This window comes from Estrella lausannensis (assembly GCF_900000175.1).
GTDB classification, from domain to species: Bacteria; Chlamydiota; Chlamydiia; order Chlamydiales; family Criblamydiaceae; genus Estrella; species Estrella lausannensis.
Window position 1 is genome coordinate 115343 of sequence record NZ_CWGJ01000006.1, and the last position, 57671, is coordinate 173013.

General features: G+C 47.7%; 45 protein-coding genes and 1 tRNA gene (1 of these 46 cut by a window edge). 27 read left to right on the plus strand and 19 right to left on the minus strand.

Annotated elements, in window-relative coordinates; all coding sequences use genetic code 11:
* From ELAC_RS02160 to ELAC_RS02175, 4 genes are all read left to right on the plus strand, one after another.
* Nucleotides 1–1810: the 3' portion of a 6-hydroxymethylpterin diphosphokinase MptE-like protein gene (locus ELAC_RS02160; protein ID WP_098037635.1), read on the plus strand. 1181 nt of this gene lie to the left of the window's left edge; the window shows 1810 of its 2991 coding nt (coding positions 1182–2991); its start codon lies beyond the left edge, outside the window; it ends in the stop codon at nucleotides 1808–1810.
* An 18-nt stretch (nucleotides 1811–1828) separates the two neighbouring features.
* Nucleotides 1829–4435, plus strand: a complete 2607-nt coding sequence (locus ELAC_RS02165) for a 6-hydroxymethylpterin diphosphokinase MptE-like protein (RefSeq protein WP_098037636.1) — start codon at nucleotides 1829–1831, stop codon at nucleotides 4433–4435.
* Nucleotides 4436–4583: 148 nt separating this feature from the next.
* Nucleotides 4584–6479 (plus strand): motility associated factor glycosyltransferase family protein, encoded by a 1896-nt coding sequence (locus tag ELAC_RS02170; RefSeq protein ID WP_098037637.1) that lies wholly within the window; start codon nucleotides 4584–4586, stop codon nucleotides 6477–6479.
* A 15-nt stretch (nucleotides 6480–6494) separates the two neighbouring features.
* On the plus strand, nucleotides 6495–7076 hold the full coding sequence (locus tag ELAC_RS02175; RefSeq protein ID WP_098037638.1) for a toxin-antitoxin system YwqK family antitoxin: 582 nt from the start codon (nucleotides 6495–6497) through the stop codon (nucleotides 7074–7076).
* Between the two features lie 138 nt (nucleotides 7077–7214).
* Here the strand turns inward: ELAC_RS02175 and ELAC_RS02180 are convergent, their stop codons facing one another.
* The 3 genes from ELAC_RS02180 to ELAC_RS02190 all read right to left on the minus strand — a co-directional run bounded on the left by ELAC_RS02180 (nucleotide 7215) and on the right by ELAC_RS02190 (nucleotide 10566).
* On the minus strand, nucleotides 7215–7664 hold the full coding sequence (locus ELAC_RS02180; RefSeq protein ID WP_098037639.1) for a hypothetical protein: 450 nt from the start codon (nucleotides 7662–7664) through the stop codon (nucleotides 7215–7217).
* Nucleotides 7665–7828: 164 nt separating this feature from the next.
* On the minus strand, nucleotides 7829–9253 hold the full coding sequence (locus tag ELAC_RS02185) for a sigma-54-dependent transcriptional regulator (RefSeq protein WP_239414319.1): 1425 nt from the start codon (nucleotides 9251–9253) through the stop codon (nucleotides 7829–7831).
* Nucleotides 9254–9264: 11 nt separating this feature from the next.
* Nucleotides 9265–10566, minus strand: a complete 1302-nt coding sequence (locus ELAC_RS02190; protein ID WP_098037641.1) for a two-component system sensor histidine kinase NtrB — start codon at nucleotides 10564–10566, stop codon at nucleotides 9265–9267.
* Between the two features lie 512 nt (nucleotides 10567–11078).
* Between ELAC_RS02190 and rpsD the strand changes: the two genes are divergently transcribed.
* Nucleotides 11079–11696 (plus strand): 30S ribosomal protein S4, encoded by a 618-nt coding sequence (rpsD, locus tag ELAC_RS02195; RefSeq protein ID WP_098037642.1) that lies wholly within the window; start codon nucleotides 11079–11081, stop codon nucleotides 11694–11696.
* Between the two features lie 195 nt (nucleotides 11697–11891).
* Here the strand turns inward: rpsD and murJ are convergent, their stop codons facing one another.
* Entirely contained in the window at nucleotides 11892–13460 is a 1569-nt protein-coding gene (gene murJ / locus ELAC_RS02200; RefSeq protein ID WP_098037643.1) for a murein biosynthesis integral membrane protein MurJ, read from the minus strand.
* A 120-nt stretch (nucleotides 13461–13580) separates the two neighbouring features.
* On the opposite strand from murJ, the gene ELAC_RS02205 reads away from it, so the two are divergent.
* Both ELAC_RS02205 and asnS read left to right on the plus strand, forming a co-directional pair.
* A complete protein-coding gene (locus ELAC_RS02205; RefSeq protein ID WP_098037644.1) occupies nucleotides 13581–14438 on the plus strand; it encodes a deoxyribonuclease IV in 858 nt (285 codons plus the stop codon).
* 48 nt (nucleotides 14439–14486) lie between these two features.
* Complete coding sequence (asnS, locus tag ELAC_RS02210) at nucleotides 14487–15887, plus strand: asparagine--tRNA ligase (RefSeq protein ID WP_098037645.1); 1401 nt, start codon at nucleotides 14487–14489, stop codon at nucleotides 15885–15887.
* An 87-nt stretch (nucleotides 15888–15974) separates the two neighbouring features.
* Here the strand turns inward: asnS and ELAC_RS02215 are convergent, their stop codons facing one another.
* On the minus strand, nucleotides 15975–17360 hold the full coding sequence (locus tag ELAC_RS02215; RefSeq protein ID WP_098037646.1) for a leucine-rich repeat domain-containing protein: 1386 nt from the start codon (nucleotides 17358–17360) through the stop codon (nucleotides 15975–15977).
* Nucleotides 17361–17633: 273 nt separating this feature from the next.
* On the opposite strand from ELAC_RS02215, the gene ELAC_RS02220 reads away from it, so the two are divergent.
* Nucleotides 17634–20459: a hypothetical protein gene (locus ELAC_RS02220; RefSeq protein ID WP_098037647.1), complete on the plus strand. Its 2826-nt coding sequence runs from the start codon at nucleotides 17634–17636 to the stop codon at nucleotides 20457–20459.
* Between the two features lie 49 nt (nucleotides 20460–20508).
* Here the strand turns inward: ELAC_RS02220 and ELAC_RS02225 are convergent, their stop codons facing one another.
* Nucleotides 20509–21534 carry a glutamyl-tRNA reductase gene (locus ELAC_RS02225; protein ID WP_098037648.1) on the minus strand — a complete coding sequence of 342 codons (1026 nt, stop codon included), beginning with the start codon at nucleotides 21532–21534 and terminating at the stop codon, nucleotides 20509–20511.
* Nucleotides 21535–21701: 167 nt separating this feature from the next.
* Complete coding sequence (gene pseB, locus ELAC_RS02230; protein WP_098037649.1) at nucleotides 21702–22733, minus strand: UDP-N-acetylglucosamine 4,6-dehydratase (inverting); 1032 nt, start codon at nucleotides 22731–22733, stop codon at nucleotides 21702–21704.
* 523 nt (nucleotides 22734–23256) lie between these two features.
* Between pseB and ELAC_RS02235 the strand changes: the two genes are divergently transcribed.
* The 9 genes from ELAC_RS02235 (at nucleotide 23257) to ELAC_RS02275 (ending at nucleotide 32567) form a co-directional block, all read left to right on the plus strand.
* Nucleotides 23257–25113, plus strand: a complete 1857-nt coding sequence (locus ELAC_RS02235; protein ID WP_098037650.1) for a DNA topoisomerase IV subunit B — start codon at nucleotides 23257–23259, stop codon at nucleotides 25111–25113.
* The gene (locus ELAC_RS02240; RefSeq protein WP_098037651.1) at nucleotides 25113–27026 is read left to right on the plus strand and encodes a DNA topoisomerase IV subunit A; all 1914 of its coding nucleotides are present in this window, start codon (nucleotides 25113–25115) and stop codon (nucleotides 27024–27026) included. Before ELAC_RS02235 ends, ELAC_RS02240 begins: the two co-directional genes overlap by 1 nt.
* Nucleotide 27027: 1 nt before the next feature.
* Complete coding sequence (locus ELAC_RS02245; protein ID WP_158227780.1) at nucleotides 27028–27678, plus strand: regulatory protein RecX; 651 nt, start codon at nucleotides 27028–27030, stop codon at nucleotides 27676–27678.
* 211 nt (nucleotides 27679–27889) lie between these two features.
* The gene (locus tag ELAC_RS02250; RefSeq protein ID WP_098037653.1) at nucleotides 27890–29116 is read left to right on the plus strand and encodes a tetratricopeptide repeat protein; all 1227 of its coding nucleotides are present in this window, start codon (nucleotides 27890–27892) and stop codon (nucleotides 29114–29116) included.
* A gap of 290 nt (nucleotides 29117–29406) precedes the next feature.
* Nucleotides 29407–29679 (plus strand): hypothetical protein, encoded by a 273-nt coding sequence (locus tag ELAC_RS02255; RefSeq protein ID WP_098037654.1) that lies wholly within the window; start codon nucleotides 29407–29409, stop codon nucleotides 29677–29679.
* 42 nt (nucleotides 29680–29721) lie between these two features.
* The gene (locus ELAC_RS02260; RefSeq protein WP_098037655.1) at nucleotides 29722–30012 is read left to right on the plus strand and encodes a hypothetical protein; all 291 of its coding nucleotides are present in this window, start codon (nucleotides 29722–29724) and stop codon (nucleotides 30010–30012) included.
* Between the two features lie 157 nt (nucleotides 30013–30169).
* Entirely contained in the window at nucleotides 30170–31138 is a 969-nt protein-coding gene (locus tag ELAC_RS02265; protein WP_098037656.1) for an RluA family pseudouridine synthase, read from the plus strand.
* A gap of 162 nt (nucleotides 31139–31300) precedes the next feature.
* Nucleotides 31301–31741: a D-aminoacyl-tRNA deacylase gene (gene dtd / locus ELAC_RS02270; RefSeq protein WP_098037657.1), complete on the plus strand. Its 441-nt coding sequence runs from the start codon at nucleotides 31301–31303 to the stop codon at nucleotides 31739–31741.
* A gap of 565 nt (nucleotides 31742–32306) precedes the next feature.
* Complete coding sequence (locus tag ELAC_RS02275) at nucleotides 32307–32567, plus strand: KH domain-containing protein (protein ID WP_098037658.1); 261 nt, start codon at nucleotides 32307–32309, stop codon at nucleotides 32565–32567.
* An 18-nt stretch (nucleotides 32568–32585) separates the two neighbouring features.
* Here ELAC_RS02275 and ELAC_RS02280 read toward each other — a convergent pair.
* A tRNA-Arg gene (locus tag ELAC_RS02280) sits at nucleotides 32586–32658 on the minus strand.
* A gap of 502 nt (nucleotides 32659–33160) precedes the next feature.
* Here ELAC_RS02280 and kdsA point away from each other — a divergent pair.
* From kdsA to lptB, 4 genes are read left to right on the plus strand one after another with little or no spacing between them, the layout of a single operon-like run.
* A complete protein-coding gene (gene kdsA, locus ELAC_RS02285; protein WP_098037659.1) occupies nucleotides 33161–33985 on the plus strand; it encodes a 3-deoxy-8-phosphooctulonate synthase in 825 nt (274 codons plus the stop codon).
* A 26-nt stretch (nucleotides 33986–34011) separates the two neighbouring features.
* Nucleotides 34012–34605 (plus strand): hypothetical protein, encoded by a 594-nt coding sequence (locus tag ELAC_RS02290; protein ID WP_098037660.1) that lies wholly within the window; start codon nucleotides 34012–34014, stop codon nucleotides 34603–34605.
* Complete coding sequence (locus ELAC_RS02295) at nucleotides 34602–36122, plus strand: hypothetical protein (protein WP_098037661.1); 1521 nt, start codon at nucleotides 34602–34604, stop codon at nucleotides 36120–36122. Before ELAC_RS02290 ends, ELAC_RS02295 begins: the two co-directional genes overlap by 4 nt.
* Nucleotides 36109–36861, plus strand: coding sequence for an LPS export ABC transporter ATP-binding protein (lptB, locus tag ELAC_RS02300; protein WP_239414324.1), 753 nt, complete (start codon nucleotides 36109–36111; stop codon nucleotides 36859–36861). The genes ELAC_RS02295 and lptB overlap by 14 nt, the downstream gene beginning before the upstream one ends.
* Before the next feature lie 3 nt (nucleotides 36862–36864).
* Here the strand turns inward: lptB and ndk (ELAC_RS02305) are convergent, their stop codons facing one another.
* From ndk (ELAC_RS02305) to ELAC_RS02320, 3 genes are all read right to left on the minus strand, one after another.
* On the minus strand, nucleotides 36865–37380 hold the full coding sequence (gene ndk / locus ELAC_RS02305; protein ID WP_239414326.1) for a nucleoside-diphosphate kinase: 516 nt from the start codon (nucleotides 37378–37380) through the stop codon (nucleotides 36865–36867).
* A 77-nt stretch (nucleotides 37381–37457) separates the two neighbouring features.
* Nucleotides 37458–37889, minus strand: coding sequence for a nucleoside-diphosphate kinase (gene ndk / locus ELAC_RS02310; protein WP_098037662.1), 432 nt, complete (start codon nucleotides 37887–37889; stop codon nucleotides 37458–37460).
* Between the two features lie 549 nt (nucleotides 37890–38438).
* Complete coding sequence (locus ELAC_RS02320) at nucleotides 38439–40181, minus strand: coiled-coil domain-containing protein (protein WP_098037664.1); 1743 nt, start codon at nucleotides 40179–40181, stop codon at nucleotides 38439–38441.
* A 240-nt stretch (nucleotides 40182–40421) separates the two neighbouring features.
* On the opposite strand from ELAC_RS02320, the gene pheT reads away from it, so the two are divergent.
* Together pheT and ELAC_RS02330 are read left to right on the plus strand one after the other, a co-directional pair.
* Nucleotides 40422–42833: a phenylalanine--tRNA ligase subunit beta gene (gene pheT, locus ELAC_RS02325; RefSeq protein ID WP_098037665.1), complete on the plus strand. Its 2412-nt coding sequence runs from the start codon at nucleotides 40422–40424 to the stop codon at nucleotides 42831–42833.
* A 119-nt stretch (nucleotides 42834–42952) separates the two neighbouring features.
* Entirely contained in the window at nucleotides 42953–43888 is a 936-nt protein-coding gene (locus ELAC_RS02330; protein WP_098037666.1) for a toxin-antitoxin system YwqK family antitoxin, read from the plus strand.
* A 46-nt stretch (nucleotides 43889–43934) separates the two neighbouring features.
* Here the strand turns inward: ELAC_RS02330 and ELAC_RS02335 are convergent, their stop codons facing one another.
* Nucleotides 43935–44522, minus strand: a complete 588-nt coding sequence (locus ELAC_RS02335; RefSeq protein ID WP_098037667.1) for a hypothetical protein — start codon at nucleotides 44520–44522, stop codon at nucleotides 43935–43937.
* Nucleotides 44523–44691: 169 nt separating this feature from the next.
* Between ELAC_RS02335 and ELAC_RS11705 the strand changes: the two genes are divergently transcribed.
* From ELAC_RS11705 to ELAC_RS02340, 3 genes are all read left to right on the plus strand, one after another.
* Complete coding sequence (locus tag ELAC_RS11705; RefSeq protein ID WP_158227782.1) at nucleotides 44692–44859, plus strand: hypothetical protein; 168 nt, start codon at nucleotides 44692–44694, stop codon at nucleotides 44857–44859.
* Nucleotides 44860–45268: 409 nt separating this feature from the next.
* Complete coding sequence (locus ELAC_RS11810) at nucleotides 45269–45445, plus strand: hypothetical protein (protein ID WP_204250519.1); 177 nt, start codon at nucleotides 45269–45271, stop codon at nucleotides 45443–45445.
* 427 nt (nucleotides 45446–45872) lie between these two features.
* Nucleotides 45873–46700, plus strand: coding sequence for a hypothetical protein (locus ELAC_RS02340; protein ID WP_098037668.1), 828 nt, complete (start codon nucleotides 45873–45875; stop codon nucleotides 46698–46700).
* A gap of 130 nt (nucleotides 46701–46830) precedes the next feature.
* On the opposite strand, the gene trhO is transcribed toward ELAC_RS02340, so the two are convergent.
* Nucleotides 46831–47892, minus strand: a complete 1062-nt coding sequence (gene trhO, locus ELAC_RS02345) for an oxygen-dependent tRNA uridine(34) hydroxylase TrhO (RefSeq protein ID WP_098037669.1) — start codon at nucleotides 47890–47892, stop codon at nucleotides 46831–46833.
* A gap of 532 nt (nucleotides 47893–48424) precedes the next feature.
* Between trhO and trxA the strand changes: the two genes are divergently transcribed.
* On the plus strand, nucleotides 48425–48745 hold the full coding sequence (trxA, locus tag ELAC_RS02350) for a thioredoxin (protein ID WP_158227783.1): 321 nt from the start codon (nucleotides 48425–48427) through the stop codon (nucleotides 48743–48745).
* A 49-nt stretch (nucleotides 48746–48794) separates the two neighbouring features.
* Here trxA and ELAC_RS02355 read toward each other — a convergent pair whose 3' ends face one another.
* The 6 genes from ELAC_RS02355 to ELAC_RS02380 form a co-directional block, all read right to left on the minus strand.
* On the minus strand, nucleotides 48795–49382 hold the full coding sequence (locus ELAC_RS02355; protein ID WP_098037670.1) for a hypothetical protein: 588 nt from the start codon (nucleotides 49380–49382) through the stop codon (nucleotides 48795–48797).
* Nucleotides 49383–49479: 97 nt separating this feature from the next.
* Entirely contained in the window at nucleotides 49480–49938 is a 459-nt protein-coding gene (locus ELAC_RS02360; protein ID WP_098037671.1) for a tRNA (cytidine(34)-2'-O)-methyltransferase, read from the minus strand.
* 78 nt (nucleotides 49939–50016) lie between these two features.
* Nucleotides 50017–50814 carry an FKBP-type peptidyl-prolyl cis-trans isomerase gene (locus tag ELAC_RS02365; RefSeq protein WP_098037672.1) on the minus strand — a complete coding sequence of 266 codons (798 nt, stop codon included), beginning with the start codon at nucleotides 50812–50814 and terminating at the stop codon, nucleotides 50017–50019.
* Between the two features lie 292 nt (nucleotides 50815–51106).
* Nucleotides 51107–52861 (minus strand): aspartate--tRNA ligase, encoded by a 1755-nt coding sequence (aspS, locus tag ELAC_RS02370; protein WP_098037673.1) that lies wholly within the window; start codon nucleotides 52859–52861, stop codon nucleotides 51107–51109.
* 18 nt (nucleotides 52862–52879) lie between these two features.
* Nucleotides 52880–54337 carry a histidine--tRNA ligase gene (hisS, locus tag ELAC_RS02375; protein WP_098037674.1) on the minus strand — a complete coding sequence of 486 codons (1458 nt, stop codon included), beginning with the start codon at nucleotides 54335–54337 and terminating at the stop codon, nucleotides 52880–52882.
* A gap of 211 nt (nucleotides 54338–54548) precedes the next feature.
* Nucleotides 54549–57116, minus strand: a complete 2568-nt coding sequence (locus tag ELAC_RS02380) for an FHA domain-containing protein (RefSeq protein ID WP_098037675.1) — start codon at nucleotides 57114–57116, stop codon at nucleotides 54549–54551.
* Nucleotides 57117–57671: the final 555 nt, after the last annotated feature.

The window sequence follows — 57671 nt, forward strand, 5'->3', positions numbered from 1 at the left end:
GATGAACTTTGTGACAAAAAACGAACGGGAAGAGCTGATTCCCCGAGTTGATATTCATGGGAAACCGGTTTTGACGCTCTGGAAGTGGATGCTGGAAGCTGTCTGGTATTCGAAATTCTTGGTCAGCCATCCCCAATCGGTTGTCATCAATGCGACGGAGGGAGGTATTGGGTTTCCAGGCGTGCCCAACATGACTTTGAAAGAAGTGGAAGAGGCCTACCTGATGAAAGAGCACGATTTCAGCGGCATGATTCAGGCACTTTCGCTTGATGCCGGTATGCCGGAGGGCGTAACGACGGAGTCGATCTTAAAGCATTTGGTGGAAGTGGAACAGTCACTGAAAAGAACTTCTGCCCTGGTAGCTAATCTCGAGAAAGAGTTCCACCAGCTTTCTGAAGAGGCGGAAGCAGGCGGCGAAATGAAGCTTTTCAATCCCAAAATCATCGAATCGCTAGCGGCCCTCGAGAAAGAGGAGGCGTATACCACTTTCCTCTCTAAGTTCGATGAACACTATGTCAAAATGATTGAAAAGGAAATGCAGTCGCTGGAAATCCATCAGGAATCCCTTGAGTCGAAAGAGGTTTTCAAGAGGAAAACGAGCCTTCAGGCGGCCCGCTATGATTTACTTGGAAAAGCTGCTTCAATCAACCTCAACTATCTGAAGGGAACGATCGCCCATATCGAAAAGGTCGTTCATGAAGAGAAAGCCATCAAGAGTCGATCCATAAATGAAGCGGACTGTTTTCCCAAGGGAAAAGAGTATGTTTTTACCGAAGAGGTCTATTCATTGAACGATCCCTGCCTCGGAATCGAATTTTCAGGCAAGGGGAGCAGCTCTTTGGTAAAATCCATGGAAGGGCTTCCCCTCGGTGGCTGGACATGGGAGCACTACACCAAAGATGGTCATCTCCATGGGCCTTCTCGCTTTGTGGATGAGAGCGGTTTTGTAGCTGCCGAAAGCTGGTATGTGGATGGAAAAAAATGGGGGCGGGAATTGACATTTTTTAAGAATGGCAATCTCGCTTCAGCGGGGGGATACAAAGAGGGCAAGCCCATTCAGCTACACCAATACTATTATCCTAACGGCACCCTCAGGGCCAAGCTACCTTACAAAGAGGGGCTCCTGGACGGAAAAATCGAACTTTTTTATCCGAGCGGCGTCCTGAAAAGAAGTATTGAGTTTGAAGAAGGTGTCAGGAATGGAGAGGAAGCTCTTTATGCTGACAAAGGGGAGAAAATTATTGAAGCGACCTTCAAAGGGGGAAAACCCGTCGGCAAGGCAAGCTACTACTCGGCCTCCGGCGTTTTACAAAAAGAAGTGATCTATAAAGCTCCCGGAGAAGTCGATACTATTTTTGCCATTGATTCCAAAGGAAAGTTTGTCAGACAGGAGACAAAAGTCGTCAGGGATTATTTCGACTCGGTCACACTGCAGACGGAGAGACTGACAAAATCGCTGTCGGAGGTGTTCCACCATTTGAAGCAGGTTTTGCTCGAGCTTAAGAAGGAGAGCGAATTTTTACGTGAGAATCAGGAACTGATGAAGCTGCTAAACGAAGGGATCGTGCAGATTGGCGAGGAGCTCAAGCAGTTGATCAAACTCGGACAGGTATTAGTCGATGAGACAGCGCAGGATGCTCAATCCGGCAAAGAACCGATCTGGAAAACACCGGCGGCAAAGAAGCTGCTCATGGCGCAGGTCACTATCCTTCAAGAAACTGTTCAGGCCGGAGTCGCCGCGATCAGGTTGAGTGTTGAGAACGTATTAAAGGCATTTGCTGCTCACCAGAAGAAAAAATTGGGTAAGTAGCGTATTTAGGATGTCTTCATGGGGCAAGAAGTTTTACTGGAGTGTCTGAAGCTCTATGCAGCATATGATGAAGAGGCGGCAAAAAGAATCCGGGACGCCGAGGTAACCGATTACGAAATTTACCCCACCCATCTAGGAGAGGATAACCTTGCGAGAAGGCACAGGGGCAAGGACTTTTTTTTTCATTCCCAAGATGGTGCACGCAAGGAAGCGAAGAGATGGGTGCAAAATATCAAGACCGAGGATGTAGATTTAATTTACATCTATGGAATTGGCCTCGGCTATTATTATGATGAAATAAAGGGTTGGCTGCACAAAGATCCTACACGGTTCGTTGTCTTTTTAGAGAGCGATTACTCGGCCCTGAATATGCTCTTTAACACTCCGAAAGGGCTAGAGATCCTAAAAGATAACCAGGTCGTCATCCAGACGTTTTCCATTGAAAATTTCAAAGTTGTCATATCCCTTGATCCTCGTTGCTATCTTTTGTTTTCGGCGCTGCACGATAAGTCGATTATCTTAAGCTCGCTGAAGTCCTATTCCGAGGTCAGGGAAAGTCTTTTACTTGGTATTAAATCTCAGATCTATATTAGCACAAGCTGGCACCGGAACGTCTGTTCGGACAAACTCACCTATCTGAAAGATATTACCAGGAATATCATCAGCAATATCTTAAAACTTGAAAACGAATCCTCTTTCGAGGCGCTGATCGGAGGATTCAAAGACGTTCCGGCCATCATCACCGGCGCAGGCCCTTCGGTTGTCAACGATATTCATTTGTTTGATGAGGCCAAGAAAAGGTGTCTTCTGATCGGTTCCGGAACAGGCACTAACGTACTCAACTCACACGGGATTTTGCCTCATTTCTTTGTCGGCATCGACCCGACATCCTCGCAAGAGAGCAGAATCCGGATGAACAACTCTTATATGGTTCCCTGCTTTCACAAAGCGCGCTTTTCTGCTGACGCTTCCCGGTTTGCGACTGGAGAAAAAGTATACCTCAATCATTGCACAAGCCCCTTTTCCACACGCTGGTTTGAAGACGCTATCGGCATCAGGCAGTCTCTCGAACTGGAAGCTGGCATTAGCAGCACGACGTTTGCTATCGCGATCGCGCATGCGATGGGCTGTAACCCAATCATCCTCTCGGGGCTTGATCTTGCCTATACCGATAACAAAAGATATCCGGAAGTGCTTCGGCCCATCTCTCACGGCAGCAAAGCAGTGCAAGATGAGCTTTTGATTAAAAGCAAAACACCCTTGATCGACAAGGGGTACGAAGGACAGGAAGTCATCACGAAAATCGACTGGCTGGTGGAAGGGAAGCTCATATCCCATTTCAAAAGCAATCATCCTGAAGTGACTCTGTACAATGCTACACGGGGTGGTTTACTGATCGAACAGGTGGCGAATGTATCCCTCGGTGAATTTTTGAAAACGAGAAGCAAAGAATATGACATCGAGGGAAGGCTGCATGCTTTGATTGAGTCTGGTGCCATCAGAGGTTCAAGTACGATGATGCCCCTGCAAGCCGTCCTCGAGTGGAAAAGGTTCGTTGAGGAATTTCTTGAAGCGATCCAAACGGAAAGAGTTTTTTTTAAAGAAACATTAAGCGACGGCCTTGAATCTCGGAGATTTGGTGAAGCGATGCAGTCGGGGTTTGTAACGAAATTCAAATCCAATCCTTTTTTCGAGACCTTCCTTGAAAGCCACGAAGAGTTGATGAACGGTGCCGTCTTCTTCAAAAAAGTGAATTTACAGAAAGCTCAGGCAAAACAAGACACTGATTTCATTCGGCAGGCCGCCGAAGATTTTGCCGAAGCCCTGTTTGCATTCTGGGAAAATGTGGCCAGGGAGCATTTGCAGGGAATTGAAGAGGCGTTGTCTGAAAACACGGAAACCAGCTCTGCCATTGAGTCTGACGCCCGGCCTGTCATTTTTTCAGAGGAGAGTGGCTCGTTAAAAGAGATTACTCCCGCCGTGTTTGAGTATTCCCAGGAAAAAGAGGGGTTTCTCGAGGGTAGAAGCTGTTTTTTTAGCGAGAAGCGGCAGTTGCTTTCCTCCTCTTGGTATTCCAGAGGCAATCTCGAAGGAGCGCAGGAGTTTTTTTACAGATCAGGACGACTCTTTGCCAAAAGGAATTTTGTGAACGGAAGACTTGAAGGCGAGCAGAGCTATTTTTTCGACGATGGCTCCAAGAGAGCTGAGATGTTTTACAAAGAAGGCAAGCTGGATGGAGATGTGATTATCTACTATCCAAGAGGTCGTTTAAACAGATTTTTACAGTTTAAGGAAGGCAAGCTGTCTGGCACTGAACGGTTTTGGAGCGCAAGAGGCGACCTTCTCTTCTCCGCCACGTACAAAGACGGTAAACCCTGTGGAGAGGCGCTCGAGTACTACCGTCATGACAAGCTTCTGCGAAGAACCGTTTTTGATGACTTCGGAAAACGTATTTTGATTGAGGAATTCAGCGAAAACGGTCAGTTGCTCAAAGAAGGAGAGCTAACCCCGAGCGAGGAGGTCGCTATGCCCCTTGCCGCTCAGGATGCCATTGAAAATTATCTGAATGAGATGGAGAGGCTTCATTACGCTTTCGGAGGTGAAAGGGAGCGGCATTTTTTCTAAAACTGTAATTGTATGATTTGTTTGCTGAATTGGGATATACCGAAAGTCTCTTAAAGTTTGGTCTTGGTAAAGAAAAGCCTCCCTACCCTGTTTGGAGTTTTTTTTTGGAGAAGTCGAAGCCCTAAAGAGCCTGTCAATGTGAGGAAAGATGCAGAGTATAAATTTAGAGCGCCTTCAGGAAAGTATAGAGATCTGGATGCAGAGTTTTCCGAAAGAAGCCATACTCCTGCATGGCGTCGAAGACAGCCGACTTCAGTTTGTCTTTGCGGAAGATGGCTCCCTTAATCTGATGCGGAAGACAAAGGAAGGGGAGTCTTACTTTCATAATCAAAAATCGCCGCTGAATGAGGCGCTCGAGTGGGCATATTCGCTCAAACTCACCAATGAAACAGTGGTCTATATCTACGGAATTGGACTGGGATACTATTATGAAGCCCTCCATGACTGGCTTAAAGAAGATCCCGAGCGGGCGATTGTGTTCATGGAAGATGATCTTTCCGTGCTCAAGATGGCGTTTTCTACTTCTGAGGTGCAGAAGATTCTTAAAGACGACCAGGTGCGTGTGATTTACTTCCAGAACCTTGCCGACGCTGACGAGGCGTTCGACCCTCTGTATTGGGACTTCGTCATGACGCAGATGAGTGTCTCAGCTCTTCAGTATTACGCAAATGAGAGGCGCGATCAGTTTGTCGAGCTCAAGCAAAAGATCGTTTACGATGCGTCGATCCGCAATGGGCTTGTCGAAGAGTATTTAAAGCACGGCATCAGCTTTTTTAGAAACTACTACCAAAATCTGTTACTTGTGTCGGAGTCATGGAAGGGCGATGAGCTGTTTGGCAAGTTTCATGGCATACCGGCAATTATCTGCGGAGCGGGACCGTCGCTTGATAAAAACGTTGAGGAACTCAGAAATCTTCTGGATCGCGCTTTGGTTTTTGGCGGAGGGTCGGCCATGAACGCCTTAAGCTCCCGGGGCATCTTGCCGCATTTCGGTATCGGCATCGACCCGAACCCTACCCAGCAGTTTCGTCTAAGTACCAATAAAGCTTATGAAGTTCCCCTTTTTTACAGAAACAGGATGCATCATGAGGCTTTCAAGCTTGTCCATGGGCCCCGTCTCTATATTTATGGAGCGGGCGGTTATGACATCGCCGACTGGTTTGATGAGCGCTTTGGTCTTCAGGGCGAGTGGATCGACGAGGGACACAACGTGGTGAATTTCGGCATCGAACTTGCAATCCGCATGGGGTGCAACCCGATTATCTTAACCGGCGTCGATTTAGCCTATACGGGAATGCTTGCCTATGCCAAGGGCGTTGTCGATGAAACAGCGATCGAGGAAGAAGTGCTGAAGACAGATGATTTTGACACGACCGCCATGCTTAAAAAGGACATCTACGGCGAGCCGATCTATACACTGTGGAAATGGATCGCTGAATCTAACTGGATTGGAGATTTTGCCAAAGAGCATCGCAGCACTGAAATCGTCAACTGCACAGAAGGCGGTCTTGGGATGCCTGGCGTTCGGAACATGACCTTGAAGGATGCCAAAGAAAGGTATATGAAACGGCGCTTCGACTTAAAAAGTTGGGTTAGAGGCGAGATCTTGTCAGCGGCGATGCCTGGGTTAACTCAGGAGAGGGTGTTTGAGGAAGTGGAATTTTTCAAAGAGAGTTTGATTCGTTCCCGGGACCATCTGGATGTTCTGATCGAGGATTCAAAAGATCTTAAGAAGAAGGTGGAGAACGAGGAGCGGATTCCTCAAATTCTGCAGTCGGGTCTGGCAGCATTATCAGAACTTGAGCTTTCTGAAGAGCCCGGCTACGAGTATCTGCTTGACTTGTTCAACAATATCTATAGCCGCATATTGAATAAGGAGCTGCACCGCATCAAGACAGACAGTGAAGATCCTTGCAAGATGGTTGTTCTGAAAAGCACCTTGAATATCAAGCGATTGCAATTTTTGAAAGAAGTGGCCGAAGTTAATATTCAAATCATCGATTTTGCCGTGCAGGAGCGAAAAAAATCGCTCGTGGGCGCATAAACTGGGGAAGAAGTCATGGAACGCTATGAATTCAAAGACGGAAGAGTGACAATCGTCGATGAGGAACTTAATTTAGACCTTAGCTCTCCTCTCGAAGTCTTAAGCCTGCCGGACAACCCCAAAAATGGGCAGGAGGTTAAACCCGGCACCCGTGTGGCCATCTACAACTTCTCCGATGGGTCCCGGCGTGTCGCCTTAGAAAAAGAGGGGGTTTTTCATGGCGAGTGGCGTCTTCTCTATCCTTCAGGAGAGATGAAAATTCGGACGTTTTATCATGAAGGGCTGCCCCATGGGCCGTTTCGCTTCTTTCTGCAGGAGGGGAGCTTACTTGTGGAAAGTTGGTTCTTCGACGGGTTGAAAACCGGCAAAAGCCGCTCCTTTTACACGGAGGGTGAAAAGTGCTCTCTGGAGCAGTTTGTCGAGGGAGAGCCTCATGGAGCCCAGTTTTTTTGGTATCCCGATGGAACATTAAAGACGTTGATGGAGTATGAGCATGGTTTGCTGGAGGGCAAGGTGAATTTGTTCCATCCTAACGGCGCTCTGTTCCGCGCTTTGAGGTGTAGTAAGGGGATGGTATTGAACGGCGATAGTGATTGACAGGGTGTCAGTACGTCTTCGGTATGCGCCTGCACTAAATTCAAATCATATGATTTCGGTGTTAGTACAGGCTTTTGAAATTTATGGAAAAGCATTTTAAAATGTAAAGCATATCGATTTGAGTGTTAGTACAAGCTCTTAGCCGATATGCAAAACTTCCTCTGCCTTCTCAAGAGCAAGAAAATAGCTGTGATCGAGTAATTTCGGTACCGCTTTCACGAGGGGCGCTTCTCCGAGGTGGGAGACTAAATCAGTCCACCCATTTCTCTCTTTAACGTCTTCACCCAGTGTTATGTGGGATTGTAGCGTATCTAAATAGCGTTTAGCGGTCCCTACAAAATTATAGGGCAACTGCGGTAGATCAGCGCTTGTCAACCCCTGTATGGTTGCGGCGACAGCTAATCCGCGGTGTAAATAGCTTTGCCACTTAGGAGGTAAATTGGCGATGTTTTCCTCTCCTCCCACTAGACCCAGGAATCGTGGTACTAAATTTGCCAGCAGCACCTTGACTTCTTCCAGTTGCGCTGCCGATTCGGGAGGAACTTCCCCTAAGGGGCTTGTATTTGATGAACTGATAGGATTTACCATATGCGTATCCCCCTATAGTTAAAAAAATCATTATAACATAAAAGTGCGTTTGGCTTCAATCGGGCAAGAGACTGCCCGCAATGCCAAATTTTGAGACGCTTTCGTATTCGGTCGAATTGCTTTTGCGAAACGCTCCGGTGGATGAGGTATAGCCGATTGGAGTGTTAGTCTTCCCCGACGATTTCAAGACCTTCTTTACGGTATTCGTTGATCTTGTTGCGCAAAGTCCTGACGCTGATATCCAGAATTTCGGCGGTCTTTTTTCTGTTGTGATTGTGCGCATGGAGCGTCTCGATGATAAGGCGCTTTTCGAGCTCTTTCAGGGTGATGCCGACCGGCAGTGTGTAGAGGTCGGTGCCGGAGCTTTCGTGAGTTCCGCGTCCGTCGGTTAAGGATAGTGAAGCATCTAAGAAAAGCGAGCTTTGGTCAATTGTTTGTGAAGTGCCCATCACGACAGCTCTTTCAATCACGTTGGCCAACTCCCGCACGTTTCCCGGCCAAAGGTATTCGAGCAGCCGTTTTTTCGCCCTTTCCGTGAGTTCCTTTTTGGGAAGGTGGCTTTCCGTGCAGAATTTGTCGATGAAATAGCCGGCAAGAGGAATAATATCCTCAATCCTCTCCCTTAACGGGGGGAGGTGGACAGGGATGACGTTCAGACGGAAGTAGAGATCTTCCCGTAGTATTTTATGCTCCACGGCTTCTTTAACGTTGCGGTTGGATGTGGAAATCACCCTGACGTCGACCTTGATCGGTTTGGTCCCGCCGACTCTTTCAAACTCTTGTTCTTGCAGTACCCTCAAAAGTTTCGACTGTAGTATGAGAGGCACCTCAGTGATTTCATCGAGGAGCAACGTTCCTGTGTGCGCCAGCTCAAACCTGCCGCTTTTTTTCTGGTGCGCTCCCGTGAAAGCTCCCTTCTCATGTCCAAAAAACTCCGATTCGATCAGCGTCTCAGGAATGGCTGCGCAGTTAACTTTGATGAAAGGGTGCATCGAGCGTGTCGATTGCTGATGGATCAAAGCGGCGATCACTTCCTTTCCTGTTCCGGATTCACCTGTAATGAAGATGTTGGCATTGCTTTTGGCAACTTTCGAGATGTCTTCCACCACTTTCTTCATGGAGGGGCTTTCGAAGACAGGCTGCCTGACCACAGGAGAATTTTTGCCGCGCATCTCCGATCGGAGGTACTCGTTTTCGTCGACGAGGCCGATATGTTCTTTGGCCTTTTCGATCAAGGCCTCGATCGTGTCGGGGGTAAACGGCTTGATCAGGTAGTTAAATGCGCCAAGACGCATCGCTTCCACAGCGTTTTCAACGCTTCCATAGGCAGTGATCACGATTACGACTGTCTGCGGCGTCAGCGCTTTAATCGTTTTCAGCACGTCGATGCCTGTCATGTCCGGCATTTTCATGTCGGTGATCACTAAATCGAAGCCTTGCTCTTTGAATTTGGCGATGCCCGCTTCACCGGATTCCGCTGTCTGGACATCATAATTTTTCCGTCTCAGCGTTTCGGCCAGAAAATTCCTGAGCAGAACTTCGTCGTCAATAACCAAAATGCGTTCTATTGCCATACTTACCTGTTGCATGTTCGCTTCTACTATCCGCGCATGGGCAGCTTTAAGGAGAAAGACGTCCCCTTTCCCTCTTCCGATGAAACCTTGATATCCCCGCCGTGAGCTTGCACCGTTTTTAATACTTCCGCAAGCCCAAAACCATACCCTTCCGCCTTGGTGGTGAAGAATGGAGTGAAGAGCTTGCCGATATTTTCCTTTGGGATGCCCATGCCCGTGTCTTCAAATTCAACCAGGGCCGATGCCTCATGCAGCCGGGCAGTGATCTTCAGTGTTCCCCCTCCGGGCATCGCTTGGATGGCGTTGACCATCAAATTCAAGAAAGCCGTCTTCAAAAGCTCCTTATCTGCTGTCAGCTCGATCAACTTATCGGGCATCTCGACAACAATGTGAATGTTTTTGAAAAGCTCCCTGTCTGCCTGCACAACTGCCATCGTTTCTAAGATGGTTTCCTGGAGGTTCATCGGGATCTTTTTTAGGTTTACCGGCTTGGAGTAGTCTAAAATACTGGTTACCAATCGATTCAGTGTGTCAGCTCCCTGGATGATGTATTCAGCGAACTTCTTTTTTTCCGGATCGTTTTCCAAATCTCTCTTGAGCAATGAGGCAAAGCCTTTGATCCCGCCTAGCGGGTTACGGATTTCATGGGCGACAGATGCCGCCATGGCGCCAAGCTCTTTCATTCGGTCGGATCGCTTGGCAATGATTTCCAATGTCTTCATCAGCGTGATATCACGGATCAGGATGATGATCCCTTCCATGCTTCTGACATAGATATCTTCTTCTAAGTCTTTTACTTTAGTTCCGCTGTCGAACACGAAAGTGGCGGTTACCTCAAGCTCTTTGAGCTCGCCGCCCTCGCCTTTAACGCTCGTGAAAGAGAGAGGAGGTGGTGCTTTGGTGGCAAGCGCTTTCCTCATGGAAAATCCAAAGGAGTCATCCTCAAAATTCTGCCAGTAGTTTCGAAAAAGGATTTTTTCATGGTTCAGGTTGAAGATCTCTTCGGCGGCGGCGTTATAAGTGGTGATGTCGCCGTTTAAATCGATAAACACCAGGCCCTGTGAAATATTAGACAGGATATTTTCCATGTAATCGGTCATCACGTTGAGCTCGGCGACCTTCTTTTTGAGGTGGATGTTGGTTTTTTCCAGCTCCTGATGGATGGCGGTAAACTCTTCCTTCAGGGAGTTATAGGCATTTTCAATCCTTTCAGCCTCGTGGCTGAAAAGCTCAAACGCCCTGTTGAGCGAGGCGATCTTCTCTTGCGAAGATGCTTCGGCAATCGATGCCGCCATTTTCTTGAGAGGTTCGAGCGAGGAGTCTTTCATAGGTGCAATTTCTTTCGTTTTTAAGCGTTTAAGAGACAGTCCCTGAATTAAATTTCAGGGGATTTGTAGGCTCATTTCATCTGCTTTTCGATCCCAGTCCCGGAGGTCTCACAAACAAGTTGCTATCGCCCCGGAAGAGCGACGAAACGCCAATACTTAAGACTGTCTCAGAGCTCCTATCCACCTCCTTCGGAAGGACAGGCGCCCGGGTGATAAGACCTATAACTTAGTTATACCATACTACTTATTATTTGAAGAACTTGGCCCCGCATCTTCCTCTATTGAAAGTGTCTTACACCGTAGAATAGTGGTTTAAGGAAAGCTAAATTTTGAGACAGCACCGGTATCCTGCCTCGGTAAACAGTCTGCTGTTTCGGATTTTTTTCCCGGCAGACAATAAAATTTGAGGAGATCAGGCTGTTTGATTGCAAAAAAACTTCCCATATGCAATAATCTGCCCTTATCTATTTTGTTTTGAACGCCACCGTATAAATTTCTCTTAAGGAGTATCAATGGCTCGCTACACAGGCAATAAAAACCGTATCGCCAGGCGATTTGGAGTCAATATTTTCGGAAGAGCGAGAAATCCTCTCCTTCATAAGCCCAATCCCCCAGGCGTACACGGTGCTCGACGCAAGAAAAAGTCGGACTTCGGCTTACAACTTGAAGAAAAGCAAAAACTAAAAGCTGTTTATGGCATGCTCAGCGAAAAACAGCTGATCATCAACTATAAAAAAGCTGTACAGATGGCAGGCAATACGCCTCAGCACCTGGCAGAAATGCTCGAGTGCAGGCTGGACAACATCGTGTACAAGCTGAAGTTCGCCACTACCATTTTCGGCGCTCAGCAGCTGGTTAACCACGGCCATATCTTAGTGGATGGTAAAAAGGTGGATATCCGTTCTTTCCAGGTTAAACCCGGAATGATCGTTTCTATCAAAGAAAAATCCCAGAAGATGAAGTCGATCCAGGAGGCTCTTGCTTCCCAGCGTGATGTACCAACATACCTGACGTTGGATGCCAACAAGTTCTCCGGACAGCTGATGACGATGCCAGGTCTGGATCAGATCTCCTGGCCGCTTGAGATCAAGATCATCGAAATCTGCGACTTCTTGGAGCACACAACCTAAGATTGACGGCACATTTCCGTTCTTCAAAAACCGCTCTTTTGAGCGGTTTTTTTTTGTCCGCGACCTTTTCATTTTTTTTGGCGGGCATGTCTTTCCCTCCGTCCAAGGTTTGGTATCTTGGCATCAAAATATCTATGTGCTAATTCCGAATTGGCTTCATCAGATGACCTTGACTGCCTGCAGGGAAATATTCTTTTATCGTTTGAGATCCTTCAATTCGCGGTACCACAGGGGAGCAATGCAGAGGGCAAAGATTGTCAAATGCAGAGAGAAGAGATAGAGCGAACCGGTAAAGGAAGGGGCAGTGCCGGCCGTAAGAGAGCCCGTAGGATCTGGGAGTAAAAAGTACACTCCAACCGCGTAGAGCAGTGAGTGGGCGAGCGCTCTGAAAAACTTGGCGGAGTAGGCATGCCACGGAAAAGAAATCTCCTTGGGTAGGCTGCAGCTTAGGATAAGGGCGTTTGCGATAGCGCTCAAGCTTGTCGCTACAGCGATCCAAAACGCGCCGAAGCCAAAGGCGAGGACGCCGGCAGCGCTCAGTATACTGTTGATGACCACTGAATACCCGGAGGCAAGAGCCGGGGTCTTATAGTCGGACAGGGCATAATAGACAGGTGCCGTCAATAAGACCGTGACAGAAGGCAGGAGGCCTAAGGCATAACCGTAGAGGCATAAGGCAGTCTCTCCGGCTGAAACAGCGGAAAAGTCACCCCGCTCATAAAGTAGGGAAACGGTGGCTCTGCCAGAAAAGACAAGGGCGAATGTCATCGGGACGATGACCGCGATACATGTGCCGATGGAAGAAGAGTAGAGAGCGGCAGCCTTTTTTAAATCCCCGTTTTTCATCGCTCGCGAAAGAGGAGGCAGCAAAGCGCCTGAGAGGGCGATACCAAAGAGGGCCAAGGGAAGCTGTTCGATCCGGATGGCATACCACAGGTAAGCCGGCCCTTCGAGTGAGGCAAATCTGGCAAAAACAGCATCCAGAGCTGTGTTGATTTGCGTGGCGGCGATTCCGATCATGCCCAGGGTCATTGGCTTGACAATGCGCATTACGTCAGGCTGAATACCCCTGAAAGAGAAAAGTGTCAGCGGTGAGTGCGGGATTAGTTTCTTGGTTTTAGGGTAGCAGACAGCCCATTGCAGGAAACAGCCGAGAATGATGAAAAGGCACAGGTAGGGCATCGCCTGCTCGACATCGAAGCCGCGGAGGAGGATAGCACCTGCTATCCAGGCTAAGTTGAAAGCGACGGGAGAGGCGCCGGCAAGAAAGTAGGAGCCTTCACATTGAAGAAGCGAGGCTGAGAGGCCGTAGAGGCAAATGAAGACAAGGCTTGGCATCATGAAGAGAGTGTAGGAGAGGATTTCCCGGTTGCCCGGGGATAGGTCAAGAGAAGAGAGGGGTAGTCCCAGAGCACCCATGGCGGCAGTTGACACGAGCAGGAGGATCCAAAAGAGCGTGCTCTGCAAATGGATGTAAAACGCATGGGCCTTCTGCACACTCTCTCGCCTCAGCTCCTCGAAGAGTGGAATGAATGCAGTCTGCAGGCACCCCTCACCTAAAATTCTTCTGAGCAAATGCGCCAGGCGGAAGCTGACTAAAAAGGCGGCTGCCGAGGCTTCGGTTCCAAAGGCATACGCCATCGCGATATCCCGCCCGAGTCCTGAGATCCTAGAGAGCATCGTACCGGAAAGGAAGCGGGACATGGAGCGCAGGATAGAGCGTGATGATTCTTTGCTAAGCGACGCTTGATTGACTTGATCCATATTGTCTTTTTCCCTTCATGTTGCTAGCATAATCGCATATTTGAGCCTATCCAAATAGAACTTTTCGCCGGCGACGAGACCGGCGTTTAACTGAATGTTTCCAAACTATCCGATGGTACCATGACAAAAAAAGAAGAGCCTCTCCTCATTGGCGCCCACACCTCAATTGCCGGCGGCGTATATAACGCTCTTTATGAAGGGCACTCCATTGGGGCTACCACAGTGCAGATTTTCACCGCCAACCAGCGCCAGTGGAATACGAAAGCGATTGGAGAAGAGGATGTCAAGCGCTGGAAAGAGGTTTTAAAAGAGACAGGCCTTCAGAAGATCATGAGTCATGATAGCTACCTGATAAATTTGGGCAGCAACAAAGAGGATATTTTGGCCAAGAGCCTGACGGCATTCCGACAGGAGATTGAACGCTGCCAAGAGCTGGAGATCACCTATCTCAACTTCCACCCTGGTAGCGCGACAGGGGCTTCCGAAGAGGAATGTCTCGATAAAATCGCCGAGTCGCTGATTTCTTTCGAAGACCAATTTTTAAAGAAAGGGGATCTCCGCCTTCTTTTAGAGTGTACAGCAGGCCAGGGGTCAACCGTTGGCTATAGCTTCGAGCATCTCGCCTACATCATCGGTAAAGTGGAAAAAAAGATTCCGATCGGAGTCTGTATCGATACTTGCCATGCCTTTGTGGCAGGATATGACCTGACAAGCAAGGCGGCAGTTTCGTCGACGCTGGATGAGTTTGACCGGGTAGTCGGTTTAAAGCATCTTTACGCTTTTCACCTCAATGACTCGATGAAAGGTTTGGGGAGCCGTGTTGACAGGCATCAGGATCTTGGAAAGGGAGAAATCGGTATCGAGTGTTTTAAAGCGCTCATGCACGATCCGAGAACGCGCTACCTGCCGAAATATCTGGAGACACCGGGGGGGCTGGAATCGTGGAAAAAAGAGATCGCCCTTTTAAGAAGTATTTAAAAATTACAATTTAACCAAGCGACACTTACAAAACAAAAGGTCGTCCACATGCGGATTAAAATCAAACAACTCAAATCATCCGACGCGGCAAACCGCTTTCTCGGAAAAGAGATCACGATCAAGGGATGGGTGAGAACTCTTAGGGAACAAAAGGCATTTTCCTTCATTGAAGTAAATGACGGGTCAACACTGACCAATTTCCAAGTGATCGCCGACTCCAATATCGACGAATATGAAAGAACGATCAGAAGACTCGGCACGGGCGCGTCGCTTGCCGCGACAGGCACGATTGTAGAAAATCCCGATAAAAAGGGCGTTCTGGAAATGCATGCCACTGCCATCGAGGTGATCGGCACCTGCGATCAGGAGAGCTACCCGCTTCAGAAGAAGAGGCACTCTTTTGAATTTTTGCGCTCGATAGCCCATTTAAGGCCGCGCACCAACTCGATCGGAGCGGTAGCCCGCGTCCGCAACGCTCTTGCATTTGCGACCCATCTTTTCTTTCAGGAGAGAGGGTTTTGCTATGTGCACACTCCGATCATCACAGCTTCTGACTGCGAAGGTGCAGGGCAGATGTTTCAGGTGACGACGCTCGATATGGACGCTCCGGCAAAGACTCCCGACGGAAAAGTCGATTATGCAAGCGACTTCTTCAAAAAACCCGCTTATCTTACCGTTTCAGGCCAGCTTGAAGGGGAGATCTATGCGACGGCCCTTTCCGATATCTACACCTTTGGACCGACGTTCCGCGCGGAAAACTCCAACACCGCGCGTCACCTGGCAGAATTTTGGATGATCGAGCCGGAGATGGCTTTTGCCGATATCACCGACAACATGGACAATGTCGAAGCCTACCTGAAATATGTCCTAAAGTATGTGGTCGATAACTGTAGGGAGGATATGTATTTTTTCAATAAGTACATCTCTCCGGGCGTCATGGAGCAAATCGAGCAAGTGATCAATACTCCTTTTGAGAGAACCAGCTACACCTTCGCCGTGCGCATCCTGGAGAAGTCGGGGGAGAATTTTGAGTTCCCGATCAAATGGGGCATGGATCTGCAGTCGGAGCATGAACGCTATCTGGTTGAGAAATACTTCCAGAAGCCGGTCATCATTACCGATTATCCAAAAGATATAAAAGCTTTCTATATGCGTGAGAACGACGATGGCAAGACGGTCGCTGCCATGGACGTCCTTGTCCCCAGGATCGGGGAAATTGTCGGCGGAAGCCAAAGAGAAGAGCGCCTTGATGTTTTGGAAGAGAAGCTCGATAGAATGGGGCTGCCCAAGGAGAGCTATTGGTGGTATCTTGAGCTTAGAAAATATGGCACGGTACCCCATGCCGGCTATGGCGTCGGGTTCGAGCGTCTAATCCGCTTTGTGACAGGAATGGAGAACATCCGTGATGTCATTCCTTTCCCCAGATTCCCCGGATACGCAGATTTTTAAGAAGGTTCCTTTTTCATATCCCGAGAGAACCTCAAAATCTTCGATTTTGAGGTTCTTTTCGGCAGAGGCCTTTCAACAGGCAGAACACTAGTTGGATGTTCGGGCCCCGATAGCATCGATTTCCGGATGCCGCCCCAAAAAATCCCAATCCACCACTCTGTTGCAGCCCCACAAGGTGAGTGTTCTCAATTCTTTGCAATCTTCTAAAATGGATAGCTGTTTGATGTTGCACTCCATTAGGTCCAATCTCTCCAAACGAGTCAGGTGTTTAAGGAAGGTAAAATCTTTGATGTCCCAGCATTGACTGAGGTTCAAATGTTTCAGCTGGGGTGCGGAAGCTATCTGGTTGACGTCTTGGATGGAATTGCATTGCTCCAAGTTAAGGGTTTCCAGTCTTGTTAATTCCTTAAGAAAGGAAAGGTCGCTGACTTCGCTTCCTCCCAGGCTGAGCAATCTCAGCTCTTTTAAGTTTCCAATAAAACTGAAGTCGGTGAAGTCCTCTCCTGAGTTAAATGACAGGTGAGTTAATCGGGTCAGTTTGCTAAGCTCCGCTCCCGATTTATTGGTCAGGGAAAACTGGTAGAGAACCAATTCAGTTAACCGGGGACAAGATTCAACGAGCAATTTCACCTCCTTATCGCTCATGTCCGGGTTAAATCCGATTCTCTCAGGTACCGAACTGCCTGGGGGACAAATTGGGCCGGTGTTCAAGCACTTGATGTCGCGCACATGTTTGCCGAAGTATGTCAATAGATCGGGCAGGGAGTAGATGCCGAGAGAGGTAGGAGTAATGGCTCCTTCGTTGATCAGCGTGACAAGCCGGGCATTGGCTTTTTCGCGGCCGCTTTGGGATGTGGCCCTCAAAGCGAGAAGGTCTTGCAAGTCGATACCTGCAATGACATAGGATTCAGCGTCTTCGATACTGGGCAAAAAGCGAGCCGTTTCTTCTTCTCTTTGAAACCAGGTTTTGGCGATCAAACTTTTAATTTTTTCCTTCGCTTGCAGGTCATCATCGGGTGTGGTGAATGTTCTTTCTTTGAGAACAGGCTCTTTGCCCTTTTTCTGTACGCGTAGCAATTCTTTACACACCTCTTTGATTGCTTTGTAATCTTTACTCTCGAGAAAAGAGATGCGCACATTGCTCAGCCGGAGTTGAGTATAGTCTTTCTTGGCCTGCAGGGGCAGGAGGGTGAGGTTGCATTGCTGAAAAGGGCCAAGATGCTTGAGGGCAAAATCGGAGCTGAATTGCGCTTCATGGCCGTCAAGAACATAAACAAGAGTACCCTCATCAAAATATTTATCGAGTTTCTTTCGTGAAATGTTATTCAAATCCAGCACTTTTAGATCAATCGTAGGTCTTCCTGCCGCATCCGTTTTAAAGCGCCCCTTTTTAGATACTTTTGCGATTTGAACAGCGCTGTGGTCGGCAAATTGGCTGAGATTGCTGCGGTGAAGATGGTCCAAGGAATTCATACTAACCCCCTCTTTATTACGTCACTTAAAGAGAATAGCTCCCTTTTGTACATTATACTTCACTTGTTGTGTAAAAGTGTATTTTAATTATCACGTTTATTTGCTGTTTTTTTGTTGTTTTTAGTGCAGCGGTTTTTTGTTAATAAGAAATTGTGTTTTACTTTGTTTTGTAAAATCTTTTATTTAAAAACTGTATTATCTATAATTATTTATATATATATTATTTGATTTGCCGCAGAGGCAGGAACTCTTGTTAGGAAAACAGGGGTGGATATGGGTGTGCAAGGAAGTTTTCGCCCGGCAGTGGGTTCGTTTTATGAAACAAATACCCAGACGGCTGCCTCTGCCACTCCCAGCGTTAAGGTATTATCCCCAAAAGAACAGAAGGTACAGGCGCAAGCCGCCGTCTTGACCCAAAAACTGGAAGCCAAGCTCGAGAATTTGTCGGGCAAGAACATCCAGCAGATGGATCTCAAACAGCTATCCGTTCATTTAAAAAAGTGCGACAAGACCGCCGGTCGACTCAGTAAATTGGCTGCTAAGCACCCCCAGCTCGGCCATGCGCTGAAAGATAGCGCGTCAGTGAAGAAATTTCAGGATCACGCGGGAGAGGCTATCGCAGCCGGTCAGGATAGTATTAAGGGAAAAAACCTGAGCATGAAGAACTTCGAGAGGAGTTCGCGGCTGGAAGTCAAAATGGAAGCGCTCGGGGAGACTCTCACACGTCGAACCGAAGCATCAGGCTCCTCCCCATTACCTCTTACTGAGCAAGAAATGAAAGAGATGGTGGTTACAGTTGGCGACATAGGCAAGGCTTCTTCTGAAGATCTTGCCAAGTTAGAGGAGGTGCTCTCCAGCAAGTCTCAAATGGAGCAGCTGAATGGGTACTTACGAAGCAACGGGGCCGAGGACCTTGGAATTTCAGAGAAAACTCACTCTGCACTCAAAGAACTGACCTACATGGCTTCCCGTCTTTCGGATCATAAGCAGACCTTCGAGGAGTTGCATCAGAAGTTGACCGACCCTACGATTCCGCCGGAAAAGAGGACTCTCGGCTCTAGTGAAACATGGCTTCTTGATCATATCGGGAATGCCCACGAGCATTTTAAGGATATGGATCTCAATAAGGCCGGGCAATGTCCTATGCTCTCTAAACTGGTCAGTCCGGCATTTTCTAAAGGCAATATCGAAAGAATAGCCAAGCATCGCGCGCAAAATTTAAAAGTGGGAGACGTGCTCCTTTTTTCAGGGGCAAAATACCGTGCCTACAAAGGACACACCAAAACTAGCGGAGATGCCATACAGACGCGTTTAACCGGATCGGAAACGGTTCATGCTGAAGTCATCCATACAAAGACCAAGGACGGACACGCCGTCAATCAAGGGCTTTGGGATAAAGGTCTTTCTACCGAGTCGACGGATATTGGGATCAGCTACTATGCCGACAGTTATCGAGTGAAACCGGAAAACTTACTTACGTCGCAGACGGCAGCAGCACTCAAAGAGGCGGGTGTCACGGATATTAAATCATTCATGGAAGACAAGTATGCTCAAGCCTTCACCAAAGCATCAAATGAAGAGAGGAGTGGTGACTTAGTCAACTCGCGTGGGCGAAGAATGCGTTCTGTCGTGCCACACCACTTGTCGGGCGAGAAAAAGCAGGCTATTAACGAGATGGCACAGGCTGACCAGGCCAAGGCAATTTGCAGCGAGTACGCGATGATTGTCACGTTCCGGGCGCTCGTGGAGCTGAAAGCGGATCTCGCAAAATTCTGCGAGGATAAAGGAGTTGGTGAGCAATTGAAAGACAACGCCATTATCGGATTGGATACTTCAGTTAAGTTGGACAGCTCAAAACAGCACACTGGAAAGCTTGCAAAGATGCTGGAAGGAATGATGGCGCTCGGCTTGATGGAGCCGGTAGCAAAACCTGCCGCAGCCATGCCCCTTCAGTTGCAGGAGGTCGCGGCAATACGCAGCGAAGTAATGCCGGAAAGCCAATATTTAGATCAAAAAATCGCTGAAGCGAGTGCGGCGCACAAAAATCTCTCTTCTGACGACCCGCGAAGGGGAGTTTTAAGCGCTCATATTCAGGAAGTCAGGCAAGGGGTCCTAAATCAGCTGACCGGACTCGAGACAACGTCTCGGCAAAGATTGCAGAGCGCGCAAAAAAAACATCCAGAAGACCTTGATTTGGGCACTCTTTCGAAGGAATTAGAGGGGAAGATCGGTAGTCTTAAGCAGCAGATCGCCATTTTGGATGCAATGGAGGGAACTCCAAGGCAATCCTCCCTTACCAATCAGCAGAAAGCGGCTCTAGAGGCCGTCAAAGGAGGAAAGTTCGAAGAATACGCTCCTTTGGTCAACGATCTTTCGGCTCAGGAGTTGAAGCAAATTGTTCAGGAGCACGCTTTGGCCTCTCTGGAGGGAAGTGATAATCCCACTCTCTCAGTACCGGGTCTGATCAGTGCATTCATGAAAGGCATCAACTTAAATGATCAGGAGAAGATGAATGAATTTAAAACTATCAACAGTGACTCTTTAGTGAAATTGAACACAGAGGCTCATGATGTCTACACAAAAACCTATCGGAATATAGTTGAAAATGCGGCCTTACGGGAAAAGACGTTCCATGAAGCCAGGGATGGATTTGCCTTAGCTTTGAGTAGCGCCTCGGAGGTGTTTGGAGTTGACAAAGCCACTGTAAAAGACATAGAGGAATTCCTTAAGTCATCTATCAAAGAAATAGAAAATGCCCCTGCTGATAAAAAAAGTGATTTGATTCAGAAACATCAGAACACCCTGCAGTCAAAGATGGTTAGTTTTAACCAGCAGATAAGCGATAAAATCAAGGGAGCGGACGTTCAACAGAAAGATGCCTGGCAGAAAGAAATCCAGGATAAGCTGCCGGCCTACAAGGATAAAAAATATCAAGGAACAGCCAAAGACCATGGCGTCGTCATCATTGCGGCGCAGTGGAAGATGCCTACTTTCATAGAAACGCTCTATAGCACTGTCAGCTCAAATATCAAGGCGCAGCAGGCGCTTAAAGATAGCGATCATGCCCGGATTGGCCTGCCGGTGCAATTACCCCTTTAAAAGTTGAATATATTGCCTGCAAAGGAAGATTGAATCGGAGAAGTGTTTTTTAAGAAACGACCCTCATTCTCTCTTCCATCCGTTTCATCAGATTCTTCTTTTTGAAGATGAGAACTTGGGTTCTTGCTAAGCTGTCGATGGTTTTTTCCGCTTCTTTGGCAAAGTCGAACAGACGTTTTCCCCGCGCCTGCAGCGAAGAATTGATCTCATCGATGTTTGCCAGGCGGATAGTTTCGCTCGCCATTTCAGGATCGACGTTGCGCGGCACACAGAGGTCTATCAGCAGTTTGCGTCCGAGGGGCCGCTCTTCTCTTTCCGAGACGGAGATAACATAATCGGGCGCTTTGGTTCCGAAGATGATCCAGTCGTACTCTTTCCAACGAGACAGTTTCTCCCAGGGAAGTGTCGCCAAGCTGAACTTAGCTCCGAGAGCCCTGGCAGTGCTTTCGGTCCGGTTGGCAAGCGTGATATTTGAAACGCCTTTTGTCTGGAAAAAGCGGATGATTTTAAGGTTGATGTCCGAGGCGCCGATAAAAAGTACCCTTTGACTTTCCGCCGAAGGAAAAAAGCTCTTGCCCATATGCAGGCAGGCGTGTTCTAGATCGGGGATGCCTCTCTCGATTGGAATTTGGGTGCGAATCTTCTTTCCAATCTTCAAGCTTTTCTGGAAAAGGAAATGGAGCTCTTTCTCGAGATCCTGATTCATACAGGCTCCGAGGTAAGCGGCCTTGACTTGGCCCTGAATTTCCGTCTCCCCCATAATGGCGCTGTCGAGCCCTGACGTGACCTTGGCAAGATGGGAGAAGCAGTCCTTATGAAAAAACGAGTAGAGCTTTTGCTCGAAATCGGCGTTCAGCTCATCTCTTAGCGCGGAAAGAATATAGGTATGGGTGTTTGAGAGGTCTTCGGAAGAGAAGTAGAGTTCGGTTCTGTTGCATGTGGAAAGAAGAACCATCGAATGGCCGGGATGGACCACTTTGAAGTTGGAAAACCTTCTTTGGAAGGCTTTAGCCAAAACTTCTCTCAGTTTTAAGTCTGCAAGTTTGTGATTGATTCCAATGACGCCAATTCGCATTCGTGAAGACTCCGGTGAAATACCCTATGATCCAAATGAGGTTCGATTTAGTATAAAAAAACTCTTATAGAGGAATGGGTTATTTTTGGAAATTTCAAGCTCCTCCCCATCGATTTTTTTTTGCCGCAGCGGGCTAAAAAAAGGGGGAGCTTCCATTCCCTCTTCTATCACATCTCTTCCAAGTAAGGTTGAATTAGTGTCATAAGCTCTTGGCCGCCAATCCACATGGTGTTGGTGTCCGACGTATAGGCAAAGCCATCCGGCAAAGGTTTGCCTTCTCTGCCTCCTAAGAACCGACGGATAAACTCATGGTCGCGACTTTGAGTTTCGGGCAAAATGACGTAGCGGTCGCTCAGCTCGATTGAGTGGCGCGCATCTTCTTGGCAAATCATTAGCTCGTGGAGCTTTTCGCCTTCTCGGATTCCCGTGAACTCGTGAGGCACTCCCGGTGCTACCGCCTCCGCCAGATCGATGATTTTCATACTGGGTATCTTGGGGATGAAGATTTCCCCCCCTTTGGCGATCAGAAAGCTTTCCAGCACAAAGCGCACCGATTGCTCAAGCGTAATCCAGAATCTTGTCATCCGAGGATCGGTGATCGGCACCGCTTTTCCCCCACTTTTGAGTATTTTTCTCCACAGGGGGATAATGCTGCCGCGGCTCCCTAACACGTTGCCATAGCGAACAACGCTGAAGATGGGATACCCTCTCTTACCCACGTAGGAGTTGCCATTGACAAAGAGCTTATCCTGGCAAAGCTTTGTGGCTCCGTAGAGGTTGACGGGGTTGCACGCTTTATCTGTCGATAGGCCGATCACCTTTCTGACTCCTGCAGAAATAGCCGCTTCGACCACATTCATGGCGCCGATCACGTTGGTTTTGACAAACTCCGACGGGTTATATTCTGCAGCCGGCACTTGTTTGAGGGCAGCGGCATGCACAATATAATCGACATCCTGGAACGCGCGGTTCAGGCGCTGTGTGTCGCGGACATCTCCGATGAAATAGCGCATTCGCGGGTCGCCGAACTCGGGGCGCTCTTTTTTCATCTCCCACTGCTTCCATTCGTCGCGCGAAAAGATGATGACGCGCCTCGGATCGCATTCCCTGATAAGGAGGGTAGCCAGCTTTCTGCCGAAACTACCTGTGCCGCCGGTGATCAGAATGGATTTTTCTTTAAAGAATTCGTGCAAGTCCATGAGGGATCCTTAGGGGAAATGGTTCTATCTATCTTAAGTTGATTCTTTTAGATTCTCTCTTTATAAAAATTGCCGTCTTTGTAGATGATTTATCTTCAAACCCGGGGTTTTTCACTCCGAATAAAATTTGCGATTCAGGCAAGGGACGCATTAGGAACTGACAAAGGGATGGTTGTTGTAATTTTCTGAAACTATGCCTTTTATACCGAAAGTGTCTCGAAATTTGGCATTGGGGCTTTGAGAATACATCGGGATCGAAAAATTGTAAGTCGCCTCAATTTTCTAATATTAGATGACTTGCAATCTTTCAATCGTGGAGCGCATTCTCTTTGCCAAAAACCCAGTTTTGAGACACTTTCAGTATACAATCACTGAATCCAAAGCAGCTTCACGGTGGCCAAAAACCCCTTTTCCAAGGTTCTTCGGTCTGACTTTCAAGCGGCTTTCAAGTTCAGTTAGTCACTCCACGCTCTTGCATATCACATGACTGGTTTTTTTTAAGAAGGTTTTAAGGGATAGTCTGATGGCTAAAGAATATGATGAAAGCACAGTTCAAACACTCGATGCCCTAGAGCATATCCGCTTGCGGTCAGGGATGTACATCGGGCGCCTGGGTGACGGTTCCCATCCCGATGATGGAATCTATGTCATGCTGAAGGAAGTGATCGACAACAGCGTCGATGAGTTCATCATGAAAAACGGGTCCGAGATCGACATAGCGATCGATCAAGAATCAGGGAAAGTGTCCATACGCGATTTTGGCAGAGGGATCCCTTTGGGAAAGCTGGTTGATTGTGTCAGCCAGATCAATACCGGAGCTAAATACAACGATGATGTATTTCAGTTCTCTGTGGGCCTCAACGGGGTGGGAACAAAAGCTGTGAACGCTCTTTCAAGCCACTTTTTTGCCAGAAGCGTTAGGGAAGGATCTTTTGCCGAAGCTGTCTTTTCCCAAGGGAAGCTCATCAAAGAGAAGAAAGGAAAGAGCAGCGAGCCAACCGGAACCTACATCGAATTCATCCCCGACAACGAGATCTTCAAAAAGTTTAAATTTGAAGAGGAGTATGTACTCAAGAGACTCTGGCATTACGCCTACTTGAACAATGGGCTTAAGATCAAATATAACAACCAGGTTATTTTTTCGAAAAATGGCCTTTTAGATCTTCTGAATGAAGAGGTTGCTGAAGGAGATCGCCTCTACGAAGCCCTGCATCACAGGGGTAAGCAAGTTGAATTTGCCTTCCTGCACACCCAAAGCTATGGGGAAACGTTCTTCTCTTTCGTCAATGGTCAGTATACGGCCGACGGCGGCACACACCTTTCAGCTTTTAAAGAGGGAGTGCTTAAAGGAGTTAACGAATTTGCCAAGAAGAGTTTCGAAGGTGTCGACGTCAGGGAGGGAATGGTCGGCTGTGTTCTCGTCAAAGTGAAAGACCCGATTTTTGAATCACAGACAAAGAACAAGCTTGGAAACACCGACATCAGGGCGCCTCTTGTGCAGGAAGTGAAGGAAGCGACGGTCACGCTGCTCTACAAGTTTCCCGAGGTGGCAAAAAAAATCATTGAGCGCATCGCCTTCAACGAAAAACTGCGTAAAGAGCTCGCTGCAGTAAAAAAAGAGGCAAAAGAGAGGCAGAAGCGCATCTCCTTTAAAATTCCCAAGCTGAGAGACTGCAAGCACCATATGGGCGACTCCTCAGGAAGGGGAGAGGACACGATGATCTTTTTAACCGAGGGCGATTCGGCTTCCGCTTCCATCGTCGCATCCAGAGATCCGCTCGTCCAGGCTGTGTTCTCTTTAAGGGGAAAACCGCTGAACGTTTTTGGCATGAAGATGGATCAGCTCTACAAAAATGAAGAGATGTACAATGTCATGATGGCTCTGAACATCGAAGACGATATCGCCAACTTGCGCTACAACAAAGTGATTTTGGCGACCGATGCCGATGTGGACGGAATGCATATCAGAAACCTCCTGACTACTTTTTTCCTGACGTATTTTGAAGGGCTTGTCTTGAACGGCCACCTCTACATTTTAGAGACACCCCTCTTCAAAGTGCGCAACAAGGAAAAAACGATCTACTGCTTCACAGAAGAAGAGCGTGATGTGGCCATCAAACAGCTTAAAAAGGGGGTGGAGATCACTCGCTTTAAGGGGTTGGGAGAAATCTCCCCCCATGAGTTCAAGCAGTTTATCGGCAAGCAAATCAAGCTTCTTCCTGTCACTGTCGCCTCATTTTCCGATGTGAGGCCTACAATGCAATTTTATATGGGCAAGAACACGCCGGAGAGAAAAAAATTCATCATGGAAAATCTCATTAACGAAGATGAGAAACTTCTAAAAGAGGTATCGGCGCTTAAACTCGAAGGGGCGGAGTAATGGAAGACTTAAAGCATCAAATGAAGCATCACTTTTTGTCCTATGCTTCGTACGTTATTTTGGACAGGGCGATACCGAATGTTGTCGATGGATTGAAACCGGTGCAAAGACGCATACTGGCGACGATTTTTAAGATGCATGATGGAAAATTCCATAAAGTGGCCAACATCGCAGGACAAACGATGGCCCTCCATCCCCACGGCGAAGCGGCCATTGTAGATGCCCTTGTCAATATGGCAAGTAAGGGCTTCACTCTTGATATGCAGGGGAACTTCGGAAACCTGTACACGGGAGACCCGGCTGCGGCCGCCCGTTATATCGAATCGAGGCTATCGGAGCTCAGCCTTGAGACGCTCTTCAATCCTGATTTGACCGAGACGATCCTCTCGTATGACGGACGAAATAAAGAGCCGGTCACCCTGCCCGCGAAAATACCTCTTCTGCTGATGCAGGGTGCAGAGGGGATTGCCGTCGGCATGTCGACCAAGATACTTCCCCATAATTTCAATGAACTGCTGGAGGCGGAGATTGCCCTTTTGGAAGGCAGGCCCTTCTCGGTTCTTCCTGACTTTCCGACGGGCGGGATCATGGACGCTACCGATTACAACCGTGGACTTGGGAAGGTCAAACTGAGAGCCAAGGTGGAGATTGTCGATCCCAAAACGATCATCATTAAAGAAATTTGTTTTGGCACAACCACAGAGAGTTTGATGGCTTCGATTGAAGAGGCTGCGAAAAAAGGAAAGATCAAAATCGAATCGATTCATGATTTTACCTCTGATGCAGTCTCGATCGAGATTAAGCTGCCAAGAGGCCAGTACGCTGAAGAGGTGGAAGCGGCCCTGTATGCCTATACTGAATGCGAAGTCAGCCTAAACTCCCAGATTGTGGTCATTAAAGACAATCTTCCCTGGGAGACTGATACCAGTGAAGTGCTCAAGCTGCACGTGGAACTTTTGCAGCATTATTTGCAAAGAGAGCTTGAGATCAAGAGGGACAATTTGCTCGAGAGTATCTTTGAGAAAACGCTCGAACAGATATTCATTGAAAACAGGCTTTACAAAGCGATCGAAAATATTAAGAAGGCCGAACAGATCCACACCACAGTCGAAACGAGCCTGACGCCTTATCACAAAAAGCTGGCGCGCATTCCGACCTACAATGACCGGGAGCGGCTTTTATCGATTCCCATCCGCAGGATTTCCAAGTTTGACATTGAACGCAATGAGCAGGAGATCAGGGATGTACTGAGCGAACTTGAGGAAGTGGAGAAAGAGCTTAAAAACGTCAAGCGCTACACCATCCGTTACCTGCGTGGCCTGATCAAAAAATACGGGCACCTCTTTCCGAGAAAAACAGTAATCTCTTCGATTGAGCAGGTCGATAAGAGAGCTATGGAAGTGAGGAATGTTAAAGTCGGACTTGATCACAAAGGGGGGTTTGTCGGAACCAAAGTGGTGAGCGACTCATTCTTGGAGTGCACCAACTTCGACAAGCTGCTTGTGATCTATAAAGATGGCACATACAAGGTGCTGAATATTCCTGAGAAGCAATATATCCAAGAAGGTGGCAAAAAGATCGCTTACGTTGGAATTGCCGATAAGAAGACCATCTTCAATGTAGCCTACAGCGATCCCAAAACTCATTATGCCTATGCCAAGAGGTTTATCATCTCAAAATTCATCATAGACCGTGAATATAATTTCCTGGATTCGGACATGGAACTTGAACACCTGTCGACCAACCCCAAAGAATCCCTGGAAGTGATCTTTGTGCCGAAGCAGAAGCAAAAGCTTAGCAAACAGCTCTTCGATATCAATGATGTTTTAGTCAAAGGGGTGGGTGCCAAAGGAGTGAGGATCGCCAATCGTCAGGTGAAAAAGATCAAAGTCATCAAAGATTCGGACAGCTAAGGTGGATCAGCTGAAAATTGAGCCTTCATCGGAAGAGCGAGGAGTACTGGAGGTGTATTTTGATGGGGAGCTCATTCAGCGCGTTCATGTCGATATTTTTGGCAGTAACTGTTCGTTTAAAGGACAGTTTTACACTCCGGATAGTTTGCGGCAGTGGATTCAGGAGAAGGAAAGAGAGGGTGCCAAGCGCTTTCTGCTCAAGAAAATCGCGAGCAAACCCCTTTTAAAAGAGCAGGCGAAGATATTGTTAAGAGAGCGCCTGGTCTCTGAAGAGGTTATTGCCGATGCTTTAGCGGATTTGGAGCGCTGTTTTTTCTTCGATGACGCTTACCTGATTGAATCCAAAATTGCCGGAAAACTGAAGAAGCACTTGGGAAAAGACAGGGTGCGGATGGAGCTTTGGAAAGAAAAAATACCGGAAGAGGTGTTTGAGGAGGCTTTCCAAAAAGTACAGAAGGAAAGAGGCATCAACCCGGTCTCCGAGGCGCTTGCTTTTATTAAAAAGACGGTCAAAGATCCGGTACTTTTAGAAGAGGCCAAAGAGCGCCACCGCATCAAAGCCAAATTGTTTAGACGAGGATTCAATTCGGAAGTCATCGCCTCGGCTCTTAAGGAATTTCAGATAGAAGATGACGATTCTTTTCCCGAATGACAAAATTCAGGCTTGTCAGAAAGCCGAATTTGAATAGGATGGGATAATACCGAACGTGTCTCAAAACCCCAAATTTTTAAGACACTTTAGTTATATATGGAGGTATTTAGAGCTTGTCTAAATGCCACCACCGACCAGTTAAAATTGATTTCTTCACCTGCCCATCTTTTTCATGGCCATCTCCCTAATCTGTCATTTACAGGAGGTTTATATGATCGGTTCACAAGAGATTTATGGCGTTAGAGCATCCTCTTCCTACTCACAACCATCCACACCCGAAGAAGAAAAGAAAGTTAAGGAGGCCGAGCAGAAGATTGAAAGGCTGCGCACGCTCCTGACCAGATCGGATCATCCAGAAGATCAGTTGCAGGCTATAGCCATTTTAAATTTTCAACTGAGGCGCTTTACAGAAGCGTTGCGCTATGTGGCCGAGGCGGAAATCAAAGCGGAGTCCCCGAAGCGCATCTACCTCTCGATTCTCCTGAGGGCAAGATACTACGCCTCCGAGCACCTCTACTCGAAGGCGATGCAGGATTTAAATCAATTAAATGGCATGACCGATCTTCCTGAGAGCAAAGTTGTGGAGATCAAGCAACTAATTAACGTGATAAAGCAGGCAACCTCGAAAGATGTCGATGGGGAAACGGCGAAAAATCTGGTGCCGCGCTTTACCTTCCACTCAAGCTGCGGCGAGACGGCCTCTGTTTACAGAACGAGGGAAAGGGCGTTCCGGGAGATGGAGTCGAGCATGGCGGCACTGGCGGAAGATCCCGAGACGGCCGCAAAATCGCTACAGGAGCGATTCCGGGGGGATAAAGAGGCGCTTATCGATCACTTGGCGCAGCGGGAAGTCTCCACCGGCGACGGCAGTACCCTCTACTACCAGGGACAGTTTTTGGCAAAAGAGGGTGCCCGCCTTCTGCAATCGGGCAGAAAAGATCAGGGTGAGACAACACTCTTAAAGGCGCTGGATTGCTTCGACAGGGTACTGGATCTTGATGAACATCAAATCAGCGAGAAAAACCCCGATCTTTGGTACTTCCGCTCCCTCGTACACGCGCAGCTGGGGCACTATGAGGAAGCTCTAAGAGACACCAACCGGGCGATCGTCCTCTCGCCGCGAGAGGAGAAGTATTATATCTTCCGCGCGACTCTGCTCGAGGAGTTGGGTAATGCTTCAGGACTTTTGGAAAATCAGCGTGCGCGGGAGGATTTGCCCTCTTCAATTGTAGAAGAAGGAATGCGTCGGCTTGACAGTGTTAACCAAGCGATATTCTTAAGCGGTAAAACCCCGGATCTTCTTCTCCAGAAAGCCGAATATTTGCATATGCTGGGCGAAGTGGCCGAGTCGGCGGCGACGGCAAGAGAGCTGCTGCTCTTAATCGATCAAAGCCATCCGAGCTTTGCTAAAGCTGAGGCTTTGGCCCGAAGTGTATAGGGGAGGGCCGCGCAGCGGTATATACATATATATTTCGAAAGCGTCTCAAAATTTGGTTCTGGTCAAGCGAAAGCCCGTGGGATTGAAAGATTGCAGGTTGCTTCAAATTCATAGTACAAAGTGACTTGTAGTTTTCTATCCCAAGGGGCTCTTAAGTCAAAATTCTTAATTTGAGACACTTTTATAAGTAATTACATAAATTAGGTTTAGGATTTTATAGTGTCAATTATTGATTTTAATGTTTTTCTATGTTATTATAATAAAAAAGGAAGGAAACTAGGTGGTGATATATGAGCGAAGCGACCGGCTCTGTCAATGAGTCAAGCGCTCCGGCTTCGACCGGGGCTACTGCAGGGGCTACTAATCCAACAGCACAAGGCTCCTCAAACTGGAACATGCAAACTACCGTGCATTCGGTAGACCAGCTCAGGCAAAAGGCGCCAGATGTTTATAATGCGATGCTGCAAGGTATTGCAAGTAGCATGGTTGGCCAGATGAAGAGACGACAAGATCGTCTGAAAGAAATCATGCGCGAAGCTCGAAGAGCGGCTGGCATTAGATAACTTCTCTCCAAAAAAACGGCCAAAAGAGTAGTATGGTCCTATATGAGGACCGTGCTTTTTTTGGGTTATCCCTTAACAGATTCTTTGCAACGAGAGTTCACCAAGGTGGATCAGCGCCTGCTCGAGATGTTTTTGAGCGGGGTGGCTCCCTATTTGCAGCGTATTGAATACCGCGGAGAAGTGTTTGTCGGCAAAGAGGTGGGGCAGGCAGCGGATTTTAACAAAATCAAGTTGCTCGAAGCCAACATCTACAGCATGCTTGCCAAGATCATCCCTTCTTATTCCTTTAAAGAAATCCCTCTTTCCCTCTTACCTCTCTTGGACTTGGATTGAACTCGGGCTTTGCCTATAATGGCACTCGATTTGATCAAGAGAGTTTGCGATTTAAAAACAAAACAGCGCGTCGCAAATAATTCAAATTCATAGATTTTATGTTGTTGTCCCTGTTGATCAATGGGGCGAAATTGCGTTGTGCAGAAGAAGAGAAAGAATGGCAGATCCCGAATTTGGTGAAGAGTTAGAAGAGGTCCTGATTGCTGAGAGCGAGGCAGGCGAGAGGCTCGATAAAATCCTTGCGGGGAGATTCAAGGATGTGAAGTCGCGCACCTATTTTCAATATCTCTTTCAGGAAGGAAAGGTTTCTGTTAACGGTCTGCCCGTGAAAAAACAGTACCGGCCGCGAACCGGCGACTTAGTTGAAGTTCAATTCATCCTCACGCCGGAACTTAATCTCGCCGCTGAGAACATTCCCCTACGCATTCTCTATGAAGATGAAAGCCTGATTGCCATCGACAAGCCGCCCGGCATGGTCGTTCATCCCGCGCCGGGAAATTGGTCGGGAACAGTCGTGAATGCGCTTCTTTTTCATTGTACCAGGCTGAAAGAGGAGTTTCAGCAAGAACACATTCGCCCGGGCATCGTCCACCGCCTGGATAAAGAGACTTCCGGCGTGCTGCTTGCTGCCAAGAGCCATTCGATGCACGGCAAGTTGGTAGATCTATTCTCGAGCCGTCAGGTCTACAAGGAGTATCTTGCCGTCTGCCTTGGCAATCCGGGCCGGGGGATCATCGATAAACCGATAGGTCGCGATCCATATCACCGTAAGCAGATGAAGGTGTTGGACGAGGGCGGAAAGAGGGCCGTTACCGAGTTTGAAACGTTGGCAACCGACGGACAGGTCAGCCTAGTTAAAATCATTCTCAAAACGGGGCGCACCCATCAAATCCGGGTTCACATGCAGTCGAAAAACGCACCCGTCTTGGGAGATAGTCTCTATGGCAGTATCGCCGTGAATAAAAAATGGAAGGCTGAGAGGCAGCTTCTGCACGCTTACCGCCTCTCCTTTCTCCACCCCATGACGAAAAAGCCCATCACGTTTCAGGCCCCGCTTCCGCCGGATTTATCCTTTTTTGCGGAAAAATTGAAGCTGAGTGACGATCCAAGGCTGCGTGCCTGCTAACGATCCGACCGGTTTTGATTATATTTTTTTTGCGATGGAGGGACGAGAGTCGATGGTAAGTGCCAAATGAATCGAAAATAGGCCTTATCAGCAAATCTCTTGGCAAATCGAAAGCTTTTCGTAAATCTGTTTTCAACATCAGCGAATATTTCGGAGGTATCGGTGAGAGCGCTTGTGCAACGAGTAAAGAGAGCGGATGTAGTTGTGGATGGAGAGACAGTCGGCCAGATAGGGCATGGACTTTTGATCTATCTGGGCATCCATAAAGACGATGATATGGCAAAGGTGCGCTATCTGGCCCCTAAAGTTGCCAAGTTGCGTCTTTTTCAAGACGATGCGGGTAAGATGAACCGCAGCTTGATTGACACAGGAGGCGAAGCGCTTGTCATCTCTCAGTTCACTCTCTATGGCGACTGCTCAAGCGGTCTGCGTCCCGATTTTTTTTCTGCCATGCCCGCTAAGGAGGCGGTGCTGCTCTATGAGAGTTTTGTCTCTGAACTGAAACGCGAAATCAAAAGGGTTGAGACGGGCAGGTTTCAGGCGTATATGCAAGTCTCATCCGTCAATGACGGACCTGTAACTCTCATGGTAGAGGCTCCCTGAAATAGCCTGAGCAATCTTATAGACTGCTATACCGAAAGTCTCTTGGAAATTAGACTTGGCGCTCTCTTTGCCAAACCTAAGTTCTGAGAAATGGAGTGGGTTCGATCCCCATGTGAATCTTACCCCCGATTCGGTAGGGGGCTCTGATTCCAAAAATGAATCCACTTACGGGTTTGTGATCCAAAAAACCGGCAGAGCCTGAATTTTTTATCCCGAGATGTGTTCCAAAACCAAATTGTGAGTTACTTTCGGTATATATCCCGGATACAGTCTATTTGGACAGGTTCATCAATTAATTCCCGAGAAAGTGTTTGTTAAAATTTAATATATAGCAATTTGTTATTTATTTAATTTTAGTTGCTTGAGTTGATTCAAATAATGTATTTAGCTTTTTACGTTAATATTTTATTTGGATATTTTTGGGGGTTCGGATAAGATTAAAGTTGTATGGGGTAGTCAATGCGTGAGGTTTTCTACCATTAAAATTCCATTCGTGATAGGAACGAGTCATTACGATATAACAGTGCGACTGCAGAGCCGCTAAAACTCAACAGAGGATCGAACTATGAAAGAATTCGTAGCTTACATCGTAAAAAACCTGGTCGATCATCCTGACAAGGTAAAAATCAACGAAATCGGTGGTACTCAGACGCTCATTATTGAGCTGTGTGTCGAAAAATCGGATATAGGAAAAATTATCGGAAAGAAGGGTAAGACCATCAACGCAATCCGTACACTCCTCATGTCCGTCGCGAGCCGCAATGGCATTCGTGTCAACCTGGAGATCTTGGAAGAAGAGGAAGCTGCTCAGCGCAATCAGGCTTAACAGAGAGTGTAAGATAATCGGACTGAGTAGGATTCGAACCTACGACCACCCGCTTAGAAGGCGGGTGCTCTATCCACTGAGCTATCAGTCCGTAAAGGCTACAGATAGTAGCCTTTTTCTTGCATAATAGCAAGAACAAATTCTCGCTCCACTTCTTTCACTAGACTTCTCTTCTTCCCCCTCTACATAGAAATTCTCGCAAAACTTGGCATGTGGGCTTTGAGAAAGCCTCGGGATTGAGAGATTAAAAGTCGCCTCATGTTTCTAACATTAGGTGGCTTGTAATCTTTTAATCGTGGGGAGCTTTCCTAAAGCCTAAATCCAAATTTTGAGACACTTTCGGTATTGAAGTTTCTCTCTTCAGTTTCTATTAATTTGTTTATAGGATATTATTGTGCAATGGTTTATGATTAACTCCGCTTTGCAGGAAAGTGATCCTTTTCCATAAAATCGATTCCTGGTTTGGAGCTGTAGCCGGTAGAAAGCCGTTCCTTGTTCCTCCGATAACCTTCTTCCGAAAATGGAAATGCGGTTATGATCACTGAAAAGAAAATCTGCCCTATTTTTTTTGAGCATGCGAATGGAGTTAAAAAATGCATACTGTCCAAGTAGGAAAAATTACAATCGGGGCTGACGCCCCTCTCTCTTTCATGATAGGTCCTTGCGTGATCGAAAGCGAGGAACACTCTATCATGAGCTGCGGTAAAATTGTCGAGATAACCGAAAAATTAAATGTCCCGTTCATTTTCAAATCCAGCTTTGATAAAGCCAACCGCTCTTCCATTCACTCTTTCCGTGGTCCGGGACTTCAGGAAGGGTTGAGGATTTTAAAAAAAGTAAAAGAGACCTTTAATGTGCCGGTTGTCACCGATATCCATTTACCGGAGCAGGCAGCGCCTGCGGCGGAAGTGTGCGATATCTTGCAAATACCGGCATTCTTGAGTCGTCAGACGGACCTTCTCGAAGCTGCGGGCAGAACAGGTCGTGTCGTCAGCGTTAAGAAGGGCCAGTTCATGTCGCCCTGGGAAATGGGAAATGTCGTTGAGAAGCTGATCGAAAGCGGTTGCAAGGGCATTATTTTGGTAGACAGGGGAGCTACCTTCGGATATCAGAATCTGGTGAGCGATATGCGGGCGATTGCCATCATGCACAAATTTGGCTGGCCGGTCTGTTTCGATGCCACTCATTCGGTGCAACTACCGGGCGGAGAAGGTAAAACAAGCGGCGGGCAAAGAGAATTTATCCCTCTCTTGGCAAGAGCTGCCGTGGCGAGTGGTGCTGACTGCGTGTTTCTCGAAGCGCATCCCAATCCGAAAGAAGCGTTAAGTGATGCCTCCTCACAGCTACCATTGGAGGAGCTCTCGGAGTTGCTTGAGCGGCTTTTGATGATCCGTAAGGCAATAACGGCTAAAATTTAAAGCGAGGGCATTTCACAGTGATTCACATGAGGAGAAAAAGGAGCGCGTTAGCATTTTTTTCCCTAGCGTGGATCATCCTCTCCTCATTTCTGTTTGTCAAGATGCTCCCTGGAGCATCGCAAAGGCAGGAGTGGGAGGGGGTCATGGATATGCGTTCGCAGAAAGGCTTAAAGACCCATCAAAAAGCTGTTGTAAAAAGAAGCAACGGACGAAAGGAGATCTACTTGGCGCAAGAAGATGGGACAAGAAGGCGCCTTTCCGAGATTCGCTACGGTAATTCGACACTTCTTTTTGACGCCTTCCATTCGAAAAAGAGTATTAAAGAGAAGCTGGAAGACGTTCAGTTGATTGATGAAGTGCGCGAGGGCAGCCTCGAGAGAAATCCATCGATCAGCATCTTGGACGCCAAGAGCGCCGTATTGGACTTCGATACAGGGGAGCTTCAGGCGCTGGATGTCACTTTCAGACAGCTTGATATACGAGAAGACGGAACATGGGAAAATCCCACACTGGTCGGAAAGGCCAAAAAGGCCCGCGGGAATTTTTTGCAGGCACAGGCCGGCTTTGAGGCCGAGGACTTTGAGGGAACTTTTCGAAAAGCTAGACAGGAGATTCCGTGAGGCTTTTCAAGAGAATCCCTTTTCTTTCGTTAATTCTGATCTCGTTCATCTTTGTTGTGGCCGCAGAAGAGTCAACGTCCGATCAAGGGCTGTTTGAGCTCTCCTCAGCAAAATGCTCCGTTTCAAAGGACTCCTTAGCGCTGGAAGGAGATGTGTTGTTGAAGACACCGTTTGGAGAGATTCGGGCGAAGAGAGCCAATGCGCGGGGCACAAAAGGAGCGATACGAGAGGACGGTTTGCTTGAATTGGAGGGAGGGGTCGTCGCGCGATCTCTGGAAGGAGATCGGGAAGTGCGCTGCGATGCCGCATCGTTTTCATGCAAGACAGGAGAAGGAAGTTGCCGAGGGGAGGGAAACCCCGTCTTTTTCAGGCAGCGTGGGTCCTCAAACGAAGAACTGACGATGACATGCCAATCGCTGACCTTTCTGCTCGATCGGGAGAAGGGCGGTAGCGCAAGTTCCGGCCTCAGCCTGATTCGTGGCGAAGGAGGAGTGGTTATCCGAAGGGGCGATGGAGTGGAGGCTAAAGGTGAAACGATCCAAACCACGCCGGATGAAGGTGATGGAAGAGGGCGGACCATACATCTTCACTCCTTGAGCAAGCCTTGCCAGATCACGATCGCAGAAGCTCTTTTTCTTGAAGCAAGCCGCATTGTGTATTCGGAGAACGATGGGGTTCTTAGGCTCTATGAACCAAAAGGGGAAGTCAAACTCCCGGGCATCAGTCTGCACTTAATCTCCGACTTTCTCACATGGTATCCAGACCAAAAAAAGCTGATTCTTGAAGGAAAAACAAAAGTGTCTTCCGGAGGAATGGTTTGGATTGTGGAAGGAAGGCTTACAGCCGAACTGAATGCATCGGCACTCACTCCACCTCTAAAAGTCGAGACAGGCCTCCAAAGCATTAAACCCGATATTATCCCCTTCAAACATGCGTTTGGCAATATCGGGAGCGGTCGCCTGCAGGTGACTGCGCAGGGAAAAATGGTTCTCACAGGGATTGAACGTGGAATGACGGTCGACTGTATCGGCACTGCAGTTTACAATTCAGAAAAAGGCCGTCTGGTGATCGAGAGAGAGGGGGCGGGCAATAAGGTGCACCTGTTGGATAAGTACGGGGAGATATTTTCTGATCGGACTGTTGTGGTCTTCGGTAAAAGGAATTTGACTTCCCGCGTAGAGCGGATCGAACTGTTTGGCGGGGTGGGCATCGTCAACAGGATATACGGATCAGGGACGGGGGAGGCCGCTCAGTTTCTTTTGGCAGATGAGGCCGTAATAGAACCTTTGACGGATTCGCTAAGCTTGAAGGCCAAGAGAGGAAAGCGTGTGCTAATCATGGACAGAGTAAACCGCCTTCAAGCCAGTGCTGAATCTCTTCAGGTTAGAAGAGGAACGGACAAGCAGCCCTTCTCCATTAAAGGTGGGGGAGATGTCAGGTTCTCTTTCAAAGAAGAGGAGCTCTCGGAGCTGAAAAATCGATTTAAATTGGAGCGGAGCATAAGTGACAAAGACTGACCCCAAAGAGGAGTCCCCTCTGCAACTCGAGGTTAAGGATCTGGTTAAAAGCTACAATGGCAGGCGCGTTGTGGATGGTCTCTCCTTTTATGTCAGGAGAGGAGAAGTGGTCGGGCTTCTTGGCCCCAATGGTGCCGGTAAGACGACCGCCTTTTACATGACGATCGGCCTGATCAAACCCGAGCAGGGGCGTGTCTTCTTTGAAGGGGAAGACATCACTAAGCTGCCGATTCATGAAAGGGCTAAGCGCGGCATGGGTTATCTGGCCCAGGAACCCTCTGTTTTCAGGAACCTGACAGTGGAAGATAATATCCTAAGCATTTTGGAAAACCTCCCTCTAACAAGGGCTGAGAGGATGGCTAAGTTGAAGGAGCATCTAGAAGATCTTCATCTCGAGAAGCTTGCCAAAAAGCGCGCTGTCCAACTTTCCGGAGGGGAAAGGCGAAGGCTTGAGATCACTCGTGCCCTCGTAACAGAGCCAAAATTTCTTTTGCTAGATGAACCTTTTGCCAATATCGATCCGATTTCGGTCGCGGAGGTAAAGCAGCTGATCAAGATGCTTTCGAAAAAGGGGATTAGCGTGCTGATTACAGACCACAACGCCCGAGAAATCTTCTCGGCCGTGGATCGCAGTTATATAGTCAGAGACGGGAAGGTGCTCATGTCAGGGAATGTAGACGAGCTCCTTAATTCGAAAGAAGCTCGTGAACATTATCTGGGTACAGATTTTTCAATCTGATCCTTAGAATCGCGACTGTTGTTCTTTTTCGGTAAAGAAGAACGGAATTTCAATTTCGGCGTTTTCCTTTGAGTCGGAACCGTGCACCGCGTTTTGCGAGATGGATTTGGCAAAATCGGAACGGATAGTACCTTTAGTAGCTTTGGATGGATCGGTTGCGCCCATGATTTCCCTGTTTAGAAGAACTGCATTATCGCCTTCCAAGACGATTGCGACGACGGGACCTGAGCTCATGAAGGTAACAAGGTCGGCAAAGAAGGGCTTGCCCTTGTGGACGGCATAGAAATCCGAAGCGCCTTTCTCATCGAGCTTAACCATTTTGAGGGCAGCAATTCTTAAGCCTTCGCTTTCAAAACGGGAGATGATCTCTCCAATGTGATTGGCCGATACAGCATCAGGCTTGATAATCGAAAGAGTTCTCTCCTTGCCTTTCCATTCCTCTTTTTTCTTGTCGCAGGATGCGAAAAAGAGGGTAAAGGCCGCAAGCATACCAAGGCATATAAACATTTTCTTGAACATGGATCACCTTTGCTTAATTGTATAAAATGAGCCTGTCTTCAATAACGAAGACAGGCGCTTACCGGAAAGTGGTTCCGTTATCTTGTTCTGGGGCAGACTTCGCCGTTTTTAAAGAAATATTCAATCTCGATTTTAGCGTTTTCGGCGCTGTCGGAGCCGTGTACGGCGTTCTCGTCGATTGTCTGTGCAAAATCAGCGCGGATAGTGCCTGGTTTGGCGTCTTTAGGATTGGTCGCTCCCATGATGTCGCGATTTTTAAGGACGGCTCCTTCCCCTTCGAGAACCATGACTAGAACAGGACCTGTCGTCATGAAGCTCACCAAGTCATTGAAGAAAGGTCTGCCTTTGTGCACAGCGTAGAAGCCTTCTGCGCCCTCTTTGCTTAAGTGCAGCATTTTTGCGGCGACGATATGCAGGCCGTTTTTTTCGAAACGGTGAATGATCTCGCCGATGTGGTTTTTGCCTACTGCATCCGGTTTAATGATGGAAAGGGTTCTCTCGTTTGCCATAATCTAACTCCTCTTATGATTTTCCTGCTTTTTGTGTCCAAATCCGATGAATTTAAGACCAACCGCAAGCAGTTTATATGGATGCGAAAATGATAGCCGACTAAAGAAATAAAATGCATCCATTTACAACCTCTCTCAAAGAAGCATGCAGACCTCGCTGCCGGGTCTGATTCTGGCACCCGGATATTCATGCCGGAAGCGTCTTAAAATTGGGTTTCCGACAAAAATCAATGCTTCCGTGATGGCGAACGTAAGCGACCTGTTATTAGAAAGATATGATAAATTGCACTCTTTTAGTCTTGAGGGTTTTTCCAAGGACATAATTCCCAATATGGAAACACTTTCGACATGATTTCGAGACTGCTGTTCCATGCGAAGTTCGTCTCGTCCAAATAGATGAAATTAAGGAGTTTGATGAGGGATGGGTGTTGGCTTAGGTAAAATGGGCGGGGTAGGCTCGCTCCATTGGCGCAATGGAGGGATACAAGATATTTCAATCATGCAGAGCGAGTGTCATGCATCAATTCATGACACTCACTATGTGCTGCCTTAGACTTCTTCAGTAGGCATCATCAGGTTATCGAGCGAAAACTTCTTAGACATTGTCTTCACGAGCATCCTTTTCTTCTCAGCGTGGTAGGCTTTGATCGCTTCAGGATCGGCGCCGGCCTTCGCGCTGGAAGATTCCTTGATCTCCTTGATGCTTTCGGTTTTGCTCTCCTCACCCTTCAGCTTGGCAAGCTCCTTCTCTTTGGACACGTAGAGGGACTGAGCCTTTTTCAGCTCCTCGACCGCTTTTTCAAACTCGCTATCGAGCTCATTTTGCTTTTTGGCAATTGCCACAAGAGATTTTTCTGCTGCTTCTAGATCGCCCAAGAACTTGCCGATGGTTGCCGTCTCGTCGCCGATCTGCATAGTGGTTTGAAGGATCTGAGAATATTTATTCTCCGCATCACTCAGCTCGTTTTGCTTTTCGGCAAGGACCGAAGCATCTTGGTTCAGTTTGATTTTAGCCTCTTTCAGGCGTGTTTCAAACAGATCGATATCCACTTCGAGGACGTTACCGTTGACTTTAGTTTTGACCAATGCGGCGCCAGAAGATTTTGAGGTGGCAAGGTCTTTTTCCCGTCTTTCGATAATTTGCTGAAGTTGCTTGAGCTGCTGATCTGCTTTGGCAAACTCTTCTTGTCTGGCTCTAAGCGCCGTTTTCAGAGTGACAAATTGTTTAGGAGCTTTCTGCATTCCATTTTTGATCAGGTTCTTACGCTTCTCGTTCAGCTTTCTTTGCTCCTGATTGGTAATTCTGCTCTGCTTAATTGAGGCATGTTTTTCCGTTGCATTTTCATAAGCGGTCTTTTTTTCGAGCACAACTTTCGAAAGAGCTGTGATCTTTTCTTCTTTGCTCATGACTTTCGATCCCGCCAAACCTCCTGGAGGGGGTGGAGGGCCTTTAAAGTTGCCTGGAGGGGGTGGAGGGCCTTTAAAGTTTCCTGGAGGAGGTGGAGGGCCTTTCATCATGTGCGGCGGAAGCGGTATTGTAGAGGGCTGCTGGGATGGTGAATCTTGTGCAGGCGCCACTTCGGCTTTTGTATTGCTTTGTTCTTCAGTGCCACTCTCTGTCTTACCCGCTTTCGTTTCTAAAATGACTGTCGAGTCAAGTTCTATATCGTCATCTGCTAAATCAGAGGCGATCTCAGACGAGTCGGATAGTTCCTGCGAGGAGGAGAGGGGCGAGGATGTCGGGCTTGAACTGGTGTGTGGTGACGACAGGGGGGAAGGAGATGTTGTGAAGGAGCTTAATGTGAATTGACTGACGGATCCAGAGCCTTTTTTGGCAGTGGCAGCGTTGGTATGAATCTGTTCACTGAGCTTAACGAGCGCCGCTTCTTGGGCGAAGAGCCGCTTCTCTTTCATTTCCTTGATCATCCGGGGTAAAGTGGCTTCTTTTACTTTTGCGATCAGTCCTAGCAGCTCTTTGGATTTTTCATCATCAGGCTTTTCACGGAGAGTTAATTCAGTTTCGGCCAAGAGTTTTTTCATGCCGCCGAAGACGTAGTCTTTATCGGAGGTGAAGCCAAACATATAGCGCCATGGAGAGACAAAGACAACTTTAAGAGCCAATACGAACCAATTGGAGTAGGTTTGTTTTTCAAATGTCCCCTTTTTGTGATTGTAAAACAGATAACCCTGATCGTCATCGGTCAGAATTTTAAGATTGTGGATCTGTCTGTCTATTAACTCGTTAGATAGGGAACTCGACCCTGTGCTTCGTAAAGATGCATCCGTGCTCATCTCTTTACTCCTTTTTTAAATTAAACATTAATTATAGGTTTTTATTGTTAAAGTATTGTTAAGATAGTTTTTATGTTTGAATAAATTTAGTTTTGGGGATTGCACGTGGTACGCGATTTTGATGGTTCCGCATCGGTGAGGGGAGCGGGAACTGTGAGTCTTCAAGGAGGTCTTTTGTTGTATTGAATTTTGCCTCTTCTGTATCCTGTTGGTTTCGAAAAGAGGAGCTCAGGAAGTGATATGAAAGTACCACTAGGCTGGTTAAAGGAATTTGCACAAATCGAGATGGATCCGCAGGAAATTGCCAAGTGGCTGACTTTAGCCGGGCTTGAAGTGGAGGCTATCGAGAGTTTTTCGCTGGGATTTCAAGATGTTGTCATAGCGGAGGTCGTTGAGGCCGAAAAACATCCAAACGCCGATAAATTGACGTTGGCCCAAGTATTTGATGGGCAGGACTCCTATGCAGTGGTATGCGGGGCTCCCAATTGCAGGAAAGGTTTGCGCACAGCGTTTGCCAAACCAGGGGCGACGCTGATCGACGACCAGGGTAAGTCGTTTAAGATAAAAAAGACTAAGATTCGAGGCGTTGAATCGTCAGGGATGCTGCTGTCCGCCAAGGAACTGGGAATTGGCGAGAATCACGATGGTATTTTGGAATTAGACAACTGCGGACATCTCGGCGCAAGTCTGGCTGAACTGCTCAAAGAGATTGTTCTTGAAGTGTCCCTGACACCTAATCTAGGCCATTGCGCGAGCATCCAGGGGCTTGCCCGTGAGCTGCATGCGAAAGCAGGGGTTGCGCTGATCGAAAGGCCCCTATGCACGGTTCAAAATCGTGGCGAGCCCATCGAGCAGTCTGTTAAAATCAAGGTAGGAGATATTCAAGGTTGCCCTCGTTATGCTTGCCGCCTGATTCGGGATGTGACGATCGGCCCCTCTCCTAAATGGCTTCAAAACAGGCTGGAGGCAGCCGGAATTCGCCCGGTCAACAATATAGTCGATGCGACCAATTACACTCTGATCGAGCTGGGACATCCACTGCATGCCTTTGATTTTGATAAAATTCAGGGAGGCGAAGTTCATGTCCGCAAGGCAAGAGAGCATGAGACGTTAGTTACGTTGGATGGCAAGGAGAGGATACTGCACCCCGAAGACCTGCTGATTGCCGATCAGGAGAGGCCGCTGGCCATTGCCGGAGTGATGGGAGGAGAAGATTCCGAAGTTAAGGATCACACCAAGAACATCCTCCTCGAATCTGCATATTTCGATTCCGTATACGTCAGAAAAACGAGTAAACGGCAGGGGCTTATCACGGAAGCTTCCCGCCGATTCGAAAGGGGAACGGATCCCAATTTAGTTATCAAAGCGTTGGACCGATGTACTGCTTTGATCGAGGAGCTCTCGGGCGGTGTTTCCGCGACAGGTGCAATCGATGTAAAAAATGGCGACTTCAAAGAAAAGAGCATGACGCTCAGGCTTTCAAGAACTGGCAAGATGCTCGGCAAATCGATTTCTCAAGACGAAGTGGAATCCATTTTCAAGCGCCTGGGGTTTGACATCTCTTTTGACGGCGAAGATCTCTTCAATATCACTGTGCCTACCTATCGCAATGATATCAAAGGCGAGATCGACCTGATCGAAGAGGTAGCCAGAATCTATGGATATGACCATTTCAAAACGGGAACCATTCGTTTTCAACCGTCAGACAGTGAGAGCAACGGTCTATTCCTTTTTGAGCGTGAAATTAGGGCTCGCCTTGTTGCGGAGGGGTTGCAGGAGTATCTGACATGTGATTTGATCGGCCCTAAAATTCTGGACATCGTCTATGGTTCTGATCTGCCTGACGAGCCTTTTGTCAAGGTTTTAAATCCTACGTCGATAGAACAGTCGATCCTGAGGACGACCCTTCTTCCGGGAATGTTGCAGGCGGCCAAGTTCAACAGCGACAGACAATGTGCCAATTTAGCCTCATTTGAGATTGGAAGAATCCACTACAAAGAGGGAAATCAATACATTGAGGAAGTCAATATCGCCATCATGCTTTCGGGACTCTCAAGGCCTTGGCACTTTGACCGCAAACCTTCACCAGTCGATTACTTCGATTTAAAAGGGATAGTAGAAAATCTACTTAAATCATTGGAAATCACTAACCAGCGTTATAAAAACCTGGAGATTAAAACCTACCATGATGGACGGCAGGCGTCGATATTTGCAGGGGATGTCCCCATTGGAGTGATGGGAGAGATTCATCCGGCCATTTTAAGAAGGCTCGATGTACCGAACAGGATTCTCTTCGCAGAAATCTCTTTAAAAGAGCTTTTCAGGTTGAAATCTAAGATGACAGAGATGAAGCCTCTCAATCTTTATCCTGCCTCAGAAAGAGATTGGACGCTCACGCTTCCCATTTCGGTCACTCACGAAGTCGTCAGGGAGTTGATCGGCAAGATGGCATCACCGCTCCTTGAGCAGGTGCATTTGATCGATCTCTGGCAGAGTCCGAAGCTAGGGGAGGGAATGAAGAACCTGACCTACCGATTTGTCTACCGGGATGTCGCCAAGACCATATCTCAGGAAGTTGTCGATCAAGAACACGCGCGCATAACCGATGGGGTACGCAGCCTGATCACGTCGGCCGCCAAAGGACGCCTATAAATTGCTAATAGAAACGAAATGAACCCAAAAAATGAATTTTGAGTTCATTTCGGTATCCGATGAAGAACATCGAGAACCGCACGAGGGGAGAAAGAAATATGAAGGGCAAAAGAGTAACGATGGCTTTGCTTTTAGGCTCGCTGGCACTCACCGGCTGCCATAAGGGCAGAGGAGAGGAGAGGCGTGTTGTCGTCGAGGAAAAATATGTTCATAAGTACGGTATGGAGCTGAAGCCGGCCGAGTGGCAGACTAGAGGTAAAAGCGGCCAGGTTATTGCCACGCTGGACAATGGCGTTGTGGTCACGAAACAATACATGGGCGGCATGCTGGAAGGGGAAACGACCTACACATACCCCCACAGCAGCATTGTCGAACACGTCGACACCTTTGAACAGGGTGCGCTGGTAAAGACTGTCTATAACGATACTGCCGGGCATCCGAAGCAGGAAGTGTGCTACCGTGATGCCGATATGAGGGTAGTCACAGGGTTTTACGATTCCCTTGCTCCAAGATGCAAAGAGGTTTTTCGCGGCGAGTACCTCATGACTGGCGAGTATTACACACACGACAGCAAAATTGAGTCGAAAATTGACAGCGGATCAGGAGTTAAGATTCTTCGGGATGAAACCGGTCAACTTAGAGGGGAAGCCCTTTTCGATTCAGGTAAAATCGTAAGAGAGACTCTGAACTATCCCAACGGAAATCCTCATGAGGTTATCCCCTACAAGAACGACAAAGTGGACGGTGTTAAAAAAACCTATACTCAAGGCGGAGAACCGCTCACGATCGAAGAGTGGGTAGGCGGTTATCAGAGTGGGATTACTACGGTGTTCAAGAACGGTGAAAAATATGCCGAGATCCCCTACGTCAAAGGGCGCAAGGAAGGTGTTGAGATCAGATATCGTGACGGAACGGCGATAGCTGAGGAGATTACCTGGGAAAAAGATAAGATGCATGGGCCTTACAATACCTATCTCGGTTCTAGCAAAAAGACGGAGTGGTACGTATTGGGGCAGCGTGTGTCCAAGGCCACTTTTGAGCAGCAGAGAAATTAATCCATTCAATGACCGGATGCGATTCACCGCGTCCGGTCTGTTTCTTTTACCGATCTCCTTTGGGCAAAGTTTCTTTAAACAGGGCATCCAACTTCTCTAGAGCCGCTTCGTCTGTCATATCCCAAGATTCATACGTACAAGTAAATCCTTTCTCAGGCGCCTCTGAGCCGAAGATTTTAATGCCTACCGGCTTGAAATGCTGATCAAAGAGCGCGACGGCGCTTGGCTCCTCGCTTGCTCCTTCGTAAAACATCTTTTGCACCGCTACCAGGGGGCCGCCGGGATAGTGTATATGGCACTCGGTGCATAAGCCGTGCGCGAAAATATAGCGCTCTTCGGCTATTGTCCGGTCATCCTGATCACGAATCAGGGAAGCTGGATGATGGTCCACCAATTCCGCATCGATTTTTTGCCAGGAGCTTTCCATCTTTGAGACACAGAGTCGAAAATCAAAGAGATGCGAATCGTAGATGATTCCCTGAAATTTTCCATCCTTATACAGTTCAACGGAATGACGCTTTCCGTACGGGTCTCGGACAATTTTATAACGGCTGGTCGTGTCTAGTTGTTGTCCGGGAGGATTTTCCCTTCCCTGCGGCTTTCCTTTGATCCATACATAATCGCGATAAAACATAAGGGTAACTCCGTAATGACATGGTAGTAGAATCAGCGTTTTTCAACCGTAATTTTCAGGATGAACCGGGGAGCGCACGCTCTGTTGACACTTTTTACCATGAAACCGAAAGAATGGCATTAACTTTGCATATAAAGAAGAGGATGCGTCAATAGGAAGAGGTTAGATCATGGAAGATAAAGAGCTGGCAGCTTTGACAAGAAAAATGAATAGGCTGGAGCATAAGAAAAAGAAACTCCTCACCGAGATCCTGTTTATGGATCGTCTCTTCAGGATGATTGGTTTTCCAAACGGGATCGAATCGCTTAAGGACTCTGCCAAAAATTCAAAATCGTAAGTTGTACCCCCCATTAACGACTGGCACGAGTGGCCACTTTCCTCAATGCCTCCTTCCGGAGGCTTTTTTTTTACCTGCTAAGAACTTACCGCCCCCGGAAAAAAGGTCTCTAGTACGAGCGATATGAGCATTATTTCCTTCGCCTTGGAGAAAAGTCGGAATATTTTGCTTCCGCCCCCTAAACCGTATCTGCAGCGGAATGGTGGTATTTGTTTAGTAAAATAAAATTTTAAGTATATTAATTCGTCAATTTACACAATAAATATTTCTCCTTTATTTAGTGTTAATGAAATCCGTGAATACTTAAGGGTATTCAAAAAAAAGCAAATTTTGGCAACGAAAGGGCATTGGCACTGATGTTGCTACTTAGCTAATAGATCAGATCCCATGCGGGCAAGGAGGTATTCCGATGAACAAGGTAGAACTGTTAAAAAAAATCGCGCAGCTTGAGTCGATCAACGACCATCTCCAGACAGAGATCAACTATGTGGATCAGCTGATGCGAATGGCAGGATTTCAAGGCGGCATCGAGACGGTTAAGCTGGCAGCCATGGAAATTGTAAAACAAGCGCAATCAGAGGGATAGTCCTCTTACAGAGTTTTCATAATAATAATACCCCTAATACATAATATATCCTACAAGGACGGCTATATCATGGATGATATAGCCGGTCCTAATCCTGCCGATGACGCCCCGCAGTCTCTCAAAGTTTGGGCTTCTGGCTTTAAAACAGCCCCCCATGATTGCAAGTGAAAAAAGGTCAATTTCGATTCACTTTTAGTGTCTTACAAATTCAGAAGATAAATCTCACAATTTCAGCTTATAGACAGTCTCTAAGCCTGTCGGTAGCTTACCTGCCGCGCGGGTGAGTTTCAAAGCATCAGCTCACAAGGGCGAGATGTCCGCTGAATATTTACATCCAAGGCGGAATCTGCTGCAAAACTCTTTCTTGCTCTGCAAAAATCGGGGGCAGTATAATCCCTTCTTTTTCAGAGGAACAGAGTGGTAGTGCATGGATAAACTGAAAGTGTGGAAAGAGGAGCTCCCGTTTGATGAAAGGCTCAAGCTCTGGGATGCGAGAGCTGAGTCTGCGAAAGAGGAGTTACCTCTCAAAGAGCTTAAGTCCCTTCCCAAAATGGTGGGTATCACCGAGGAGACAAGACGGTTCCTCAGGCTTAAGAGCCTGTGGTGGATGATACGCAAAGATGAGGGCGCTTCCATCTTCTTAAGCTTTATGCGCCGTCCCTTCTACCATTTATCGCGTCTGATCCGTTCGTATTTTGGCCGGTTTCCGATGAAAGAAGAGGGCGATTTTTTTCTTTATGGGGTTTCTTCGGTCAACGCGTTCAAAGATCTTCTCAAGGAAAAAAACACGGTGCTGGTGGCAGGATTTTCCTATTGCCACAAACCTTTAGAGTGCCCTTCGGGCCGCTTTACTGACCGGTGCATCCGTGATCCTGCCAATCTGGTATGCCGGCAATGCTTTATCGGGAAGGCGATGAACCAACTGCCAAAAGGGTACACAGTACCTGTGATCATCCCCACCGTCCATCATATTGGCCGGAAAGTATTTGAAGCCATTCGGGATAATCCTGGTAAAGAGGTGATTTTTCTGATCACGGCCTGCGAGATGACATTGCGCATGTTCCACGACTATGGAAATATGGCGGGGATCAAGGGTGCAGGTGTGCGGCTTAGGGGTAGGATCTGTAATACCATGCGTGCGTTTGAGCTCTCGGAAGAAGGAATCAAACCGGGTCTTACTGTTGTTACAGAAGATACGCAAGATCAGATGATGGTCTTTATCCATGAACGCCAAAAGGCCGAAAGCACTTTTTAAGGGCTGCTTTGAATTAAGTGAAGGGCTCATGCGGCTTCTGGAAGCGAGGTCCCTGTAACCTCTATGAGATAGTCTTCGATATTCTTTTGCGTCAAAACCCTCAGGGTTTTGACGCGTCACTGACAGATTACTAACGCTCTTTGCGGTCAAGATTCATAGGGACAGTCCCCGCAGCAGACTTTTTACCCTTTTGCTCTGGATCTTTGATATCCTTGACATATCCAAAATAGTGATAGTACTTTTTGAAGGGCTTATGGGGATCCTGATGATGATAGGGCCTGATCTTTTCTGAGCTCTTGCACACCTCAGAGCAGCATCCTACGCGCATTTCCAGGCATTGCGGGCAAGACAGAAAGAGGCGATTGCACTCCATGTTGGCGCAGTTGTAGTAGTGCTCGCTCGTCGTTTCGCAGAACATGCACTTTCCTGTTTTTTCAGTTTCTCCTTCTGCAATAGGGACTGTCATCCTGTCGTCGAAAACAAAGAGTTTTCCCTTCCAGTGGTCACCGCCTTCTTTAATCCCATAATCGATGACCCCCCCTTCCAGTTGATATACCTCTTCAAAGCCCTTTTCTTTCAGGAGAACCGAATAGAATTCGCAGCGGATGCCGCCCGTGCAATACATCATGACCGGAGGCTTTTCATCAGGGTAGCGGTCGGCCAGTTTCTCGGTATAGGCGGTGAACTCTTTGAATGTTTCGCACTCGGGGTTTTCTGCTCCCTCAAAGTGGCCAACATCGTATTCATAGCTATTGCGGACATCGATCAAAAGGGATTTTTTCTCGTTCTCCAACATCTCTTTCCATGCAGACGGGCTAAGGTGGGTGCCTCGCTTGTCGAAATCCACTTCTCGGCCGAGGGCAACCAGCTCTTTTCGTTTTTTGACCTGCTGCCGGGGAAATACGTGCTCGTGCCAGTAGTGAACTTTGAAAGGCATATCCTTGAACAGGGTTCTCTTTTGCATCCATTCCATATAGGCGATCGCATCATCGCGGTAGGCTGACATCTGTCCATTGATTCCACCCTGGGAAACATAGAGACGGCAGGTGATGCTCCGTTCTGCAATAAAGGCTTTTTGAGTTTCCACCTCGAGATCAGGGTCTTCAATGGAGGTTAAGTGGTAGAAGGCAAGCACATAGTAGTCGTGGGGAGTGTTGCTTGTCTTTGGCGCGTTATGTTTTACTTGAATCATCGGAATGCTAAAATTTATGTTAATAAAGGCTAAATTGTAGTGAATAAAATCTTAAATTTCAAGGAACCGAATCTGTTTACAGGCTCTTGTACCGAAAGCCTGGCAAAATTTGGCACAGAGGGCTTTCATGTCGTCGGATGCCAAATATTGAGACACTTTCGTTACAGCCCTACCCGGCAGTTACGCATCTTGGGTGGAGTTAGGGGGACGTGACGAGGAGGATGTCTTGAAACGGGAGATTACATGGTGGGTGTCCGCAAATTCCCCGATCGGATCCAGGCACCCTCTTCGAGAGAAAAATACCCTAGCTTAAAAGGGTGCGGTTTGGGATAATTTAGCATATAACGAGGAACCCGCGTAGGAATTCTTAAAAAGGATTGCCCCGTGAGCGCTGATCGCTTGGGCATTCATGGCGCCATCTTTTCAAATGATGTTGAAAACGGCGCAGCCACACTTTCAGCAATTCCACTTCAGTTTCATCAATCGCATGCGGCAGAAAGAGTGCCGCAAAGAGGAAGGAGTAAGACATACAATGGCAAATCAAATCAAACACCTCGACGATTCCAATTTCGAATCCGTTATTCAAAATGGTGTGACTCTTGTCGACTTTTATGCAGACTGGTGCGGCCCCTGCAGGATGATAGCACCCATCATCGAAGATTTAGCGAACGAGATGTCCGATAAGATTACAGTAGCAAAACTGGATATCGAATCTGCACAAAACACAACGGCCAAGTTTAACGTGACTTCCATCCCGACAATCATACTGTTCAAAGGGGGAGAAGAGGTTAACCGTGTTGTTGGCGTGAGAGATAAAGACGCGTTCATCGAGATGATCAGCGAGGCTCTGTAGAGCGTCCCCATTAAGATAAGAAAAAAACCCGGGCTTTCCCGGGTTTTTTTTAGTTTAAATTAATGCTTTCGAAAAAAGCCTCATCGATAAGCTCGGCAGTCTCTTTGTTGATGAACTGAGACGCTTCGATCATTTCGGAAACGAGGTAAACGCGATCTTCGATCGTGATAAAATCGGCGACAAATACCGTCCTTTTCCCTGTTTCACTTACCTGCTCGATAATAGTCCTCTGCCTGTTTGGGCTTCTCTTTTCGTCTAGAATTACTTTCCCTTCCGCTCTCGGATTCTTTTTCTTCATGCTCTCCTGGACGTTTGCCAGGTAATTTTGCTTGAACGCAGAGAGGCCATCGACCAAAAATCCCTGGTAGGCAAATTGGTATGAGATGAATTGCTCTTGATAGGGTTCTTGGGAATGGTAGATTTGTTTACCCTCTTCCGTGTTGAGGTATTTCAGTGCGTGTTCCTTGGGGAAGAGAATGGAGATTTCATGGGTGCCATGGTTGAATCCCATGCGCAGGCCGCCTTCCTGAATCGCTTCCTTTCTTTCGGTTGTTTCGTGAGAGAGTGTGGAGCTAGCCGCAGTGTTGGCAAATAGGGTACCGGCAACAAGCGCGGTTGAAAGGAATAGATTAATCATTGGAAACCACCTTTTTAAATAAATATTATATAACCTTGATGGTTAATTGTAAATAAATATTTGTTTGTGATTTTGTAAAGATTTCTCTGAAATCGTCCTATGACGGCGAGAAGCGAAACCCTTGTTGACGGGCAGCTTCGTAGACAGCAATTCCGACAGAGGTTGCCAGGTTAAGGCATCTTTTACCTTCCATCATGGGGATTTTTGCAAACCGGTCAGGCCACTTTTCAAAGAGATTACCAGGCAGGCCTTTGCTTTCGCTGCCAAAGATGAAAATGTGGTCTTGGGAATAGTTGAACTCGGTATAAATCTTATCCGCTTTACTTGAAAAGAAGGTGAAGGGCTTTTGAGCCTCCATAAGATACCTTTCAAGATCATCAATACGGCTGAGGGAGACCTCCTCCATATAGTCCATGCCTGCCCGCTTAAGCCAGCGGTCTGTCAGGGAAAAGCCGATCGGTTCAACTAACACCAGGCGGCAGCCGGAGACGCTGCAGGTTCTGATGATGTTGCCGGTGTTTTGGGGAATTTCGGGCTGAAAAAGGATAACTTCCATGCTAGAGCTTGTTTTATACCGAATAAATGGGAAAGGCGCCCTTATGGGCGCCTTGAGGGAGACTTAAGGCCGGATTACTTAATCTTCATCCTTGTCGTCGTCATCTTTGTCGCTACCCTCATCGTCATCCTTATCGTTGCCCTCGTCGCCTTCGTGGGATGCTTTCTCACCTGATTTTTCTTCATCATCAGATGCCATCGACTGTAAGTTTAGGTCGGATGAATTAGCTTTCACTACTTCAATCTCAAAAATGAGAAGGGCGTTTGGAGGCAGGTTACCCATTGTTCCGTAGCCGAGGTCCGGGTGAATGAAGAGTTTTCTTTTCTCTCCTTCTTTCATTCCGAGTAAGCCTTTGCTAAATCCTGGGATGGTCTGGTCTAGGGGGATCGTGATTGGACCACCGACTTCTTCCGACGAGCCGAATACGGTGCCGTCCTGGTATTTACCGCTGTAATGGATCAGCGGTGTGGAGTGAGGCTTCACCTCTTCTCCGGAGCCCGGTTTTATAATTTGATACTGCAGTTTGCCCGGCTCTATTTCGACGACGCCCGGCTCTTTTGCGTTTTTCTCAAGAAACTCCTTGGCGGCGGTCAGGTTTTGCTCGGATAAAGCCGCAAACGCTTTCTCCTGCAGTTTGGCCATTGCCATTTCATACTCTTGGTCGTTCATGGGCGCAGGCTGTCCTGCAGCGCCATTCTTAAGTCCTTTGATCACGGCGTCAATATCAAATGTGACTCCAGGGGATTTCAAGTTGCGGCCGATGAAATGGCCGAAAGCTTCAGACAGGAGGGAGATGTTGATATCGTCCGCTTCCGGCTTCTCTGCTAGATTCTTGGCTTGTTCTTCCGCGAGCAGCGTTTGAGGGGCAGGGCTCATGGCTCCCACTGCCGTGTGGCTCCCACTGCCGTGATGCAGGATGTCATGATCAGCATTGCTTGGCTTTTAAGCTTTGACATGGCTTCTACTTACTCCTTATCTGTCGATGAGTTAAATGATGATACGTTAAGGAATGGAGGGTAATTTGTCTAGCATTTCGTGAGGAGGCGATCCTGGGAGAGGGATCAAGGGGAAATCATGACTTTTAGAGTGGATAACCAATTGTAGAGGCTGTTTGATGGTCCGAGTTTTGCCCTCGCCTCTTCAAACAGCCGTCTATCCAGACTTAGGCTTACTCCGCGATTTGGATCCCTAAATCGTTAAGCTGGCGTATCTCTACTGTGGATGGGCACTCCAGCATAAGATCTTGCGCTTTCTGTGTTTTCGGGAAAGCGATGACATCGCGGATATTTGTTGTGTTGCAAAGAAGCATCATGATCCTGTCGAGTCCAAACGCGAGACCGAGGTGAGGAGGCGTTCCATACTCGAGCGCTTCCAAGAAGAAGCCAAACCTGCTCTCTTGCTCTTCTTCGGTGATGTTTAGCAATTTGAAAATTGCTTTTTGCACTTCCATGGAGTGTATTCGCTGGGATCCGCCGCCGATCTCGTATCCGTTCAGGATCATATCGTAGGCGTTAGATCTTACTTTCAAAGGCTCTGTCTTCAGAAGGGGGATGTCGTCTGGGTGGGGCGCGGTAAAGGGGTGGTGCACTGCAGACAGACGGTTTTCTTCTGCATCCCACTCAAATAAAGGAAAGTCTGTCACCCAAAGGAATTCATTTCGCTCTTTGTCGATGAGGCCCAGATCTTCTCCCAACTTTCTTCGTAGGTGATCCAATGAAAGGTTTACCCTTCCCGGTTCTCCTGCTGCCATGAAGATCAGGTCTCCCTCTTCAGCCTCCATTTTACCGGCTAGGCTGGACAGAACCTCATCAGGGAAAAACTTTGCAATGCTCGACTGCAGTTTGCCGTCTTGCATCTTCATCCAGGCAAGCCCTTTGAGTCCGAGACGCTGCACGAAGGCTATATAGTCGTCTATTTCTTTACGGCTCAGCTTAGAGCCCGCTTTCACAGTCAGGCCTTTGACGACACCGAGGTTTCTGATCTCGTCTAGGAACACAGTGAAGGAAGAGGCTGAGACGATATCGCTCAGTGAAACAAGCGGCATGCCGAAGCGGAGGTCGGGCCTGTCGGTTCCGTATTTTTCCAAGGCCTCTTGGTAACTCATGCGACGGAAAGGTGTTTCCACTTTGACTCCCGCATGGGCTTCGAAGATTTTCTTCATCAGATTTTCCATCAGAGTCATCAACCCTTCTGGGGTCTCAAAACTCATTTCCAAGTCGATCTGGGTAAATTCCGGTTGTCTGTCCGCTCTTAAATCCTCGTCTCTGAAGCACTGGGCAATTTGAAAATAGCGGTCCATCCCTGAAATCATGAACAGCTGCTTGAAAAGTTGCGGCGACTGCGGAAGGGCATAAAATTGTCCCGGATAGATTCTTGATGGCACCAGGTAGTCCCTGGCTCCTTCGGGAGTTGACTTGGCGAGAATCGGTGTCTGGATTTCGAGAAATTTATTTTCCGCAAGGAAGGCACGCACGGTTTGCATGCATTCGCTTCTTTTGATCAGATTGGAAGCAATCTTACCTCGTCGTATATCAAGATAGCGCCATTTGAGTCTGATGTCTTCATGTGTTTCGACATCTTCATCGGAGATGGAAAATGGCGGGGTTTTAGCTTGTGATAGGATGTGCATTTCGTTGATATGCACTTCGATACCACCTGTAGACAACTTAGGGTTGTTCATGCCCTCTTTTCTTTTAAGCACATTGCCTGTCACTGTAATGACCCATTCGGATCTGAGGCGATGGGCGTCGGGAATCGTTTCAGGATTTAAAACCAGTTGCGTCAGTCCAAATCTGTCCCTTAGGTCAACGAAGATCAAACCGCCGTGGTCTCTTCTGCGGTGTACCCACCCTGAAAGCCTGACAGTTTCTCGATCGTTTGCTTCTGTTAATTCACCGCATGTGTGGGTTCTTCTGTAATCCATCGGGGCTAAACCTTATTTTTACTGGGATGGTTTGTCAAAAATTTCCTGCATCTTCTCAAGCGCAATTTTCAAATTGGAAGAGGCTTCATTGGTGCAGGTTATGGATTGGTTCATTTTTTTTAGGAAAAACTCCTTCTCGACATCACTTTGAAAAGGAGAGTTTAAGTTAGCCCAGAGCCTTTCATAGCTAGCGGACTCCTTTTGCAGGAGCAGGATACGTAGGGCGGATTCAAAGTTAACCTCAAATTGCTCTCCTGTCTCCATTTCCTTTAAGCGAAACTTTTGCGTCTCGAGTTCCGTTTCTCCTAAGACCGCGACGTACTTGGAGCCGTTTTTTTCAGCTCGGGACATCGCCTTACCCACCTTCTTCAGGCCCATTTCCATCTCAGCACTGATTCCCTTTTCACGGAGCAGGTGAAGGAATTTGAACGAGAGCAGCTCCGCCGCCTCACCCATTGGAATCAAGGTAAGTAAAGGAGCCGGTCTTTCCACGGGGAAAGTGCTCTGCTTGAGCATAGTCTGGATTATCCTTTCCATTCCTGTTCCAAAACCGCATGAAGGAAGGTCGGGACCGCCTAAGGATTTGATCAGACCGTCATAACGGCCTCCGCCGGCTATGCTGTTTTGAGCTCCCAGACTGTTGGTGACGATTTCAAAAACTGTATAATTGTAATAGTCAAGCCCTCTTACAAGTCGGGGTGCAATGGTGAAGGGGATGGAAAGCTCCGTCAAAAGCGACTTGAGTTTTTCGAAGTGCATTGAGGCTTCGTCTGAGAGGAACTCAAGGATCGAGGGAGCGTTCTCGATGATGGGCTGATCCTCCTCCGCTTTTGAATCGAGAACCCTCAGAGGGTTGACTGTGAGCCTCTCCTTGCTGTCATTTGATAGTTTTTCACGGTGGCTCTCAAGGTATTTGATCAACACCTCTTTATATCTCTTTCGTGACTCCGGGTCTCCAAGAGAATTGAGTTTCACCGAAAGGTCTTGCAGTCCAAGGCGGCGATAGAGAGTGTAGATCATGTCGATCAATTCGGCATCCTGATAGGGGGATTTGATGCCGATTGCCTCGACCCCGAACTGGTGGTGCTGTCGGTACCTCCCCGCCTGCGCCCTTTCATAGCGGAACATAGGCTGGATGTAAAAAAGCTTTTGCACCGGGTTCTTTAAGTCCAGACGATTTTCGATGAGCGCCCTCATAGCCGGTGCTGTCCCTTCAGGCCTTAACGTCAGCGATCTGTCTCCCTTATCCTGGAAGGTGTACATTTCCTTGCTAACGATGTCGGTTCCTTCGCCAACGCCTCTTAGAAAGAGTTCGGTTTTTTCAAAAATCGGTGTCCGAATTTCCTGGTAGCCCCACTCGGCCGCCGTTTCGCGTATTGTAGCTTCTACAAAATTCCAGAGATAGGAAGAGCGCCAGAGTTCGTTTTCGTCCAAGGGAATGATGTCAAAGACGCCGGGGGGAAGTGAAATGTTCATGATCAACCTAATTTTTGACGGTAATATGTTACTTTAAAAGGGGATATGAGTAAAGAAGAGAGAGTCGGACGTTTCTCATCTTAGGCCTATCCCCATTATACCGAAAGTGTCCTAAATTTTGAGACTCTTTCGCTCAGCTGCAAAGGGAGAAATAAGTTCAAATTCAGCCCTATGTTCGGGCATACCTGTAGAAGGATTAGCTATGTTTTTTTTAATTTAGCTCAGCATACCTTCGGGTGAACTCATCGAGGTAGTAATTTTGCTCTTCCAGATCAAAAATCCAGGCCTCTTTCATTGCCTGCGAGAGCTTTTCTCGGGTATCGGGGGTGAAAACGTCGCTTTCGTCATCAAAGCTGCGGAGAAGGATAAAATCGTTGAGTTTATCGACAACGGCGCCTTTGACCTGATTTTGGAACGCAATGATCAGCTGAGGGTCTTCTGAAGGATCGCAAGAGAAGTACGAAGCAGCCTTGCTGATGGCGTCAAAGAGAGGGCTGAAGTTGGACGCGGCCTCTATCTCCAGAATCGCCTTTTTCCCCTCTTCCGGCAAGCTGCAGTTAGTGGAGGTTTCCTGTCCTTGAGTTGAGAAGAGCTCGTTGGCAGCCAGACTTCTCAATCCCGACTTTTCCACATAGTCCAAAAATTCGCTCAAAGGAATATTTTTGTGGCTTCCGTAAATTTGATACAATTTGCGCATGATGGAGACATTCGTTTGCTCGATCTTTTCCGTCAAAGCGATCGCTTTTTGTTGCAAATCTTCGATTGTGTAAGAGCCTGGCTCTTCAATCTCGTGAGAGATCATCAGATCCAGTTCGGAGTGAATTTTTTCAAGTTCACCCCTGCGTTGATTGGAGAGATTGTTGAGTTCGGTGTAGAGGGGGGAGGCGAGTTCCATTTCACGCCGGTAGGAATTAAGCGGTCTCTGGGAGGTCGCTTCTCCGATCAGGGCGACGGCGGCAGCCCGTGCGGCCTTCAAGGGATCGAGTTCGCTCTCTTGACGCAGCCCGTCTGTCGGTCTGAGATCTTCATCGTCGATAAGATAACTGGTGGTTTTGTTACTTTTTTCATCGTAGTCGATGTAGGCGAGCAGGAAATCTTCTCCCTGGACGATCGAGGATATTGCCATTTTGGCTTTTTCAGCGTGTTCTTTTCCTTTTGTGGTGTACATGACAGCAAAAGGGAGTTTGGCGATGGAGCGAAGCACCTCTTTGAGTTTACGCATCTCGCTTGAGTTAGTCGGTTTGGACAATGCTTCTACAGCTTCCGACATGATACGGTCGCCGACGCGACTGTAGCGGGGGCTGTTGTAGATGTAGTTTTCAGCTCCGGGATATTTTACCTTTAGTCTCTCTGGTGTTTTGAAGCCGTTGTGGTTGTCTTTATCGGCCAGAAGATCCATTGGGATGATTTGTGCACGGTTGAGGATGCGGGCAACATCATCGCTGCCGGGGCTGTGCAGTTGGTCGGGGTCAATGAGCAGTCTGTTTAAGGCCTTTAGATCGTTGATTCTGCGCAGTGTCATCATGGCTGAGTCCACAACAATCGAATCGGGAGTGGTTAAATAGTGAAAAAGGCTTGGCTCGGGCTGGGCAATGATCACAAAACGGGAGTTGTCTCTGTTGGTGTAGATGCGCAAGAGATAATCGTCATTCAATTTTCCATTACCCTCAAGCCTCAGTTGGGCTTCGTGATGCGGAGAGAGGGAGGCCGCTACGCTGGATTTTAAGAATTGGGGATTTGACCAGTTGTGCTGGTGAGGAATTATGTGGTGAATCTGCGCATAGGTCATTGCCAGGGCAATATCTGAGACGCTTCTGGAAACTTCAATGACCCTTTTTTCACTCTCGTGATTGAATTTCCACAGTGATCCGCCGATGAGTAAAAAGAGAAGGAGAGTCGCGATCGCGAACGTGATGAAGATTATTTTCAGCTGAGGTCTAAGTGCGCTGATGATTTTTTTGACTGGTTTGTCCTCTGACTTCGGCTGGGTAGCTCCTGCTCTTGGGGGAGGTGATGTTTTAAAGGGGAGGGGCTCATGCTCGTTATCACTGAGATCTAAAATGAGTGTTTTCTTTGTCGGTTCCGCCTCTTGAGGAGGAGTCTTATGGGCTGCCTGTGTCGATTCCGCCTGCAAGATGTCTCGCTCGGCGGGCATGTTTTGCGGGGGATCACTCGTTTCGGCATGGCTTCCCCTGAATTCATTTTCGATCTCCTGCCACTCTTCCAAGAGGGCTTCCATTTCGGCAGGGTCCATCTCTTTGGAGGAGTCTTTCGCTGCGAGATCGTTCAAAGCGTCCATATCAAGCGGGTAATCCTCCGAGGAGTCTCTCTGAAGGGGAAGATCTTCTCTCTCAGGGTGGTCTTCAGGGTGGGCCTCCTCAGGCTCATCGGCGGTTGCCGCTCTTTCGATAGCCTCTTCGACGATTCCGGCCAGATTTCCTTTTGTGCTGAAAAGTGGGAATTCCTGGTAGGATTGGCCTTCTTTTGTAAGGGCTCCCTCAAAGATGATCATGGTGTCACCTACCACAATGACATCTTGATCTTTAATAATCCTCTTGCCGAAGGGAAGGTCGTTTAGGGTGGCAAAGGGGTCGTTTGCTAAATTTTTGACAATGAATCGATCTTCTTCTTCCGTGATGAGAAGGTGGGTGGGCTCGAACCGACTTTCGGGTAAACTTAAATCGCAGGTGTATTCTCTGGAAGAGCCGATCAGCACTTCCTTTTTATAAAAGGTATAAGTTTCGTTTCGCGCTTTGCTCTTAACGGTGAATTTGATCATGAGTCCATTTCTGGCAGGAGTTTACCTTTTTATAACCCCCGCTTTTCTAGCACATTTCTCACCTACCGGTCAACTGGCGAATTCCCCTTTTGCATCGCTGGAATTCAAGAGGCCGCCCACAAACTGAAGTTGTATGATTTGTTTACGCCCTAGGGCTATACCGAAAGTATTTAAAATTGGGTTGTTGGCAACGAGCGAGCTCCCTTTGATTGAAAGATTGCAAGAGCCCTAATATTAAAAGTGTGAGGTGACCTATGATTTTTCAATTGGAGTAGCAAAGCATGCTGATTTGAGTTTTGGGCAGTCTCTCACAGGTTTGGCCCTCCCGTGTGGACTGTTTGACCAGGAACTAGCTTCTGGTAGAGGTGGGGATTTGGTGAGCGTTGGTGAATAGGAGTTTGATATATATTAAACGTTCATTGTGTTATTCCAATTCAGTTTCTGTCCTGGTGAAGCCTTGACTTGAGAAATATTATGTAAGTGGTTAATAATTGCGGTTTTGTGTTTTGGTTATTCTCCCAGAGAGTCAGGTTTCCCGTGCGTGATGTTCTATGG

Excerpts from the sequence above, each read along its gene's own strand:
- ELAC_RS02165 (WP_098037636.1), top strand. The coding sequence starts at position 1,829 with ATGGGGCAAGAAGTTTTACTGGAGTGTCTGAAGCTCTATGCAGCATAT.
- ELAC_RS02170 (WP_098037637.1), top strand. The coding sequence starts at position 4,584 with ATGCAGAGTATAAATTTAGAGCGCCTTCAGGAAAGTATAGAGATCTGG.
- ELAC_RS02175 (WP_098037638.1), top strand. The coding sequence starts at position 6,495 with ATGGAACGCTATGAATTCAAAGACGGAAGAGTGACAATCGTCGATGAG.
- ELAC_RS02180 (WP_098037639.1), bottom strand. The coding sequence starts at position 7,664 with ATGGTAAATCCTATCAGTTCATCAAATACAAGCCCCTTAGGGGAAGTT.
- ELAC_RS02185 (WP_239414319.1), bottom strand. The coding sequence starts at position 9,253 with ATGCAACAGGTAAGTATGGCAATAGAACGCATTTTGGTTATTGACGAC.
- ELAC_RS02190 (WP_098037641.1), bottom strand. The coding sequence starts at position 10,566 with ATGAAAGACTCCTCGCTCGAACCTCTCAAGAAAATGGCGGCATCGATT.
- rpsD (WP_098037642.1), top strand. The coding sequence starts at position 11,079 with ATGGCTCGCTACACAGGCAATAAAAACCGTATCGCCAGGCGATTTGGA.
- murJ (WP_098037643.1), bottom strand. The coding sequence starts at position 13,460 with ATGGATCAAGTCAATCAAGCGTCGCTTAGCAAAGAATCATCACGCTCT.
- ELAC_RS02205 (WP_098037644.1), top strand. The coding sequence starts at position 13,581 with ATGACAAAAAAAGAAGAGCCTCTCCTCATTGGCGCCCACACCTCAATT.
- asnS (WP_098037645.1), top strand. The coding sequence starts at position 14,487 with ATGCGGATTAAAATCAAACAACTCAAATCATCCGACGCGGCAAACCGC.
- ELAC_RS02215 (WP_098037646.1), bottom strand. The coding sequence starts at position 17,360 with ATGAATTCCTTGGACCATCTTCACCGCAGCAATCTCAGCCAATTTGCC.
- ELAC_RS02220 (WP_098037647.1), top strand. The coding sequence starts at position 17,634 with ATGGGTGTGCAAGGAAGTTTTCGCCCGGCAGTGGGTTCGTTTTATGAA.
- ELAC_RS02225 (WP_098037648.1), bottom strand. The coding sequence starts at position 21,534 with ATGCGAATTGGCGTCATTGGAATCAATCACAAACTTGCAGACTTAAAA.
- pseB (WP_098037649.1), bottom strand. The coding sequence starts at position 22,733 with ATGGACTTGCACGAATTCTTTAAAGAAAAATCCATTCTGATCACCGGC.
- ELAC_RS02235 (WP_098037650.1), top strand. The coding sequence starts at position 23,257 with ATGGCTAAAGAATATGATGAAAGCACAGTTCAAACACTCGATGCCCTA.
- ELAC_RS02240 (WP_098037651.1), top strand. The coding sequence starts at position 25,113 with ATGGAAGACTTAAAGCATCAAATGAAGCATCACTTTTTGTCCTATGCT.
- ELAC_RS02250 (WP_098037653.1), top strand. The coding sequence starts at position 27,890 with ATGATCGGTTCACAAGAGATTTATGGCGTTAGAGCATCCTCTTCCTAC.
- ELAC_RS02255 (WP_098037654.1), top strand. The coding sequence starts at position 29,407 with ATGAGCGAAGCGACCGGCTCTGTCAATGAGTCAAGCGCTCCGGCTTCG.
- ELAC_RS02260 (WP_098037655.1), top strand. The coding sequence starts at position 29,722 with ATGAGGACCGTGCTTTTTTTGGGTTATCCCTTAACAGATTCTTTGCAA.
- ELAC_RS02265 (WP_098037656.1), top strand. The coding sequence starts at position 30,170 with ATGGCAGATCCCGAATTTGGTGAAGAGTTAGAAGAGGTCCTGATTGCT.
- ELAC_RS02275 (WP_098037658.1), top strand. The coding sequence starts at position 32,307 with ATGAAAGAATTCGTAGCTTACATCGTAAAAAACCTGGTCGATCATCCT.
- kdsA (WP_098037659.1), top strand. The coding sequence starts at position 33,161 with ATGCATACTGTCCAAGTAGGAAAAATTACAATCGGGGCTGACGCCCCT.
- ELAC_RS02290 (WP_098037660.1), top strand. The coding sequence starts at position 34,012 with ATGAGGAGAAAAAGGAGCGCGTTAGCATTTTTTTCCCTAGCGTGGATC.
- ndk (WP_239414326.1), bottom strand. The coding sequence starts at position 37,380 with ATGTTCAAGAAAATGTTTATATGCCTTGGTATGCTTGCGGCCTTTACC.
- ndk (WP_098037662.1), bottom strand. The coding sequence starts at position 37,889 with ATGGCAAACGAGAGAACCCTTTCCATCATTAAACCGGATGCAGTAGGC.
- ELAC_RS02320 (WP_098037664.1), bottom strand. The coding sequence starts at position 40,181 with ATGAGCACGGATGCATCTTTACGAAGCACAGGGTCGAGTTCCCTATCT.
- pheT (WP_098037665.1), top strand. The coding sequence starts at position 40,422 with ATGAAAGTACCACTAGGCTGGTTAAAGGAATTTGCACAAATCGAGATG.
- ELAC_RS02330 (WP_098037666.1), top strand. The coding sequence starts at position 42,953 with ATGGCTTTGCTTTTAGGCTCGCTGGCACTCACCGGCTGCCATAAGGGC.
- ELAC_RS02335 (WP_098037667.1), bottom strand. The coding sequence starts at position 44,522 with ATGTTTTATCGCGATTATGTATGGATCAAAGGAAAGCCGCAGGGAAGG.
- ELAC_RS11705 (WP_158227782.1), top strand. The coding sequence starts at position 44,692 with ATGGAAGATAAAGAGCTGGCAGCTTTGACAAGAAAAATGAATAGGCTG.
- ELAC_RS11810 (WP_204250519.1), top strand. The coding sequence starts at position 45,269 with ATGAACAAGGTAGAACTGTTAAAAAAAATCGCGCAGCTTGAGTCGATC.
- ELAC_RS02340 (WP_098037668.1), top strand. The coding sequence starts at position 45,873 with ATGGATAAACTGAAAGTGTGGAAAGAGGAGCTCCCGTTTGATGAAAGG.
- trhO (WP_098037669.1), bottom strand. The coding sequence starts at position 47,892 with ATGATTCAAGTAAAACATAACGCGCCAAAGACAAGCAACACTCCCCAC.
- trxA (WP_158227783.1), top strand. The coding sequence starts at position 48,425 with ATGGCAAATCAAATCAAACACCTCGACGATTCCAATTTCGAATCCGTT.
- ELAC_RS02355 (WP_098037670.1), bottom strand. The coding sequence starts at position 49,382 with ATGATTAATCTATTCCTTTCAACCGCGCTTGTTGCCGGTACCCTATTT.
- ELAC_RS02360 (WP_098037671.1), bottom strand. The coding sequence starts at position 49,938 with ATGGAAGTTATCCTTTTTCAGCCCGAAATTCCCCAAAACACCGGCAAC.
- ELAC_RS02365 (WP_098037672.1), bottom strand. The coding sequence starts at position 50,814 with ATGAGCCCTGCCCCTCAAACGCTGCTCGCGGAAGAACAAGCCAAGAAT.
- aspS (WP_098037673.1), bottom strand. The coding sequence starts at position 52,861 with ATGGATTACAGAAGAACCCACACATGCGGTGAATTAACAGAAGCAAAC.
- hisS (WP_098037674.1), bottom strand. The coding sequence starts at position 54,337 with ATGAACATTTCACTTCCCCCCGGCGTCTTTGACATCATTCCCTTGGAC.
- ELAC_RS02380 (WP_098037675.1), bottom strand. The coding sequence starts at position 57,116 with ATGATCAAATTCACCGTTAAGAGCAAAGCGCGAAACGAAACTTATACC.